The organism is Pseudofrankia sp. EUN1h, from assembly GCF_001854645.1.
Classification (GTDB): Bacteria; Actinomycetota; Actinomycetes; order Frankiales; family Frankiaceae; genus Pseudofrankia; species Pseudofrankia saprophytica.
On sequence record NZ_MBLN01000063.1, the window covers coordinates 1 to 57,671 of the forward strand.

General features: G+C 73.1%; 45 protein-coding genes (1 of these 45 running past the window's edge). 23 read left to right on the forward strand and 22 right to left on the reverse strand.

Annotated elements, in window-relative coordinates:
• Window positions 1-31: 31 nt before the first annotated feature.
• Genes BCD49_RS44240 through BCD49_RS22865 form a run of 4 tightly spaced genes read right to left on the reverse strand, consistent with a single transcriptional unit; the run spans window position 32 to window position 4,416 of the window.
• Window positions 32-484, reverse strand: a complete 453-nt coding sequence (locus tag BCD49_RS44240; RefSeq protein WP_007515154.1) for a hypothetical protein — start codon at window positions 482-484, stop codon at window positions 32-34.
• On the reverse strand, window positions 481-1,383 hold the full coding sequence (locus BCD49_RS22855; protein WP_007515153.1) for an ABC transporter ATP-binding protein: 903 nt from the start codon (window positions 1,381-1,383) through the stop codon (window positions 481-483). The genes BCD49_RS44240 and BCD49_RS22855 overlap by 4 nt, the downstream gene beginning before the upstream one ends.
• On the reverse strand, window positions 1,380-2,201 hold the full coding sequence (locus BCD49_RS22860; RefSeq protein ID WP_007515152.1) for an ABC transporter ATP-binding protein: 822 nt from the start codon (window positions 2,199-2,201) through the stop codon (window positions 1,380-1,382). The genes BCD49_RS22855 and BCD49_RS22860 overlap by 4 nt, the downstream gene beginning before the upstream one ends.
• Entirely contained in the window at window positions 2,188-4,416 is a 2,229-nt protein-coding gene (locus BCD49_RS22865) for an ABC transporter permease subunit (RefSeq protein WP_071041889.1), read from the reverse strand. Before BCD49_RS22865 ends, BCD49_RS22860 begins: the two co-directional genes overlap by 14 nt.
• Before the next feature lie 493 nt (window positions 4,417-4,909).
• Here BCD49_RS22865 and BCD49_RS22870 point away from each other — a divergent pair, with 493 nt between their 5' ends.
• The 6 genes from BCD49_RS22870 to BCD49_RS22895 all read left to right on the forward strand — a co-directional run bounded on the left by BCD49_RS22870 (window position 4,910) and on the right by BCD49_RS22895 (window position 13,533).
• Entirely contained in the window at window positions 4,910-5,962 is a 1,053-nt protein-coding gene (locus tag BCD49_RS22870) for a Zn-ribbon domain-containing OB-fold protein (protein WP_007515150.1), read from the forward strand.
• Window positions 5,962-7,176, forward strand: a complete 1,215-nt coding sequence (locus BCD49_RS22875; protein ID WP_071041890.1) for a lipid-transfer protein — start codon at window positions 5,962-5,964, stop codon at window positions 7,174-7,176. The genes BCD49_RS22870 and BCD49_RS22875 overlap by 1 nt, the downstream gene beginning before the upstream one ends.
• Window positions 7,173-8,327 carry a thiolase domain-containing protein gene (locus BCD49_RS22880; RefSeq protein ID WP_007515148.1) on the forward strand — a complete coding sequence of 385 codons (1,155 nt, stop codon included), beginning with the start codon at window positions 7,173-7,175 and terminating at the stop codon, window positions 8,325-8,327. Before BCD49_RS22875 ends, BCD49_RS22880 begins: the two co-directional genes overlap by 4 nt.
• A 54-nt stretch (window positions 8,328-8,381) precedes the next feature.
• Window positions 8,382-9,308, forward strand: a complete 927-nt coding sequence (locus BCD49_RS22885) for a cyclase family protein (RefSeq protein ID WP_007515146.1) — start codon at window positions 8,382-8,384, stop codon at window positions 9,306-9,308.
• 131 nt (window positions 9,309-9,439) lie between these two features.
• A complete protein-coding gene (locus tag BCD49_RS22890) occupies window positions 9,440-12,508 on the forward strand; it encodes a helix-turn-helix transcriptional regulator (RefSeq protein ID WP_007515145.1) in 3,069 nt (1,022 codons plus the stop codon).
• Between the two features lie 185 nt (window positions 12,509-12,693).
• Window positions 12,694-13,533: an alpha/beta fold hydrolase gene (locus BCD49_RS22895; RefSeq protein ID WP_007515144.1), complete on the forward strand. Its 840-nt coding sequence runs from the start codon at window positions 12,694-12,696 to the stop codon at window positions 13,531-13,533.
• Between the two features lie 78 nt (window positions 13,534-13,611).
• Here BCD49_RS22895 and BCD49_RS22900 read toward each other — a convergent pair whose 3' ends face one another.
• The 4 genes from BCD49_RS22900 to BCD49_RS40940 all read right to left on the reverse strand — a co-directional run bounded on the left by BCD49_RS22900 (window position 13,612) and on the right by BCD49_RS40940 (window position 18,072).
• Window positions 13,612-15,345, reverse strand: coding sequence for a PhnE/PtxC family ABC transporter permease (locus BCD49_RS22900; RefSeq protein ID WP_007515143.1), 1,734 nt, complete (start codon window positions 15,343-15,345; stop codon window positions 13,612-13,614).
• Window positions 15,342-16,220, reverse strand: coding sequence for a phosphonate ABC transporter ATP-binding protein (gene phnC, locus BCD49_RS22905; RefSeq protein ID WP_007515142.1), 879 nt, complete (start codon window positions 16,218-16,220; stop codon window positions 15,342-15,344). Before phnC ends, BCD49_RS22900 begins: the two co-directional genes overlap by 4 nt.
• Window positions 16,221-16,261: 41 nt before the next feature.
• Entirely contained in the window at window positions 16,262-17,257 is a 996-nt protein-coding gene (locus tag BCD49_RS22910) for a phosphate/phosphite/phosphonate ABC transporter substrate-binding protein (protein WP_007515141.1), read from the reverse strand.
• A 686-nt stretch (window positions 17,258-17,943) separates the two neighbouring features.
• Complete coding sequence (locus BCD49_RS40940) at window positions 17,944-18,072, reverse strand: hypothetical protein (protein WP_007515140.1); 129 nt, start codon at window positions 18,070-18,072, stop codon at window positions 17,944-17,946.
• Between the two features lie 141 nt (window positions 18,073-18,213).
• Here BCD49_RS40940 and BCD49_RS22915 point away from each other — a divergent pair, with 141 nt between their 5' ends.
• Together BCD49_RS22915 and BCD49_RS22920 are read left to right on the forward strand one after the other, a co-directional pair.
• Window positions 18,214-19,644, forward strand: a complete 1,431-nt coding sequence (locus BCD49_RS22915; protein ID WP_071041891.1) for an aminotransferase-like domain-containing protein — start codon at window positions 18,214-18,216, stop codon at window positions 19,642-19,644.
• 310 nt (window positions 19,645-19,954) lie between these two features.
• On the forward strand, window positions 19,955-21,724 hold the full coding sequence (locus BCD49_RS22920) for a S8 family peptidase (RefSeq protein WP_051466403.1): 1,770 nt from the start codon (window positions 19,955-19,957) through the stop codon (window positions 21,722-21,724).
• A 111-nt stretch (window positions 21,725-21,835) separates the two neighbouring features.
• On the opposite strand, the gene BCD49_RS22925 is transcribed toward BCD49_RS22920, so the two are convergent.
• The 3 genes from BCD49_RS22925 to BCD49_RS22935 all read right to left on the reverse strand — a co-directional run bounded on the left by BCD49_RS22925 (window position 21,836) and on the right by BCD49_RS22935 (window position 27,009).
• Window positions 21,836-23,431 (reverse strand): AMP-binding protein, encoded by a 1,596-nt coding sequence (locus BCD49_RS22925; protein ID WP_071041911.1) that lies wholly within the window; start codon window positions 23,429-23,431, stop codon window positions 21,836-21,838.
• Window positions 23,432-23,740: 309 nt separating this feature from the next.
• Window positions 23,741-25,519, reverse strand: a complete 1,779-nt coding sequence (locus BCD49_RS44245) for a TIR domain-containing protein (protein WP_071041892.1) — start codon at window positions 25,517-25,519, stop codon at window positions 23,741-23,743.
• A 263-nt stretch (window positions 25,520-25,782) separates the two neighbouring features.
• On the reverse strand, window positions 25,783-27,009 hold the full coding sequence (locus BCD49_RS22935) for an amidohydrolase family protein (RefSeq protein WP_007515134.1): 1,227 nt from the start codon (window positions 27,007-27,009) through the stop codon (window positions 25,783-25,785).
• Between the two features lie 177 nt (window positions 27,010-27,186).
• Here BCD49_RS22935 and BCD49_RS22940 point away from each other — a divergent pair, with 177 nt between their 5' ends.
• From BCD49_RS22940 to BCD49_RS22955, 4 genes are all read left to right on the forward strand, one after another.
• The gene (locus BCD49_RS22940; RefSeq protein ID WP_007515132.1) at window positions 27,187-28,266 is read left to right on the forward strand and encodes an alcohol dehydrogenase catalytic domain-containing protein; all 1,080 of its coding nucleotides are present in this window, start codon (window positions 27,187-27,189) and stop codon (window positions 28,264-28,266) included.
• A gap of 203 nt (window positions 28,267-28,469) precedes the next feature.
• On the forward strand, window positions 28,470-28,724 hold the full coding sequence (locus tag BCD49_RS22945) for a type II toxin-antitoxin system Phd/YefM family antitoxin (protein WP_027141052.1): 255 nt from the start codon (window positions 28,470-28,472) through the stop codon (window positions 28,722-28,724).
• Window positions 28,721-29,158 (forward strand): type II toxin-antitoxin system VapC family toxin, encoded by a 438-nt coding sequence (locus BCD49_RS22950; protein ID WP_007515128.1) that lies wholly within the window; start codon window positions 28,721-28,723, stop codon window positions 29,156-29,158. Before BCD49_RS22945 ends, BCD49_RS22950 begins: the two co-directional genes overlap by 4 nt.
• A gap of 76 nt (window positions 29,159-29,234) precedes the next feature.
• The gene (locus BCD49_RS22955; protein ID WP_232794187.1) at window positions 29,235-30,590 is read left to right on the forward strand and encodes an MFS transporter; all 1,356 of its coding nucleotides are present in this window, start codon (window positions 29,235-29,237) and stop codon (window positions 30,588-30,590) included.
• Here BCD49_RS22955 and BCD49_RS22960 read toward each other — a convergent pair.
• From BCD49_RS22960 to BCD49_RS22970, 3 genes are all read right to left on the reverse strand, one after another.
• Entirely contained in the window at window positions 30,587-31,678 is a 1,092-nt protein-coding gene (locus tag BCD49_RS22960) for a Gfo/Idh/MocA family protein (protein ID WP_007515124.1), read from the reverse strand. The two genes, BCD49_RS22955 and BCD49_RS22960, sit on opposite strands and share 4 nt — an antisense overlap.
• Window positions 31,679-31,714: 36 nt before the next feature.
• Window positions 31,715-32,959 (reverse strand): flavin reductase, encoded by a 1,245-nt coding sequence (locus BCD49_RS22965; protein WP_007515123.1) that lies wholly within the window; start codon window positions 32,957-32,959, stop codon window positions 31,715-31,717.
• A 175-nt stretch (window positions 32,960-33,134) separates the two neighbouring features.
• Window positions 33,135-34,250, reverse strand: coding sequence for a nitronate monooxygenase (locus BCD49_RS22970; protein WP_007515122.1), 1,116 nt, complete (start codon window positions 34,248-34,250; stop codon window positions 33,135-33,137).
• Window positions 34,251-34,619: 369 nt separating this feature from the next.
• On the opposite strand from BCD49_RS22970, the gene BCD49_RS22975 reads away from it, so the two are divergent.
• Complete coding sequence (locus BCD49_RS22975; RefSeq protein ID WP_007515121.1) at window positions 34,620-35,375, forward strand: sulfite exporter TauE/SafE family protein; 756 nt, start codon at window positions 34,620-34,622, stop codon at window positions 35,373-35,375.
• Window positions 35,376-35,429: 54 nt separating this feature from the next.
• Here the strand turns inward: BCD49_RS22975 and BCD49_RS22980 are convergent, their stop codons facing one another.
• The 3 genes from BCD49_RS22980 to BCD49_RS22990 form a co-directional block, all read right to left on the reverse strand.
• Window positions 35,430-36,302: a hypothetical protein gene (locus BCD49_RS22980; protein ID WP_157845274.1), complete on the reverse strand. Its 873-nt coding sequence runs from the start codon at window positions 36,300-36,302 to the stop codon at window positions 35,430-35,432.
• A 104-nt stretch (window positions 36,303-36,406) separates the two neighbouring features.
• A complete protein-coding gene (locus tag BCD49_RS22985; RefSeq protein ID WP_007515119.1) occupies window positions 36,407-37,639 on the reverse strand; it encodes a cytochrome P450 in 1,233 nt (410 codons plus the stop codon).
• A gap of 417 nt (window positions 37,640-38,056) precedes the next feature.
• Window positions 38,057-39,049, reverse strand: a complete 993-nt coding sequence (locus BCD49_RS22990) for a hypothetical protein (RefSeq protein WP_198939457.1) — start codon at window positions 39,047-39,049, stop codon at window positions 38,057-38,059.
• Between the two features lie 92 nt (window positions 39,050-39,141).
• On the opposite strand from BCD49_RS22990, the gene BCD49_RS22995 reads away from it, so the two are divergent.
• Complete coding sequence (locus tag BCD49_RS22995; protein ID WP_007515117.1) at window positions 39,142-40,110, forward strand: TIGR03619 family F420-dependent LLM class oxidoreductase; 969 nt, start codon at window positions 39,142-39,144, stop codon at window positions 40,108-40,110.
• A gap of 116 nt (window positions 40,111-40,226) precedes the next feature.
• On the opposite strand, the gene BCD49_RS23000 is transcribed toward BCD49_RS22995, so the two are convergent.
• From BCD49_RS23000 to BCD49_RS23010, 3 genes are all read right to left on the reverse strand, one after another.
• Window positions 40,227-41,195 carry a peptidase gene (locus tag BCD49_RS23000; protein WP_232794189.1) on the reverse strand — a complete coding sequence of 323 codons (969 nt, stop codon included), beginning with the start codon at window positions 41,193-41,195 and terminating at the stop codon, window positions 40,227-40,229.
• Between the two features lie 59 nt (window positions 41,196-41,254).
• Window positions 41,255-41,749: a hypothetical protein gene (locus BCD49_RS23005; protein ID WP_007515115.1), complete on the reverse strand. Its 495-nt coding sequence runs from the start codon at window positions 41,747-41,749 to the stop codon at window positions 41,255-41,257.
• Window positions 41,750-41,936: 187 nt separating this feature from the next.
• On the reverse strand, window positions 41,937-42,953 hold the full coding sequence (locus BCD49_RS23010; RefSeq protein WP_007515114.1) for an LLM class F420-dependent oxidoreductase: 1,017 nt from the start codon (window positions 42,951-42,953) through the stop codon (window positions 41,937-41,939).
• A 287-nt stretch (window positions 42,954-43,240) separates the two neighbouring features.
• Between BCD49_RS23010 and BCD49_RS23015 the strand changes: the two genes are divergently transcribed.
• The 5 genes from BCD49_RS23015 to BCD49_RS23035 all read left to right on the forward strand — a co-directional run bounded on the left by BCD49_RS23015 (window position 43,241) and on the right by BCD49_RS23035 (window position 48,819).
• On the forward strand, window positions 43,241-44,767 hold the full coding sequence (locus BCD49_RS23015) for an aldehyde dehydrogenase (protein WP_007515113.1): 1,527 nt from the start codon (window positions 43,241-43,243) through the stop codon (window positions 44,765-44,767).
• Entirely contained in the window at window positions 44,764-45,486 is a 723-nt protein-coding gene (locus BCD49_RS23020) for an EthD domain-containing protein (RefSeq protein WP_007515112.1), read from the forward strand. The genes BCD49_RS23015 and BCD49_RS23020 overlap by 4 nt, the downstream gene beginning before the upstream one ends.
• A gap of 56 nt (window positions 45,487-45,542) precedes the next feature.
• Window positions 45,543-46,661 (forward strand): NDMA-dependent alcohol dehydrogenase, encoded by a 1,119-nt coding sequence (locus BCD49_RS23025; protein ID WP_007515111.1) that lies wholly within the window; start codon window positions 45,543-45,545, stop codon window positions 46,659-46,661.
• A gap of 14 nt (window positions 46,662-46,675) precedes the next feature.
• Window positions 46,676-47,842, forward strand: coding sequence for an NAD-dependent epimerase/dehydratase family protein (locus BCD49_RS23030; protein ID WP_083401643.1), 1,167 nt, complete (start codon window positions 46,676-46,678; stop codon window positions 47,840-47,842).
• Window positions 47,843-48,198: 356 nt separating this feature from the next.
• Window positions 48,199-48,819, forward strand: coding sequence for a TetR family transcriptional regulator (locus BCD49_RS23035; protein WP_027141055.1), 621 nt, complete (start codon window positions 48,199-48,201; stop codon window positions 48,817-48,819).
• Window positions 48,820-49,084: 265 nt separating this feature from the next.
• On the opposite strand, the gene BCD49_RS23040 is transcribed toward BCD49_RS23035, so the two are convergent.
• Entirely contained in the window at window positions 49,085-49,564 is a 480-nt protein-coding gene (locus tag BCD49_RS23040; protein WP_007515108.1) for an Hsp20/alpha crystallin family protein, read from the reverse strand.
• A gap of 451 nt (window positions 49,565-50,015) precedes the next feature.
• Here BCD49_RS23040 and BCD49_RS23045 point away from each other — a divergent pair, with 451 nt between their 5' ends.
• From BCD49_RS23045 to BCD49_RS23055, 3 genes are all read left to right on the forward strand, one after another.
• Window positions 50,016-52,739, forward strand: coding sequence for an ATP-binding cassette domain-containing protein (locus BCD49_RS23045; protein ID WP_007515107.1), 2,724 nt, complete (start codon window positions 50,016-50,018; stop codon window positions 52,737-52,739).
• Window positions 52,740-53,023: 284 nt separating this feature from the next.
• The gene (locus BCD49_RS23050; RefSeq protein ID WP_071041893.1) at window positions 53,024-54,205 is read left to right on the forward strand and encodes a ferritin-like domain-containing protein; all 1,182 of its coding nucleotides are present in this window, start codon (window positions 53,024-53,026) and stop codon (window positions 54,203-54,205) included.
• 75 nt (window positions 54,206-54,280) lie between these two features.
• Window positions 54,281-55,210, forward strand: a complete 930-nt coding sequence (locus tag BCD49_RS23055; protein WP_007515103.1) for an exodeoxyribonuclease III — start codon at window positions 54,281-54,283, stop codon at window positions 55,208-55,210.
• 107 nt (window positions 55,211-55,317) lie between these two features.
• On the opposite strand, the gene BCD49_RS23060 is transcribed toward BCD49_RS23055, so the two are convergent.
• Entirely contained in the window at window positions 55,318-55,929 is a 612-nt protein-coding gene (locus tag BCD49_RS23060) for an Hsp20/alpha crystallin family protein (RefSeq protein ID WP_007515101.1), read from the reverse strand.
• A gap of 586 nt (window positions 55,930-56,515) precedes the next feature.
• On the opposite strand from BCD49_RS23060, the gene BCD49_RS23065 reads away from it, so the two are divergent.
• Window positions 56,516-57,671 carry the beginning of an alpha/beta fold hydrolase gene (locus BCD49_RS23065; RefSeq protein ID WP_007515099.1) on the forward strand. The gene runs 1,757 nt beyond the window's last position, so 1,156 of the gene's 2,913 nt are visible here — the first part of the coding sequence; it begins with the start codon at window positions 56,516-56,518; the stop codon falls past the right edge of the window.

Here is a 57,671-nt window from a genome sequence, read left to right on the forward strand (position 1 = left end):
GAGCAGGAGCGGGAGCGGGAGAGCAGGAGCGTCAGGCGGGTGGGTTCTGGCGGTCGAAGAGGATGCGGGCGAGCCAGAAGCGCAGGAACGCGGCCATCGAGTAGCGCACGAACAGCGCGGCGCCGACGACGCTGAGCGACACTCCGACCGTGCCCAGGACGATCGCGTCGCGTTGCTGCAGCGGGTTCGTCGTCCCGTGCGAGATCACGTACGCGATGATCCCCAGCACGGGCCCGGCCGCCAGCAGCAAGGCGCCCAGCCGCAGCAGCGCCCCCTCGGTCCGAGTCCGCGGGTCGCGGATGCGCAGCGCCGCCATCTGGGCCCGGAAGTCGTCGGCTCGGCCGGCGCCGCCCGCGTCACCCGCCCGTCTGGCCACGGCCGGTGGCGGCTGCCCGGCCTCCCCAGCGGGGCCGGCCGTGCCGGCGGCGCCGGTGGTGTCGGCGGTGCCGGTGGTGTCGGCGGTGCCGGTCGTCTCGATCGTCACGATCTCACCTCGTCGATCGTCGTCATCGCGTCATGCCTGACCGCGGGCGCCCGGGCCACGCGGTGCCGCACCTGGCCGGGGGCGGCATCGGGACTGCTCTCGTCGCGGGCGGACCGGCCGCCCAGGTAGGCGCCGGAGAGACCGCCGGCGATGTCGGCCGGCCGGCCGGCGGCCGCGATCCGGCCCTCGACCAGCACGGCCGCGGTGTCCGCGACCTCCAGGACCGCGGCGGCGAACTGCTCGACCACGATGATCGTCACGTTCTCGGCGGCGATCGCCCGGACGGACGCGTACAGCTCCGCCACCACCAGGGGCGCGAGCCCCATCGACAGCTCGTCGAGCAGGAGCACCGCCGGGTCGGCGACGATCGCCCTGGCGAGCGCGAGCATCTGCTGCTCGCCGCCGCTCATCGTGCCCGCCGGCTGGTGCAGCCGTTGGCCCAGCTTCGGGAACCGGGCGACCGCCCGTTCCTCGACGTCGGCCCGCGACCGGCCGCCGCGGTAGGTCATCATCCGCAGGTTCTCCCGGACGGTCAGGCTCGGGAAGACTCCCCGTCCTTCCGGGATCAGGCACAGCCCGCGCCGGGCCAGGTCGACCGGGTCGGCGCCGGTCACCCGCCGGCCGCCGAGCACGACCTCGCCACCGCTCGGCGCGTGCAGACCGGCGACGACGCGCAGCAGGGTCGACTTGCCGGCGCCGTTCGGGCCGAGGACCGCGAGCACCTGGCCCGCGCCGACGGCGAGGTCGACGCCGTGCAGCACCTCGACCCGGCCGTAGCGGGCGCGCACGCCGCGGGTCTCGACCAGCGGCGCAGGCGCGCCGCCCGCAGCGGCGCCGGGCACGGCACCCGCGCCCGGCCGTGGCCTGGTGGTCGCTCCGGCCGGTGGGACGACGGTCATCGCGGTTCCTTCCCGCCCGGACCGGCCGTGGCGGTGAGACCCGCACCGCCCGGGTCAGCACCGGAGGCGCTGGCGGCAGCGCCGATCCCGGCGGTCGCGGCGTCGGGGACGGTGCCGAGGTAGGCCTCGCGGACGCGGGGGTCGGCGCGCACCGTCGCCGGGTCGCCCTCGGCCATCAGGGTGCCGAAGTCGAGCACGTAGAGGTGCGCGCAGACGCCCATCACCAGCGTCATGTCGTGCTCGACGAGCAGGATGGCCAGGCCCTCGCCGGCGAGCTCGCCGAGCAGGTCCGCGAAGGCCGCCGTCTCCTCCTCGTCCTGGCCGGACGCCGGCTCGTCGAGCAGCAGCACCCGCGGGCGCACGGCCAGCGCGCGGGCGAGCTCCAGGCGCCGGCCGAGGCCGGTGGGCAGCGTGTCCGCGCGGCGGTCGGCGAGCGCGGCGAGGCCCACTCGGGCGAGCAGCTCTCGCGGGTCGGCGCCGCCGCCGGGCGCCGAGCGGCGGCGCAGCCGGGCTGCGAGCTGCACGTTCTCCAGGACGGTGAGCTGCCCGAACAGCTCCAGGATCTGGAAGGTCCTGGCGAGACCGCGCCGGGCGCGCCGGTAGGGGGCAAGCCGGGTGATCTCCTTCCCGTCGAGCAGCACCTGGCCGGAGCTGGGTGGGAGCAGGCCGGTCAGGACGTTGAACAGCGTGGTCTTGCCGGCGCCGTTCGGGCCGATCAGCCCGGTGACCCGGCCGGCCTCCACACCGAGGTTGACGGAGTGCAGCGCGACGTGGCCGCCGTAGCGGACCGTCACGTCGCGGACCTCAAGCAGCGCCAACGCGAACCTCCCCGAGGCTGGGCTCGTCGACGCTGGCCAGGGCCAGCCGGGCGTCGAGGACGTCGAGGTCGGCCTGGCTGACCGGGGCGTCGAAGCCGAGCCATTCCAGCGGACCGGACAGGCCCTCATCCGGCCCGGCGGGGGCGGTGGCCGCCTCGGACAGGGCGGTGGGCACTCCGGACGCGCGGTCGGCGAGGGAGCGGGCGAGCAGGGGCGCCGCGACGGCGACCACCAGGATCCCCAGCAGGAACACCCCGCCGTCGACCGCGTGCACCAGCCGCAGCACCCACAGCCCGGTGACGACGCCCAGGGAGCCCACCAGTACCGCCGGCACCCGGCGCACCGGCTCGTAGGCCGGCCGCAGCACCGACGGGATCAGCCCGTTCGGGTTGGCCGCGAGCGCCAGCGCGGCGAGGCCGGCGAGGGTGGCGGTCACCCGGGCGGCGGAGTCGCCGGCGGCGCTGCTGACCGCGGCGGTGCCGAGCAGCAACCCGGCGGCCAGGCCGCTGCCGATCGAGCTCACGCCGGCGACGACGACGAGCAGCAGCAGGGTGAGCCCGGTGAAGAAGCTGAAGGAGTCCGCGGTGGTGGAGCGCACCGCGGAGGCGTAGACGCCGCCGCCGAGCCCTGCGAGCCCGGCCGACAGGGTGAACACGGCGAGCGTCGTCAGCCGGACGTTCATCCCGAGGGTCGCCGAGGCGGCCGGGCTCTCCTTGACGGCGATGAGCCGCTGGCCGAGCTCGCTGCGCCGCACCGCCACGACGACGAGCGCGGCGAGCACGAACAGCACCGCACCGGTGATGAAGAACGCCTTCGCCGAGTCGGTGTGGAAGCCGCCGACGCGGAACCGGTCGGCGGACAGCGTCCCGCCCTGGAACAGGTCGAACCGGTGGCCGGCCACGGTGAACGACGGCAGCTGGAAGATCCAGTTGTCGAGGGTGACGGCGAACGCGCCGGTCAGCAGCGCCAGGTAGATCCCGGAAAGCCGCAGCGCCGGCAGCGACACCACGGCGCCGACGACGGCGGCGACCGCGACCGCGAGCAGCAGCGCCGCCGGGTTGCCGCCGTTGCCGGCATGGGCGACGACGGCCGCGCCGATGCCGGCGAAGCTCAGCTGGCACAGCGAGATCCGCCCGGCGTAGCCGACGAGTGGGACCATCGACACGCCTACGATCGCGAGCCCCCACATGGACGTGGAGGCGTAGAGGTCGGCCTTCGACAGGGTCGTCGCCGCGATGACCGCCCCGAAGACGACGGCGGCGCCGAACCACAGCCMGCCGCCCCAGGTGGGTGTCGGGGTGATCTCGCGCACGGCGAGCGCCGGCCGGCCGCGCAGCCGGGAGGCGCGCAGCACCAGCAGCGCGACGAGCAGCACCAGCACCGGCACCACCGGCAGCGCGCCGCGCAGGTACTGCTGGCCGTAGTGGACCTTCGGCAGGTAGCCGACGGAGTAGTCGGCGGCGAGGCCGACGGCGAGCGCCCCGACGAACGTCATCGGCAGGCTGCGCAGCCGGCCGATGACGGCGGCGGCGTAGGCGTTCACGATCAGCAGCGTCAGCGGGATCGCCGACATGGTGAGCTTCGGCGCGATCAGGATCCCGGCGAGCGCGGCGAGCGCGGTGCCGGCCATCCAGGCCAGGCGCGCCGACGTGCTGGGGCGCGCGCCGTTGAGGGTGGCCAGCCCCGGGTCGTCGACGCGGGCGCGCATCGCGATGCCGGCGCGGCTGTGGTGCAGCAGCAGCCACAGGGCGAAGGCGACCGCCGCGGCGACGCCGAGCACGAGCACGTCGTTGTAGGGCACCGAGATGGTGCCGAGGTGGAAGCCCTTGCCGGCGAACAGCTCCTGGCTGCGCCGGAACGTGCTCGGGTCCCAGAGCCACTGGACGAGCGAGACGAGCACGACGAGGACGGCGACGGTGACGACCAGCCTGGTCGACTCCGGGGCGCCGGCGAGGCGGCGCATCACCACCCGCTCGAGCAGCAGGCCGAACAGCGGGGCGGCGACGAGGACGCAGAGCGGCAGCGCGAGCGGGGCCGGCAGCCCCCAGCCGACGGCCAGCTGCCAGTAGGTGAAGGCGGCGAGCATCCCGGTCGCGCCGTGGGCGATGTTGAACACGCCGGTGGTGACGTAGGTGAGCGTCAGCCCGGACGCGCTGATCGCGTAGATGCCCGCGGTGGTCAGGCCACTGATGGTGAAGACCAGGAACTCGTGCACGCGCGACCTCCCGTCCCCCTGCCCGCCGGCTGGCGGTCTCCAGCCGGCCTGGGTCGCCGGGCGACCACGGCCGCGCCGCACGGCGCGGCCAGCCCGGCGATCACGGCCGCCCGCACGGACGGCCGGCAATCGCTGTGGCYTACGCCACAGGACGCTCGGGGACATAGAACACGTTCTTAATCGATCATGCAAGGTTTTCACCCGAGTCGCCCGCCAGCAGCCACGAGCCTCGCCGAAAGGCGGCACATAGTAATCATGCAAATACTATGCGCGATATGAGGGCAGTCCGAGATGCCCGTCTCGCGCGGACGACCGGCACCGTCACCGCCAGCGCCCTACCGAGGCATCACTAGAACACGTTCTCGTTGTGCGGTAGAACGCGGTAGAAGTAGGAACACGTTCTCGTCGCGGCGCACTCGTCGCGGGGTTCTCGTCGCTCTCCCGCCCGGCAGGTCCGCGCGGGTGGGCGCGACGCCGGGAGGCAGCCTTGCCTGTGTCAGCTGGTGCCAGGTCTGGACCAAGGATTGTCACCAACACCGTCGAGTTCCCCTACCGCCGCAGCCTCGGGCCGGTGGTCGGCACCTTCGTCGCCGCGCTCGCCCGGGGCCAGATCCTCGGGGTGCGCAGCGGCGAGCGGGTGCTCTGCCCACCGCTCGAGTACGACCCGGACACCGGCGCCGCCACGTCCGGCGAGTTCGTCGCCGTCGGGCCCGCCGGCACTGTCCGCTCGTGGACGTGGGTGGGCGAGCCGAGCACGCGCCACCCGCTGGACCGGCCGTTCGCGTTCGCCCTCATCCAGCTCGACGGGGCCGGCACGAGCCTGGTGCACGCGGTCGACGCCGGCGGTGAGGACGCGATCCGCGCCGGCCTGCGGGTCGTCCCCCGCTTCCGCGCCGAGCCGGCCGGGCGCACCGACGACCTGGCCTACTTCGTCCCCGAGGGTGTCGAGACCGTCCACGCGGGCGTCGTGGACGGCGCCACGCTCGCGGCCGCCGCCGGCGAGCCGCGCGCGCCACTCGAGCCCGTGGAGACGATGGAGTTCTGGTCGTCGCTGACCTACAAGGAGGCGCTGTCGGCCGCCACCGAGCGTTACGCGCGCTCCCTGCTCGCCGGCCAGCTGCTCGGCCAGCGGTGCCCGACGTGCGGGAAGGTCTACGTCCCGCCGCGCGACTTCTGCCCGATCGACGGGATCCCCCTGGACGAGGGCGACGACCTGGCGCTGCCCGACCGCGGCGTCGTCACCAACTTCACGATCGTCACCCCGGTGAAGTACCCGGGCCAGAAGGAGACCGAGCCGTTCGTAAGGGTCTCGGTGCTGCTCGACGAGGTCGATGCCCTCATGGGCCTGCAGCCCGTCGTCGACGTCTCCAACGAGGAGGTACGGGTGGGAATGCGGGTCGAGGCGGTGTGGGTGCCGATGGCGGAACGCAACTCCGACGAGATCGGCAACCGGGGGTGGGGATCCGCGTCCGGCGCGATCACCGGGTGGCGACCGACCGGCGAGCCTGATCTGCCCGCCGAGCGCTACATCGACCGGGTCTTCTGATGGGCACCGATCTGGGCTCGAACGGAACCAGGGAACCGGTCTTCGGCGAGCCGATCGCCATCGTCGGTTACGCCATCTCGCCGATGACCGAGTTCGCCGAGGACACCGAGGTGCGGCTCTGCCTGGACGTCGTCACCCGGGCGCTCGCCGCCTCGGGTCTCGGCCGCAAGGAGATCGAGTTCACCTGCTCGGGCAGCGCCGACTACCTGTCCGGCGGCACGTTCACCTTCGTCGCCAATCTCGACGCCGTCGGCGCCTGGCCGCCGATCCGCGAGTCCCACGTCGAGATGGACGGCGCCTGGGCGCTGCACGAGGCGTGGGTGYGGCTGCTGATCGGCGAGGAGCGCACCGCGCTGGTGTTCGGCTCCGGCAAGTCGTCCACCGGCGACCTGTCCCGGGTGCTCGCCCTGCAGACCGACCCCTACTACCTCGCGCCGCTGGGAGCCGACCCGCTCTCGCTGGCCGCACTGCAGGCGCGGGCTCTGCTCGACACCGGCCGGGCGACCGAACGCGACCTCGCCACCGTCGCCGCGCGGGCGCGCCGGGCGGCCGCGACCAGCCCCCACGCCCTGCCCGCCTTCGCCGCCGCCGGCGCCGCCGGCTCGGACGGCGGGAGCGGCGGCGACAGCGAGAGCCTGGACACCCAGGTCGACGCGCTGCTCGCGGCCGACTACGTGCGCTCGCCGCTGCGCGCGCACGACACCCCGCCGGTGACCGACGGCGCGTGCGCGCTGGTGCTCGCGACCGCCTCCGTGGCCAACCGGCTCGCCGCCGAGAAGGGCATCACCCCGGTGTGGATCACCGGCCTCGAGCACTTCGTCGAGCCGCACCAGCCGGGCATGCGGGACCTCACCGACTCGGTGTCGACGAGGCGCGCGGCCCAGGCGGCCGGGCTCGCCGACGGCGGCCCGGTCGAGGTGGCGGAGCTGTCCGCGCTCTACAGCCACGAGGAGATCATCCTGCGGGACGCCCTGGGCCTCCCGGACGACTGCGAGATCAACCCGTCGGGCGGGCCGCTGGCCGCGAACCCGACGATGGCCACCGGGCTGGTGCGCGTCGCCGAGGCGGCCAGGGCGATCCACGAGCGCGGCGTGAGCCGGGCGCTCGCGCACTCCACCTCCGGCCCGTGCCTGCAGCAGAACCTCGTCTGCCTGCTGAGCGGCCAGCCCTTCGGCCAGGAGGCAACCACCAGCCAGGAAGGAGGGGCGCGGTGAGCGGCGAGCCGTGCGCGGTCATCGGGATCGGCCAGACCCATCACAAGAGCAAGCGCCTGGACGTGTCGCTCGCGGGCCTCGTCCGGGAGGCGGCGGCCCGCGCGCTCGAGGACGCGGGCCTGGACTGGCCCGACATCGACGCCGTCGTCATCGGCAAGGCACCGGACGCGTTCGAGGGCGTCATGATGCCCGAGCTCTACCTCGCCGACGCGCTCGGCGCCGCGGGCAAGCCCATCCTGCGGGTGCACACCGCCGGCAGTGTCGGCGGCTCGACCGCGATCGTCGCCTCGCACCTGATCCACGCGCGGCGCCACCGCCGCGTGCTCGCGGTCGCCTTCGAGAAGCAGTCGGAGGGCAACGCCCAGTGGGGCCTGGCCGGCGGGAAGTCCGGCGGCATGGGAGCGGGCGGCATCTTCGCGCCGTGGATCCGCTCCTACATCCGCCACTCCGGCGCTCCCGAGCACATCGGCTGGCAGGTGGCGGTCAAGGACCGGCTCAACGCGCTGAAGAACCCGTACGCCCACCTGAAGATCGCCGACATCTCGATCGAGAAGGTCCGCGACTCCTTCATGCTCTGGGACCCGCTGCATTTCCTGGAGTCCTGCCCGAGCTCGGACGGCGCCTGCGCGATCGTGYTGACCGACGAGGCCGGCGGCCGGGACGCGGCCGCCGCGGGCCGCTCCCCCGCCTGGGTCGCCGCGACGGCGATGCGCAGCGAGCCGACGTCGTTCCCCGGCCGCGACCCGGTGCGCCCGCGGGCGGGCGTCGACTGTGCCCATGACCTGTACCGGGCGGCCGGCATCACCAACCCGCTCGCCGACATCGACGTCGCCGAGCTGTACGTGCCGTTCAGCTGGTACGAGCCGATGTGGCTGGAGGGCCACGACATCACCGGCCCGGGCGGCGGCTGGAAGCTCGTCGAGAGCGGCGAGACCGAGATCGGCGGCTCGTTCCCGGTGAACCCGTCCGGCGGCGTGCTCTCGTCCAACCCGATCGGTGCCTCCGGCATGCTGCGCTTCGCCGAGGCGGCCCTGCAGGTCCGCGGCCGGGCCGGCGAGCACCAGGTCGAGGGCGCCCGCACCGCCCTCGGCCACGCCTATGGCGGCGGTGCCCAGTACTTCGCCATGTGGATCGTGAAATCCTCGCTGTGAGCCGGGCGGCCACGGGCCCCGCCTAGCAGCGGTTGCGATCGAAGGAGATCACCGGTGCCGTTACCCGACGAGTTTCACGCGCTGGCTCGGAAGGTCAACAACTGGGGCCGGTGGGGGCCGGAGGACGAGCGGGGAACGCTGAACCTGCTCACCGACGAGGCGATGCGCCGCGGCGTCGCGTCGGTGCGGTCGGGCAGGCGCTTCCCGCTCGCGATCCCGCTGTCCCAGAACGGCCCGCAGGTGGGGTTCATCCCGGGGCGGATCAACCCGATCCGCACCATGATCTCCCTGAACGAGCCGCTGACCGGCGACCCCGCCCAGGTGTGCTTCTCCGACGACATCTTCGTGATGGGGGCGCAGGCCGCGACCCACTGGGACGCGCTCGCGCACGCCTCGTACGACGGCCGGATCTACAACGGCTTCGGGTCGGCCAGCGTCACCGCGGCGGGCGCCGCCCGCTGCGGCATCGACAAGGCCGGCCCGGTCGCCGGGCGCGGGGTGCTGCTCGACGTCGCCCGGGCCAAAGGCGTCGAACGGCTCGACGGCGGCTACGCCATCACCGGCGACGACCTGGACGCCGCCGCCGACCTCGCCGGCGTCACCGTCGAGCCGGGCGACATCGTGCTGGTCCGCACCGGCCAGATGCGGCTCCTGCACGCCGGCGACAGGATGGGCTACCTCTACCCGGTCGCCGGGCTGTCGCTGCGCTCGGTGGAGTGGATGCGCGGGCACGACGTCGCTGCCGCGGCCACCGACACGATCGTCTTCGAGGTCTACCCCTGCGAGCTTCCGGACGTCGAGCTACCCGTCCACCTGCTGCACCTGGTGGAGATGGGCCTGACCCAGGGCCAGAACTTCGACCTGGAGGCCCTCGCCGCCGACTGCGCCGACGACGGCGCCTACACCTTCCTGCTGGCGGCGACCCCGGAGCCACTCACCGGCGGCCTGGGCGGCCCGGTGGCTCCCATTGCCATCAGGTAACCCCTGAGGCGCGCCACGCGCCGCGGCAACAGGCACGGCCCGGGAGAGCGAGTCCCCTGCCGCGCTCGGCGTCTCCGGTGTGGCGTCGCGGTTGCGGGTTTCGCGGCCCTGGCCGTCCCTATTCTGGCGTCGTGGGACGCCCGCGGTTCTGCCTATCGCTGGTCGGCCGGGACGCCGAGGTGCGTCAGCTGCGCGCGGCGCTGGCGGCGGCTCGCGGCGGGGCAGGGCGGGCGGTCGCGGTGGTCGGGCCGGCCGGGAGCGGCAAGTCCCGGCTGGTACGCGACGTGCTGGCCGAGGACGCCCGCGGCGCACGGGTCCTCACCGGCCGCTGCGTCGACCGGGAGGAACGGGCGAGCCTGCGCCCGCTGGTCGAGGTCCTGCTCGCGGTCACCCGCGCCGGGCCGTGGCCGGCGGACGCCGGGCTCGCGCCGTTCGTGCCGGTGCTCGAGCACCTGCTCGCCCAGCCGACGGTCTCCGCGCTCGGTTCACCCGGCGAGAACGCGGCCGTGCTGGTGGGCGAGGGCCTGCTGCGGCTGCTGCGCGGACTCGCCGAACACCCGGCGGGCCCGGCGGGCAGGCCCGCCCCCGACGACCCGCCGGCGCCGGCGGGCTACACGGTGCTGGTCGTCGAGGACGTGCAGTGGGCGGACACGGAGACGCTGACCGTCCTCGACTACCTCAGCGACCATCTCGCCGACCAGCCCGTCCTGGTCGTGCTGACACAGCGGTCGGAGGTCACGGGCCCGGGCGCCGGGCTGCTGGACGCGATGCGCCAGCGGCGCGCCCTCGACGTGCTGGAGCTCGGCGAGCTCGGCCCGGCCGAGGTCCACGCGATCGCGGCCGACTGCCTKGGCGGCCAGCCGCCTCCGCCGGGATGCGACCGGCTCCTCGCCAGAGCCCAGGGCCTGCCGTTCCTCATCGAGGAGATCCTGGTCGCCGCCTACGAAGACGGGCTGCTGCGTGAGACGGCGGACGGCTGGGCGCTCACGGACGCGGACGCGAGCGTGCTGCCCGCCGGCTACACCCGGGCGGTCGAACGACGGCTCGCCGCCCTGGGCCCGTCCGTCTCGACACTGGTGCGCGCCGCGGCCCTCTTCGGGCAGCTCAGCGACTGGCCGCTGGTGGTCGCCGCCGCCGGGGCCGACCAGGACGCCGGGCTGCGCGCGCTGCGGGCGGCGGCGAACGCCGGGCTGATCGTCTTCCGGCACGATCCACCGGGCGTCGCCTTCCGGCACGACCTGGTCCGGGAGTCGGTGCTGGCCACGTGCCCACCCGGCGAGGCCACGCGGCTCGCGCGGGCGGCGCTCGCGGCGCTCCAGGCGGCGCGCCCGCGGCCGGCGGGCCGCTGGCTGGAGACCGCTGTGGCGCTCAGCCTGCGCGCCGGCGAACAGGCGGGCGCGGCGCGGATGACGGTCCAGCTGGGCCGTGACGCTCTCGCGGACGGCGGAACGGCGAGCGCCCGGGAGGCGGGGCTGCGCGCGATCGCGTGGACCGACGACTCCGACGTCCGGGTCGAGGCCGCCGGCCTGCTGTTCGACGTTGCCCAGCGGGTCGGTGACGTCGGTCTGGCCGAGACGGCCGCGGCTGGCCTGGCCGGCGCCGAGGTCGAGGCAGGGATCCGCGGCGGAGGCCGAACGGCGGTGCTGGCCCACCTCGGGGTCGCCGCCGCGGCCGTCGCCGCCACCGACTGGCGAGCGGCGACGTCCCGGCTCGCCGCGGCGGCTCTCCTGCTGGCCCCCGCCGCCCTCGACATGCCGGACGACGCCGCTACGGACGACGCCGCCCTCGACCAGCCGGCGGTCGTGAGGTCGGCGCACGAGGCCAGCCGTTACCACGCCCTGCGCGCGGAACTCGCCGCTGCGCGCGGCGACGAGGATGGTGCCCGCCGGCACGCCGCGGAGGCGGTGCGGCTGGCGGACGCCGGCGGCAGCCCCGTCGCGGTATGCCAGGCGCTGCGGATGCTTGGCCGGCTGACGCGCAGGTCCGATCTGGACGGGTCGGTGGCCGCCTTCACCGAGGCGTTGCGGATCGCCCGGGCGCACGGTCTCGTCGACGACGAACTGCGCTGCCTGTCCGAGCTCGGCATCGTCGACATGCTGCGGCGCGGGGACGTCGACGGCCTGCTCGCCGCCCGTGAGCGGGCGGCCGCGTTGGGCGCGCTCGCCACCGCGGCGCTCGTCGACCTGCAGATCGCCGGAGCGGCGGCGCTGTGCTTCGACCCGGCGACGGCTCTGGAAGCCGGGCGGCGTTGCCTGGACGTCGCGCGGCACTATCCTCTGCCGTCGGTCGTGCCGATGGCGCTCGTGCAGGTCGCCACCGCGCACGTCGTCGCGGGGCGGGCGCGGGACGGCGAGGCGGCGCTGCGCGAGGCGTTCGGGCTGGCGCCCGACGAGCCCGACGTCGCCGCGTCCGGCTGGGGCCATGCCCGCCTGCTGGGCGCGCTGCTGCGGGACGACCGGGCCGCGGCGCTGGACGCGGCCGACAGGGCCGTCGCCGCGAGCCGGCTCGCGGGCCGCACCATCCCCGGCCTGTTCTGGGCGCCGTGGGCCCTGCTGCACCTGGCGCCGGGCAGGGCGCGGGAAGGCGGCCGGGTGGCGAGCCGCCGCCGGGCGGACGAGGCGCGGGTCGCGGCAGTCGTCGGCGCGGCGGACGCGAGCGGGATACCGGCGAACCTGGCCCTGCGGCGTCTCCCCCAGGCCGTGCTCGCCGCGGCGCGGGGCGATGTGGGCACCGCGGACGAGCTGGTGGCCGAGGCGGACGACGCGATGCGCGCGCTCGGGAGGTTCGAGGGCTGGTACCAGCTCTGCCGCTGGCTCACCGCCGAGGCGGCGCTCGCCGGCGGCTGGGGCGATCCGGCGAGCTGGCTGCGCGGCGCGCTGGGGTTTTTCGAGGACGGCGGGCACACCCCGGTCGCCGCCGCCTGCCGCGGCCTGCTGAGCCAGGCCGGAGCCGCGGTGCCTCGCGGCGGACGGCGTCTGGCCGCGCTGCCTTCCGCGCTGCGGGCGGCCGGCGTCACGAGCCGGGAGGCGGAGGTCCTTCGCCTCGTCGCGGGCGGCCTGTCCAACCGCCAGGTCGCCGCCGTCCTCGTCCTGTCACCACGCACCGTCGAGAAGCACGTCGAGCGGCTGCTCGCCAAGACCGGCGCGGCCAGCCGCACCGGGCTGGTCGCCTGGGCCAACACCCACCACGTCGTGGGGTAGGGCGGCACGCGGGCGAGGCGGCGCGACCAGGCGGCGCGTCGGCACCGGTGAAGCAGGCCCGGGTCGCGGGCGCTACGTACCGGACCGTCCAGGGCGGTGGCGCTGCGGGCGCTGAGTACGTGGTCGGCCGCCGGAAAGATACGTGATCTCACCGCTGTGGTGGACCAGCGCCGGCGGCGACAGTCATGGCCATGACGAACATGCCTCCCGCTGCTGATCGGACCGTCGACCATGACGACCTCGGCGTCGACGCCGGACCGGGCGAGCCGGCCCTGCTCTACCTGAGTGGTCTGGGCTCCCCCCGCTCGATGTGGCGCCCCCTGGCCGGGACGACCGCCTTCTGGCGGCGCAGCGTCGCCGTCGACTGGCGCCGCCATGGGACGAACCCGCCCGGGCCCCACGACTACGAGTGGGACGACCTGTTGGCCGACGCCGTCGGTGTCGTCGACGCGCTGGGCGTCGGGACGTTCGTCCCGGTGGCGAACGCGCATGCCGGCTGGGTCGCGCTCGAGCTCGCCCGCCGGTTCCCCGACAGGGTGCCAGGCGTCGTGCTCGTCGACTGGATGGTGCTCGGCCCGCCGGCGCCGTTCCTCGGTGGTCTCGCGGCGATGCGCGACCCGGCCCGGTGGGAGGCCGCCGTCGCGGCGCTCACCGCGTCGTGGGTTCACGGCCACGAGGACGTCCCTGGGCTGGTGGACCTCGTCGAGGGAATGCGGGCGAACGGTTTCTCGACGTGGTCGCGCGCCGGGGAGCTGATCAGCGGCGCGTTCGCGCGCCACGGGAGCCCGCTCGCCGCCTTCGGCCGGCTGCACCCACCGGTGCCGACGCTGCACCTGTACGGCGACCCCGCCGACGAAGGCTATCTCGTCGCCCAGCAGGTCTATGCCCAGAGCAACCCGTGGTTCCACGTTCGCCGGCTCGAGGGGGCACGCAGCCACTTCCCGATGCTCGAAGCCCCGGGCGAGATCGCCGCCAGCGTCGAGGACTTCATCAGGACGTGCGTCCTGGCGCCCGCCGCGGGCTGACCGGCCGGGTCGCACCCTGGGCGACGAGCGCGGCCTCCCGTCAGCAGGTGGAGAGAATCCGCGCCTGGGCCGCGCTCGTCAGCGGAACACCCGACGCAGCCATTGTGAGATGCCCTCGAGGAGGAGCGTGGTGACGACGATCATGATGACGAGCGTCGTGACCTGGCCGTGCAGCTTCAGGACGGGCGAGGCGACCGTCAGGAAGTAGCCGATGCCGCTGCCGCCGACGATGCCGAGGATCGTCGCCGCCCGCAGGTTCGTGTCGACGAGGTACAGCGAGTTGCTCAGCAGCGACGGCAGTCCCTGTGGCCAGGTCGCGGCGAGGTAGCGCTGGCCCCTCGTCGCGCCCGCGGCGGTGAGGGCGCGCTCCGGTCCGGCCGGCACCTCCTCGAAGGAGTCTGCGATGAGCTTGCCGAGCAAGCCGACGCCGCCGAACGCGAGCGCGACGACGCCCGCCTGGTTGCCGAGACCCGTGACCATGATGAGGAAGATCGCGAGCACCAGCTCCGGCACGCCACGGAAGATCACCAGGATGACGCGGAACACGCTGCGCACGCGGCTGTTCGGGGCGACGTTGCGGGCGGCCAGCGACCCGAACAGCAGCGAGAAGAACAGCGAGAGCACCGCGGCGGCGAAGGCGACCTCGATGGTCACGAGCAGGGCGTGCATGTACTCGCTGAAGGTGTGGCTGCCGAGGTTCGGCGGCCAGAAGCTGTCGAGGGTCGGCCGGACGTACTCCCACGTGATGTCGCTGAACTTGACGTCCGCCATCCAGTAGCTGCCGATGATGAGCGCCACGGCGGCGAGCGACCAGGTCAGGTTGCGCACCCGGGGGCGGGTCCACGGGCGCTTCATCATCGACTCGGCAGCCGTGGTACCCGTAGCCGTGCCGAGCTTCGGTTCTGGCGCCGGCGCGTTCTTGGTCGCCCGGCGCACGATGCGGTCGCCGAGGCCCTTGCCGGTGGGCTGGATGCCGAGCAGGTTGCGCCGGATGGTCGACGAGACGATCTCGAGCACGACGCAGAGCACGAAGATGACGATGGCGATGCCGAGGCCGCGGCCGTATCCCTCCGGAAACCTCTCGAAGGAGATCTTCATCGCGTAGCCGAGGCCGCCCACGCCGGCGTAGCCGAGGATGGCCGAGCCGCGAAGGTTGATGTCGAAACGGTGCAGGACGGTCGCGATCCACGACGGCAGCACCTGGGGGAAGACCCCGGACCAGAACTCCTGCGCCCGCGACCCGCCCGCCGCCCGGATCGCGAGGCGCGGGCCGTCGTCGATCTGTTCGATCGCGTCGGCGAACAGCTTCGAGATCATGCCGATCGAGTGGATACCGATCGCCAGGATGCCGGGCAGCGGGCTGCCTAGGACGAACATCAGGGCGAACGCGAGGGCGAGGACGACGTCCGGCAGCGCGCGGGTGAGGACGCCGATCGCCCGGCCGACCGGGCGCAGCCAGCGCGCCGGAGTCGTGTTGTGGGCCGCGATCCACGCCACCGGGACCGAGATGAGCGCGGCGATCACGGTCCCGAGGATCACGATGCCGAGCGTGAGCCCGATGAGGTAGAACAGGTCGCTCGGCCCCGGAACGCTGATCGGGTCCATCTGCCCGAACACCTTCGCGGCGTTGTCGAAGCTCGAGACGGTGTTGCTCCACGAGAAGTCGAGCGTCGTCAGCGAGTAGATCGAGAAGCCGAGCATCGCCAGGATGAAGGCGCCGCCGATGATCTTGCTCACCGGGACGGGCCGGCGCGGCGCCCGCTGCGCGACGTCCGGCGCGGCGGTTGCCCGGGCCGCCTCGACAGTGGTCATACCGTGCCGTCCTGCACCGGCACCGAGGGGTGCGCCGCGCCGTCCCGGACCGGCAGGTCGATCGGCACGTCGGACAGCTCCGTCGCGATCGCCTTGAGCTCGGCGGTCGAGGTCGCCACCCGCCCGTAGATCTCCATCACCTGGGCCTTGCTGAGGCCGTCGGTGGTGGTGTCGAGGACGACCCCGCCCTGGCGCAGGCCGACGATCCGGTCGCCCCAGTCGAGCGCGAGGTCGACCTGGTGCAGGCTGCAGACGACGGTCAGGCCGTCGTCGGCGGCGATCTCCCGGATGAGCCGCATGACCTGTTCACTCGACTCGGGGTCGAGGCTCGCGACGGGCTCGTCGGCGAGCAGGATCTCGGGGCTCTGCATCAGCGCGCGGGCAATCGCGACGCGCTGCTGCTGGCCGCCGGAGAGCTGGTCCGCACGCTGGTAGGCCTTTTCGAGCAGGCCCACGCGGTCCAGGTGGGCAAGCGCCGTGAGTCTCAGGCTCTTCGGGTACGACCACAGGCCGATGCGCGGGCCCGAAAGACGCGAGAGCGCGCCGGTCAGCACGTTCTCGAGCACCGTGAGGGAGGGAACGAGCTCGAACTGCTGGAAGATCATGCCCACGCGTCCACGCAGCGCGCGCAAAGCCTTCGTCTTCAGGGCGGGAACGTTCTGCCCGAGGACCTCGACCGTCCCCCTGGTCGGGAACTCGAGGCCGTTGAGATGCCGGAGCAGCGTCGATTTTCCCGAACCAGAAAGTCCGAGTAGCACGACGACCTCCCCGGGCTCCACCGTCAGATCGACATCGCGGAGTGCTCGCGTGGAGGAGCCGAAGTCCTTGATGACTCCGCTCACGGAGATGATCGGGGAGGTCGCCGTGCCGCTCATGAGCTACCTGTCTCTTCTATCCGACTAGGTGACGCAGTCCGTTACTTGGCRCAGTCCGCAGCGGTGACCTTCGAGCAGATGTCGCGGATCGTGTCGTAGTAGGAGTCGTCCTCGGGCTTCGCTCCCTGGAAGGCATCCTTGAAGCCGTCGGTGACGGTGATGCCGGCCTTGGTGATGTCGTCGAGCGTGACGCTGCCCAGAACCGACTTGAGCTTGGTCTGGACGCTCTGGGGCAGGGCGGTCGAGTAAGTCAGCGGTCCGCCAGGCACGTACTGCTTGTCCACCGACACCAGCGCGCCGTCCTTCACGCCAGGCTCGACTTCCGAGTCCTCGGCGAAACCCGCGTCGCACTGCTTTGAGGCCACGGCCTGGACCGACTTGTCGTGGGCGCCGGCGAAGGACGCCTTGAAGTCGGCGAAGGTCGGGTTACCGCTGGCGTCCGTGCCCGACGGGGTGATGTTGAGGCCCGCCTTGCTGAGCGCGAGCATCGGGAAGAGGAACCCGGAGGTCGAGCTCTTGGAGACGAAGCAGACGGTCTTGCCCTTGAAGCCGGCCACCGAGGTGATGTCCGAACCCTTCGGGACGATCGCCTCCGAGTAGTAGCCCGGGTCGGTCAGGCCCGCCGAGGCGATGACGGCCGACGCGACCGTCTGCTTGGCGCCCTTGTTGGTGGCGTTGACGTAGGTGAGGCCCGAGAACGCCGCGACGTCGACCTTGCCGGCGACGGCGGCGGCGATGAGCGCCGTGTAGTCGGCGGTCGGGAAGTACTCGACCTTGAGGCCGGTCTGCTTGGCGATGTACTCCTCGAGCGGCTTCCAGTTCGAGTCCGAACCGGCCTGGTCCGGCACCGTGCCGAAGATGAGGGTTCCCTCGCTCTTGGCGAACTTGCCCGCCTCGGCCGGGCCGCTGGCCCCGGCGGTCGCGCCGGCCGCGTCCGTGGAGTCGTCGTCAGAACCACAGCCCGCGAGTGCCACGACGGCGAGCAGCGCGCCGACGACGGCGCCAGCCATGGCCCGCTTGGTGCCGATGAAACGCATGTGGACCCTTTCGATGTTTTTTGTTGGTTTGGCCCGTACGAGTGCCCCAGCGGGTTCGCCGCGCTGGATGCGTGACGGTTCGGGGGCGGATGGTGGTCGTGGATGCGTGGGTCTTCTCGGGACCGGGTCGCCGGTCCGGGTGGGGTGGCTGGCTGATCAGGGAGGAGCCGCGGCCCGGTGGGCCGCGGAACGGTCAGCGGGTGGTCAGGGGACGACCGCCAGGACAGGCGCGCCGGCCGGGACTCGTATCGCCACGGCAGGATTCGCAGGATTCGCTCCCGCGCTCACGCCGCCGCCCCGGGAACGCGAGGCCGTCGATATCGGCGCGCAACTCGTCATCGGCGCGCCGCTCGCCGGCGCGGGATTCCGGTGCGCTCGATCCGCGGAGAGCGGCCCCGGCGTGTGCCGATGCGGCGCCCCGCCTTCATCCGGGCAGCCTCGCGGGACCCCTCGTCCGTCCACGTCGAGAACCTTGATGGCCCTCTCTGAACGGGCTGTGAACCGTAAGCGTTGCGCCAGCAACGTTCATGTGTCGCCGGCAAGGCGATTTGCGCATGCTAGGCGTGACCGTCTGCGCACGTTACGAACAGATTTCCACCGCGAGGCGCAGCCGCCAACCGTGACGCAACGATGACGCTACGACGCCAAGATCCGGCCGTTCACTCGACCGGATTCACGTAAAGGGTTCAGCGCCCAGTGGGCGGGCGTCGAGCGCGCGCCCGCATGGAGTAGTCCGGGTCCCGCGTGTCCGGACCGGCGAACCAGCCGAGCACCCCGGCCAGGGTCAGCACACCCAGGACCACAAGGGCGATCATCGCCGTCCACCCAGCGACCGTCCGCCGCGGAGCGGGGCCTCCACGAGAACAGGCGGGGTCGCGGGGACGGGCCACCCCACCGGGGCCGATGTCCCGAAAGCGCCTGACGGGTCCGGAACGGTAGCGCTATCCTCTGTCCTCATGAAAAATGGTAGCAGTAGGGATGCCGGCGGCGTCGAGAAAGTCGCCGACGAGCTGCGCTCCCTGGCTGATGCCCGGGCCGTCGGCGCCCGCCTGCCCAGCACCCGMGACCTGCAGCACAGGCTGGGTGTCGGCCCGGTGACCGTGCAGCGAGCGCTCGCCCGCCTCGTCACCGAGGGTCTGCTGGTCACCCGGCCGGGTGCCGGCACGTTCGTGGCGGCGCGCCGGGCCACCCGCGCCGGCGACACCGACTGGCAGCAGGTAGCGCTCGGCGCGAGCCCGGTGTCGGCGTCTGGTGTAGACGTGCTGCTGGCGAGCGCCCACTCGACCGGTTTCCAGCTGGGTGCCGGCTACTTCGACGCGACGCTGCGCGCCGACAGCCGGCTCGCCGCCGCGGCCAGCCGCGCGGTGCGCCGGCCGGACGCCTGGAGCGCGCCGCCAGCGGCGGGCGTTCCGGAGCTGCGCAGCTGGTTCGGCCGCCAGGTCGGCGCCGATCCCGACCAGGTGCTGATCACCCCGGCCGCTCAGGGCGCCCTCTCCGCCGCCTTCCGCGCGCTCCTGCCGGCCGGAAGCCCGGTGCTGTTCGCGGTGCCGACCTACCCCGGCGCGCTGGCGGTCGCGCGCAGCGCCGGCCACGTGCCGGTGCCGGTGCCGACCGACGCCGACGGCATCCGCCCGGAGCTGCTCGAGCGGGCGCTGGCGGCGACGTYGGCGCGGCTGCTGTTCCTGCAGCCGACGTTCGCCAACCCGGACGGCGGGGTGCTCGCGCACACGCGCCGCCGCGAGGTGCTCGACATCTGCGAGCGGGCCGGCGCGTTCATCCTCGAGGACGACTTCGCGCGCTGGCTCGGCCACGGGCAGGTCCCGCCGCCGCCGCTGTGGCGCGACGACGACCAGGGCCGGGTCATCACGGTCTGCTCGTTGACAAAGATTCTGGCCCCGAGCCTGCGCATCGGCGCGATCGTGGCGCGCGGGCCGGTGATGACCCGGCTCGCCGCGATGCGCCAGGTCGATGACTCCTTCGTGCCCATGCCGTTGCAGCACACCGCCGTGGAGATGGTGGCCGGGCCGGGCTGGTCGGCTCAGCTGCGCACCGTTTCGGCGGCGCTGCGCGCCCGGATGGCCACGCTCACGACCGCCCTCGCCCTCGAGCTGCCGGAGTGCTCGTTCGAGAACCCCCGGGGTGGGGTCAGCATCTGGCTGCGGCTGCCCCGGGGCACCGACGACCTCGCGGTCGCCACCCGCGCGGGGCGGCTCGGGGTGGCGGTGGTGCCCGGTCGGTACTTCGTGATCGGCGAACAGGACGTCAGCCACCTGCGGCTGTGCGTCGCCGGGGTCCGGGAGCCCGATATCCCCACCGCGGTCGCGCTGCTCGCCGAGGCGGTGCGCGCCAGCGCCGGCACGGCCGCCGACCACCCGTTCGTCGGATGACCGGACAGGCCGGTGCCAGGTGGCCGGCGCCAAGTGGCCGGTGACCGATTGCCGGTCACCGGCACCGGATCGGCCCCGAGGTGGTCAGAGCCGGGAACGTCGCGAAATTCCTGAAACAGTGGAAACCGCGCCGTTACCGGCCGACGAGGCGCGGGCGGGCGGGCGGAGTGCGGCCGGTGGTAATAGCCCGGCAAACCCTCAAAACGACGCCAAAGCGTCTGTTGTCATTTGATAGATCCACTAGGGTGCCCTGAGCAGGATCCRCCGGGTCCAGCGCATTTCCCCCGCACCCCGCAAGGTGAGTGAGTACATGCGCCGAGCGCTCAGATCCCCCACCCCACCCGCAGAAGGAAAGCGCCGCTCTCGCCGGTCGCGCAGGCTGGCACTGCTGGCCGCGCCGGTCGCCGCCATGGTCGCCGTACCGCTCGCGCTCACGCTGCCGGGTGGCCCGGCGAGCGCCGCGAGTACCAGGACCTTCCTCGTCGTCTACTCGGGTTCCGCGGAGGCGGGCCGGGCGGCGGTCGCGAAGCTCGGCGGCACGATCGAGTCGGAGAACGCCGAGACCGGGCTCGCGGTCGTCACGTCGACGGACGCGTCCTTCGAGACGAAGGCTGGCGCCAACGCGGCGCTGGTCGGCGCGGCGCCGAACGCGCCGATCGGCTACGCCGTCCCCGACATCGCCGGCGGCTCGGGTGCCGGCAAGGACCAGTCGTTCACCCAGCGCGAGCGCGACCTGAGCCGGGCCGGCGGCGGCACCAAGCCCGGCAAACCCGGCAAGCCCGCGGCCGGCGCCGAGCCGCTGTCGAGCCTGCAGTGGGACATGCAGCTGATGGGCGCGACGCCGACCGGTTCGTACAAGTACGAGCCAGGCGACAAGGGTGTGCTGGTCGGCGTCATCGACACCGGCATCGACGGCACCCACCCGGACATCGCCCCCAACTTCAACAAGGGGCTGTCGCGCAACTTCGTCACCGACATCCCGACCGACCCGGCCTCCGGCGAGGAGGTCGACGGCCCATGTGAGCACCCGAGCTGCAAGGACCCGGTCGACGAGGACGACGACGGCCACGGCACCCACGTCGCGTCCACGATCGCCTCGCCGATCAACGGCCTGGGCATCGCGGGCGTCGCCCCGAACGTGCAGCTGGTGAACGTCCGGGCCGGCCAGGACTCGGGCTACTTCTTCCTGAAGCCGACGATCGACGCCATCACCTACGCCGGTGACGCGGGCATCGACGTGGTCAACATGTCCTTCTACACCGACCCCTACCTGTTCAACTGCAAGGCGAACCCGGCGGACTCCCCCGAGCGGCAGGCCGAGCAGCGCACGATCATCGCCGCGACCCAGCGCGCGGTCGCCTACGCGTCCAGGCGCGGCGTCACCCTGATCGCCGCGTCCGGCAACGAGGGGTTCGACCTCGGCCACCCCACCGGCGACGACACCAGCCCGGACTACCCGCCGTCGGGCAGCGCCGCCTACCCGCGCGTCATCGACAACTCGTGCCTGTCGATGCCGTCGGAGGCGCCGAACGTGCTGGACGTCAACGCGATCGGCCCGTCCAAGCGGCTGAGCTACTACAGCAACTACGGCCTGGAGCAGACGGTCGTGGCCGCGCCGGGCGGTGACGCCTACGACGGCTCCGCCACCCGCAAGGTGACGAACGAGATCCTCGCCGCCTACCCGAAGAACGTCGCCGTGGCCAACGGTGACATCGACGAGAACGGCGACCCGACCAGCGAGTTCGTCATTCGCGACGACAGCTTGGGCAAGGCGTCGTACTACCAGTACCTGCAGGGCACGTCGATGGCCTCGCCACACGCCGTCGGCGTGGCCGCGATCATCGTCAGCGCGCTGGGCCGCAAGGACCTGAGGCACGGCGGGCTGACGCTGGACCCGGCGATCGTCCAGCAGCAGCTGCAGAGGACGGCGGTCGCGACGCCCTGCCCGACGCCGAACCCGTACGTCTACCCCGCGCCGGTGCCAGCGAGCTACACCAAGACCTGCGAGGGCAGCACCAAATTCAACGGGTTCTACGGAAACGGAATCGTCAGCGCGCTGAACGCGTCCAAGCTCCACTGATGTTCCGGACCACCGGAAAAACAACTGAATGAGGAGCGGCCCGGGCGGCGTCTGCCACCCGGGCCGCTCCGTCGTCGGCGACAGGTCCGAATGTCCACGTGAGCGTGGGTGTCAACGACCGCCGAAACGGGCGCGCAGCTCGTGTTTCAGGATCTTCAGGGTGGCGTTGCGAGGAAGCGCGTCGAGTATCTCCAGGCGCTCCGGGATCTTCTGCGTCATCAGCCCGGCGCCGCGCAGGAAGGCGGCGAGCTCGGCGAGCGTCGGCGGGGCCGCGCCGGGCGCCGGCTCGACGACCGCGCAGACCAGCTCGCCGCGCTCGGCGTCCGGCAGCCCGACGACGGCGACGGCGACGACCTTCGGATGCTGGTAGAGCAGGTCCTCGACCTCCTTGGCGGAGACGTTCTCGCCCTTGCGGATGATCACGTCCTTGAGCCGACCGGTGAGCGTCACGTGACCGTCGGGGCGCAGGAAGCCGAGGTCGCCGGTGCGGAACCAGCCGTCCTCGTCGAAGGCGGCGGCGGTCGCCTCGTCGTCGGTGTAGCCGGCGCAGACCGTGGCGCCGTGGACCCGGACCTCGCCCTCGACGCCGGCCGGGGCCACCGCGCCGTCCGCCGTGACGACGCGCACCTCGACCCCGGGCAGCGGGGCGCCCTCGGAGTACATCAGCGCGTCGTCGCTGTCCGCCGGCGAGCCCTGGGTGATCATCGGGACCTCGGTCATGCCGTAGCCGTGCGCGATCGGGATGCCCATCTCACGCCGCACGTCGGTGAACAGCTCCGGCGGCTTCGGCGCGCCGCCGCCGGCGAGCATCCGCAGGGTCGGCACGAGCGGCCCGGCGGGCGCCGGCAGGGCGCGCTGGGCCGCGAGCAGCGCGGAGTAGAAGGCGGTGGAACCGCCGGCGATCGTCACCCCGTGGCGACGGAAGGCGTCGATCGCGTCCRCCGGCACGAAGGCCTCCAGCAGCAGCGCCGGGAAACCGACCGCGAGCATCATCGCCAGGTAGTCCGGGCCGCCGATGTGCGCGACCGGGAACGCGATCGAGCCGACGTCGTCCGGCCTGGCCGCGAGCGCCAGCGCCAGTCCCACGCCGGCGGCGATGAGCGACGAGTCGCGGTGGCGCACGCCCTTGGGCTGCGACGTCGTGCCGGAGGTGTAGTAGATCCAACGGATCTCCTCGCCGTCCGTCGGCGGGGGCGGCAGCGTCGACGGGTCGCCCTCGGGCAGCCCGTCACCGGCGCCAGCGCCGGCGCCGACGACCAGTAACCGCGGCGGATCGGCGAGGTCCCTGGTCGCCGCGGCGGCGAGCGCGCGATAGTCGGTGCCACGCCAGACGCCCGGGACGCAGAACAGCCGGGCGCCGGTCTGGTGCAGCGCGACGGAGACCTCGCGCTCGCGGTAGATGTGGATGATCGGGACCTGGACCGCGCCAAGCCGGGCGAGCGCCATCGACAACACGACCGTCTCGACCCTCGTCGGCAGCTGCCAGCACACCCGCGTCCCCGGCCCGACGCCCTGCGCGAACAGGCCCGCCGCGACCCGCTCGGCGCGAGTCGCGAGATCCGCGCAGGTGAGGCGGACGGAGCCGGCCGCGGAGCCAGAGGCCGCGCCGCTCGGAGGGTCCGCAAGTAAGAGCGGGGCGTCCGGGGTGAGTGCGGCCCGGCGCGCGACGAGGTCCCACAGGGTGGCGACGCTCGATGCCGTGATCATCGACGACCCCGCGGCCGGCGCGGCTTCGGAGCTGGGCATGGGGCTGCCTCCCTCACTCGGATGCGGCCCGACCTGACCGCGGTGCAACCTGACAGGCGCGTCGCGGGGTCGGCGGAGGACCGGCACGGCGCCGCCACCGGACGGTGCCGACGGCCTCGCGTCGGCGCCCGATCGCCCGCGCCAATATAGAACGCGTTCTATATTGGCCGCCATACCGCGCGCTGGCGGGTCGAGGCCGGCCAGCCGTCGGCCCCGGTTACCGGTCGGCGCCGCGGGCGAAATCCCGGCCCGGCCGCGTGCGGATGGACGTCAGCCAGGCTCGGTGTAGTTCTCGCGCCACTCGCTCATGGGCCCGTTCGTCCCGTCCGAACGCGCGGCAGAGACGCGCCACCGGACGGCGCCGTAGCCCTGCCAGGTCATCGAGTAGGACGGGGCGGTTCCCTGGTATGGCGCCAGCATCTGCCAGCCGCTGCCCGACGACTGCTCGAACAACAGCACATAGCTGTCCGCGCCCGCGACGGCGTTCCACGAGTAGGTGACCTTGTCACCCGGGAAGAAGGTGGCTCGATCCRCCGGGCCGATGAGGACGGGCGCGGTGAGCGGCTGACGCACCGTGACGGTGACCGGCTGGCTCGTCGCGCGTGTCCCGGTCGCGTCGATCACCGTCAGCGTGACGGTATAGGTGCCTGGGCTCTCGAAGGTGTAGCTGGCGCTGCCGTCACCCGACTCGCGGACGACTCCGCCGAAGGAGAAGTCGTACGTCGACAGCGGATGTGAGCCGGCGCGGGAGCCGGAACCGTCGGCCGCCACCGTGAGCGGCGCGTCGCCACTGGTCTTGTCGAGGCGCAGCGCCGCCGTCGGCGGGTCGTTCTTCAGCGAGGTGGTGATGGACGCGGTGGTGTGCGTGCCTGTTGTTCCGGTCGGGCCGGACCCGCTGGGCGACGCCCTCGCGGTCTCGGAACCAGTCGGGGCCGGCGGCGTCGAGACGACGCCCTCGCTGGGCGACGCCCCGCCATCACCAGGCGTGGCCGTCGAACCCCGGCCCGGCAGCACGAACGCGGCCAGCATTACCACAGCGGCCGCCAGGGCCGCCGCCATGATCACCGTCACGACCGGCCACCGGCTCCGGCGCGCGGCATCCGGCCGACGGATCGCGCCGCCGTCGTCATCGCCGTCCTCGGCGGCGGCGCCGCGGCCGGACCTGGCCGGCGGCAGCGCAAGGACGACTGTCCCGCCAGGAGGTTCGGGCGATTCAGGGGAGCCGGGAGACCGAGGGGATTCGGGAGCTTCAGGGGATTCAGACACGCCGGGGGTCCGCGCGGCGGGAATCGCCGCCGCCGGCCCGGGCGAGTCCAGGCCGCCCGCTCCGGCGGGGCCACGCTCGGCCGGACCGTCCGCAGGCCCACCACCGGGCGCCGCCTCCGCTCCCCGCGCCGAAGGCGTGTCGGCTTCCGGAGCCGGTTCGGGTGGTTCGGGATAGGCGGGTGGCTCGTCTGGAACGGGATTCTCGGGCGCTACCAGGTCGCGCAGCGCGACGGCCCTGGGCCGGCCCCCCGCGGTCCGGTCCGGGAACGTCGGCTCGGCGGCGGGCTTGGCGCGCCCGCTGACGGCCTCGCCGATGCGGGCCAGCAGGAATTCCCTGGCCTCGCCTTCGGAAAGCGGGAAGAGGTCCAGGGAGACGATGTGGCGCAGCAGCGCGGGGCGGTCGCAGTCCTCCACCCGGACCGGGATCAGCCGGCGTGCGAAGCCGTCGGGGTCCTGCCCGTAGGCCGCCTGCCACTCCGTATTGCCGTACACCGACTGCAGATATGCCCCGGACAGGACGGCGAGGATCCTTCTCGCCCCCTGCATGCCCTCCTGCATCCGGGCCATCCAGTGGGTGCCCGGTACGAAGTCCCAGGCCTGCACGAGGACCCGGTAGCCGGCGGACTCCAGCTGCCAGGCGATCCACTCGGCCCAGTCGCGATCGGCCTGCGTATAGGACACGAAGAAGTCCCAGAGGCCTTCCGGCGGCCGCGCCGCGGTACCACCATCCGTTTCCGCGCGCCGCCGGGTGAGGACGTCCGAGGCGTCGTCCTTCTGCTCCACGCCGCCGGCTCCTGAACCGGTCGTCTGGGTATGCATTCCCGGCGGGCCGCTCGGCGCCGCGTCAGGATTCCGTTTGTCCAAGGCCCCCGCCACCTGCCGTGCCCCCGCCGGACCGAGACGGATTCTATCGGCGCGCGAGCCGGATTCCCGATGTGTCGGCGACGGCACGCCGACGGGCGCGGCGGGACAGCAGGCGGCCGCGGTACCAGGCCGGGAGACGGCACCGGCCACCGCCCCGGCTGGCCGAGCCTGGTCCGTGCTTCCTACCGGAGGTCCAGCCCCAACATCCGGATGGCGTTACCGCGAACGATCTTGTGTACGGTGTCGGCGTCGAGGCCGGCCATCATCTCCTCGGCGACCTTCTTCGTGTGCGGCCAGGTCGAGTCGGTATGCGGGTAGTCGGTCTCGAAGGTGACGTTGTCGACGCCGATCTCGGCCAGCGACGCGAGGCCGTGCCGGTCACGGAAGAAGCAGCCGAACACCTGCCGGTGGAAGTAGGTCGACGGCGGCTCGGGGACGATGTCGCGTACGCCGGCCCAGGCACGGTGCTCACGCCACACGTCGTCCGCCCGCTCCAGCGCGTACGGCAGCCAGCCGATCTGGCCCTCCGAGTAGGCGAGTTTCAGCGTCGGGAAGCGCACGAGCACGCCGGAGAACAGCCAGTCGGCGAGCGAGGCCATCGCGTTGTTGAACGACAGCGTCGCGGCGACGGCGACCGGCGCGTCTCCTGACGTGGCGGGCATCTGGGACGAGGAGCCGATGTGCATGCACACGACCGTCCCCGTCTCGGCGCAGGCGGCGAAGAACGGGTCCCAGTAGCCGCTGTGAATGCTCGGCAGCCCCAGCTTCGGCGGGATCTCGCTGAAGCAGACCGCCCGCACGCCGCGGGCCGCGTTGCGGCGCACCTCGGCGGCCGCCGCCTCGGCGTCCCACAACGGGATGATGCACAGCGGGATCAGCCGGCCGCCGGAGTCGCCGCACCACTCCTCGACCATCCACTCGTTGTAGGCCGTGACGCAGGCGGCGGCGAGATCGCGGTCCGAGGCCTCGGCGAACGTCTGGCCGCAGAAGCGCGGGAAGGTGGGGAACGACAGCGACGCCTCGACGTGGTTGAGGTCCATGTCGGCAAGCCGGGCGACCGGGTCGTAGCAGCCGGCGCGCATCTCGTCGTAGGTGATCGGCGACATCGTCATGTCGTCGCGGTCGAAGCCGACGGCCGCGACGTGCCGCTTGTTGATGTAGACGAGGTCCTCGTAGATCCAGCAGTCGGCCTTTGGCCCGTCCGGGTCGAAGGTCTGCCGGTAGGCGCCGCCGCCGACGTGCTCCATCGTCCCGATGCCGCGCCGCTCGACCCGGGGCCCGGCGTCGCGGAAGCGGGCCGGCAGCCACGTCCTCCACAGGTGCGCGGGCTCCACCACGTGGTCGTCCACGCTGATGATCTTCGGTAGCTCGCCGAAGGAGTGTCCCTCGCCGCCGTCGCCGGTCGCCATGCCTCGTCCTCCCTCGCCCCCGCAGCCACTGCCCGGCCACCACGGCCACCGCGGCCACCGCGCGACCGCCAGGCGGCCGCGGCGCGGCGGCCTGACCCGCTCCCCATCCCGCGTCCGTCATCCGACGCTWGCATCCGACCTGACGGACCGTCAGGTTATCTGCCTCCGGGAGACCCCATGACCAGCACCGGCGCGACGACCATGCCGGCCTACCGGATCGACGACTGGCTCAGGAAGCCTCGTCTGATGGATGTTCCCGTGCCGCGGCCTGGTCGCGGCGAGGTGCTGGTCGCGGTGGCGGCGAACGGGCTGTGCCATTCGGACCTGACGATGAGCCAGATTCCGGGCGAGATAGGCGAGCTGATCGGCTGGCGGATGCCGTTCACCCTCGGCCACGAGATCGCCGGCACCGTCGCCGCGCTCGGCGAGGAGGCGACCGACGCCCCGCTGGTCGGCACCCCCGTCGCGCTGGTCTCGCCGACGTCCTGCGGTCGCTGCGCCTACTGCCTGGCCGGCAGGGACAGCGCCTGCCCGAACGGCCTGGCCGGCCGCGGCTACGGCCGCGACGGCGGGCTCGCGCCGTACGTCGTCGCGCCGGTGCGGGCGCTGATCCCGCTGAACGGGCTGGACCCGGTGGCCGCCGCGCCGCTCACCGACGCCGGCGCCACCTCCTACCACGCCGTCCGCCGGGTGCTGCCCGTCCTGGACCCGGGCGGTACCGCCGTCGTCATCGGCGCCGGCGGCCTCGGCGGGTTCGCCATCCAGCACCTGAAGGCCTGCTCGCCCGCCCGGGTCGTCGCGGTCGACACCTCGCCCGCCCGCCTGGCCACCGCCCGGGAGCTGGGCGCCGACGAGACCGTCAGCGGCGTGGGTGGCGAGCGGGGCGACCCGGCCCGGGCGGCGGGAGCGCTGAAGGAGGCCTGCGGCGGCGACGGCGCCGCCGCGGTGCTCGACTTCGTCGGCACCGACGCGACGATCACCGCGGGGATCGGCGCCGTCCGCCCGTGCGGCGCCTTCGGCCTGGTCGGCTCCGGCGGCGGCCGGCTGCGCGCCGCCTGGTACGGCGGCCTGCCCCGCGAGGCAGACGTGTTCACCTTCCAGGGCTCGACGATCGCCGACGCCCATGCCGTCGTCGCCCTGGCCGCCGCCGGCAGGATCCGCAGCCTCGTCGAGGTCTTTCCGCTCGACGCCGTCGCGGACGCCTACCGCGCCCTCGACGAGACGACCCTGCGCGGCCGCGCCGTCATCACGCCATAGACCGGGGCGGGGCCCCGCCTCCGACGCTGCCAGGCCAGTTGTCCACAGGTCCGGCATGTCCGATTGRCGCTGATCCGTCGACCATGGGGAGTCGCCTCAGACAGTGTCGGAGACAGCAGTGGTCGTTCCGACAGAAGGACTCGACCGGGGAGGACTTAGTGGCCACAATGATCTATGAAAATGTAGCCACCAAGGAGGCCACGATGGACGTCGGCATCCGCGAGTTGCGGGACAACCTGAGCCGCCACCTTGCCGAGGTACGCGCAGGTCATACGCTGACCATCACCGATCATGGCCGCGCCATCGCCCGGCTGGTACCCGTCACGGAACCCACGCCGCTCGAGCGGTTGATCGCCGAGGGCCTAGTGGAACCAGCCCGGTCGCGTACCCGCGCTACACCCAGGCCGGTCGACGCGAACGGCCCGGTCAGCGACCTCGTGAGCGAGCAGCGCGGATGATCTGCTATTTCGACACCTCCGCCTTCATCTCGCTTCTGGTCAGCGAATCTGGCTCGGCGGCGGCGACGCAGGTCTGGAAAGCAGCGGACCGTGTGGTGTCGTCGAGGTTGCTCTACGTCGAGGCCGCTGCCGGGCTAGCGCAGGCGCATCGGCTCGGACGGCTCAGCAGGATCACCCACGAGGCGGCGCTGTCTCAGCTTGACGAGCTGTACGCCAACGTCGACGTCGTGGCCGTGAACGACCGTCTCGTGGCCAGGGCGGCGACGCTTGCCAGGAGGATGGCCCTGCGAGCCTATGACGCGGTGCATTGCGCAGCCGCGCAGATGCTGGCATCGGATGACCTTGTGATCGCCAGCGGCGACAAGACACTCCTGTCGGCCTGCCGAACCCTGGGCCTGGCCACAGCCGATACCAGCGTCATCAGTCAGGCCTAGGCCCTCGGCTGGTGCGCGGCTCGGGGCAGGGGATTTCCGGATGTTCCGGTGTCGCGTCCGCGCCTAAGATCATGGCGTGTCCGCTCCGCCCGCCGATGCTTTCGGCCATCCTGGTGAGGTAGTTCCGACCGGCGGGGTGCTGCCCGACCCGAAGGCGCCGGCTCCGGCGCTGTCGGGGGCGACTCCCGGGGCCGCCGGTGAGGCAGCCGTGCGCGGCCCGTCGCGGCTGCCCTATCTGCTCTCGACGGTCGGGCTGGAGAGCATGACCGCCGTCACCGCCCCGTTCCTCGGCCGCACGCTCGGGGCGGCGCCGTTCGCGCTCGCGGGGGTGGAGGCCGCCGGCCGCGCCGGATCGGCCGCCGCCAGGTACGGCCGCAACCAGCTCTCCGACCGGCAGCCGGGGCTGCGCGGGTTCCTGGACCTCGCCGGCTCGACCGGGCTCGCGCTCGCGGCCGGGTTCCTCGCCGCCAGCAGCGTGCTCTGGCAGGCCGGCGCCTGCCGGGCCGGTTCCTGGGCGGCGCGCGGGCTGGGGACGCCCGCGCTCGAGGAGCACGCGAGCGCGGCGGCCCCGGCGCACCAGCTCGGCCGGCGGATCGGGTTCGAGCGGTCCATCGGCGCGCTCGGCGCGGCGGTCGGCGCGCTGCTGGTGGCGGTGCTGCTGGAGGTCACCGACACCCGCGGCGTCATCGGCTACGCCCTGGTTCCCGTCGCCCTGGCGGTGGTGGTGAGCATCCTCGGCCTGCGGCGTACCCGGGCCGACGCGCCGCCGCCCGCCCCCACCCAGATCAAGATCACGAAGCTGCGCGGCGGGCCGCTCGGCATCCTGCTGCTCGGGATCGTCTGCTACGAGGCGTCCAACATCGCGGTCGTGCTGCTCCTGCTGCGAGCTTCGAAGATCGTCAGCGTGAGCGAGGCGCTGCCCGTCGTCCAGCGAGTAGCCCTCTGCTACGGGCTCTACCAGCTCAGCGCCGCCGCCTGCGCGGTGGTCGCGGGCCGGCTGACGGACCGCGCCGCCGCGAGCCTGGTGCTCGCCGCCGGCGGGCTGAGCCTCCTGGGCGCCTACATCGGCCTGGCGTGGGCCAGCGCGGGCGACGACGCGATCGTGGTGCTCTGCCTCCTGCTCGCCGGGGCCGCGGCCGGGGCGGTCGACACCGCGGAGTTCACCGGCGTGGCCCGGCTAACCAGCCCGGACTCGCGGCGCGCCGCGTTCGGCGTGCTCGCCGGGCTGCAGAGCGGCGGCCGGGTGTTCGCGACGCTGACCGCGGGCGGGCTGTGGACCCTGATCGGCCCCAAGGCCGGCCTGCTGGTCTGCGGGCCGCTGCTCGTCGCCGCCATCGTCATCTTCGCCGTACGGGTGGACCGCCCCAGCCGGTCCGAGCGCGCGGCGAGCGCGGCGGCCGCGGCGCCCGGCACCCCGCGATCCCGGCCCTAAGGCGCGAGGATCGGGGCTTCGCCCGGGTAGCGGACGCCGAGGACGGCGCGGACGCGGTCGAGGGTGGTCGCGACTCGGATGCTCTCGGCCGGCGGCATCACGTCGCTGTCGAGGTGGCCGGCGCGCAGCCGGTCGTGGACGTGGCGCACCTGGTAATGCAGGCCGATCCCGGTCAGCGGCGTCTCGATCCTGCGTTCGCCGGCTGAGCCGTCCGCCTCGCCGCCGATGCGGACCGGCGCCGCCCGGGTACGCACCAGCAGCACCTCCGGTGCCCACATCGACGCCGGGAACTCCAGCGACCCGCGGGTGCCGGTGACCCGGGCCGTCCCCGGCAGGTCGGCCCGCAGCGACGACGTCGCGACGGCGAGGGCGCCCGCGTCGTAACGCAGCACCGCGACGACATGCTCGTCGACCCCGGTGGAGCCGACGATGCCGCCGGCGGTGACGTCGTCCGGGGCGCCGAGCAGCAGGTGGGCGAACTGCACGGGGTAGATGCCGATGTCCAGCACGCTGCCGCCGCCGAGCGCCGGGTCGAACAGCCGGTGGGCCGGATCGAACGGCGCGCGGAAGCCGAACTCGGCCTCGACCAGCAGCACGTCGCCGATCTCACCGTTCCCGATCAGGTCGCGCATCACCCGGTAGCCCGGCGTGAACCGGCTCCACACCGCCTCCATCAGGAATCGGCCGGCGGCGGCCGCCGCGGCCGCCATCTCGCCGGCCTGCGCGGCGTTCAGCGCGAGCGGCTTCTCGCAGAGGACGTGCTTGCCCGCGCCGAGGAACAGCAGCGTGTGCGCGAGATGGGCCGGGTGGGGCGAGGCGACGTAGACGATGTCGACGTCCGGGTCCGCGGCGAGCGCCTCGTAGCTGCCATGACGGCGCGGCACGGCGAACTCGGCGCCGAAGGCCTCGGCACTCGCGGCGCCGCGTGAGCCGACCGCGACCAGCTCGGCGTCCTCGACCAGCGTGAGGTCGCGGGCGAACTCCCTGGCGATCATGCCGGTGCCCGCGATACCCCACCGGAACCGCGGGCCGGCGGCCGGGAGGTTCGCCGGCGCGGACGGTGACGACGACGCTGAGGGCTCTTCCACGTCGGCCATCCTGCTCCAGCGCGTGCCCGGGTGTCCTCAGCCGGGGTGGGGGCCGCCGAGTGCGGTGGTCACGGTGGTCGCGGCGGCGCGCAGGGCCGCGACCGGGTCCTCGCCAGTGGCGGCGGCGCCGAGCGGGCCGTGGACACCGATGAGCGTCAGGACCAGAACCACTGTCCCGTCACGGCCGAACACGGGCACGGACACGGTGCGCAGCTCGTCCTCCTGGCCGCCGGGAGCCGCCCGCCCGTTCTCGAGGCCCGGCTGGCCACCGCCGGGCCAGGGCGGCGCCGACGGCGACTCGTAGCCGGGCGGAAGGGCGCGGATCAGCCGGCGCACCGCGTCGTGGCCGGGGTCCGCGGGGTCCGTCGGGTCGGCCTTGGCCAGCACGGTGTTCAGCTCGCCGTGCCAGCCGGCTCCCCGCCCGACGGCGTAGCCGGCGGCCCGGACCTCGGCGAGGGTCGCCTCCAGCGCCTGGGCGGTGCCGGGCGGGCAGTCCCGGCCCGCCCGGTCCAGCCAGGCGCGCCGGGCGAGCTCGCCCGCCCAGGCGACGAACGCCGTGCCCAGCGGCGGCAGGAACGGGATGCGCTGCCCGACCCGGGTCGGCAGCTCGCCGGACGGCGACGAGCCGGGGGCCGCGTTCGCGACCAGCACCATCTCGTCACCGACTGCGGCGCTGGCCACGCACTCGGCGCCGAGCCGGGCGGCCAGCTCCTCCATCTGCGGGCGGGCGAGGTCGGCGGTACGCAGCTGGACGGCGAGGTCGCCCTCCCAGGCGGCGAGCGACAGCGGCGAGAACCGGCCGTAGCCGCCCTGGAAGAAGACCAGCGGCAACGCCGATCGGCCGACGTCGAGGACCCGCACCCGGCCGAGCACCAGGTCATGGTCGCCCGCCGGATGGATGGCCGCGAGGTCGCAGTCGATCCAGGCGACGGCGCCGTCGAGGATCGGCGCCCCCGACGGCGCCGGCCGCCAGGACAGCTCGGCGAACTTGTCACCGCCGCTGACGGCGAACGTCCGGCAGACCGACTCCTGGTCGTAGCCGAGGATGTTCACGCAGAAGCGGCCGGTGGCCGCGATGCGCGGCCAGCTGCTCGACCGGCGATCCGGGAAGAACGCGACGAGCGGCGGGTCCAGCGACGCCGACGAGAACGAGCCGACCGCGAGCCCCACGGGCGCGCCGTCCCGGTCGAGGCCGGTGATCACGGCCACGCCGGTGGGAAAGTTCCCCAGCACCTGCCGGAACCAGCCGGCGTCGATCGCGTTCGGCGGTTGCGGTGCCATCAGGCTCAGCTCCCTGCGACGTTCGTCGTTTCCCAGAAGACCGAAGAGACGCCATCATGCGGCGGGCGCCGCTTCCCGAGCGGCGATGTCCCGAGCGGCGATGTCCCGGCCGGAGGTCGGTGTGACCGGCCACGGGTCCCGGCCTGGCCTCGCGCCAGGCCGGGACCCGGCCGTCCTACTCCTCGATCAGGCCCGACAGCCGCTGGGTCGTCGCGATCCATTCCTCCACCAGGCCGTGCACGACCTCGGCGGCGGGGCGGCGGGCGTTCATCCGCCCGACGATCTGGCCGACCGGGAACCCGTTGAGCTCAGGCGTGCCGGCCCGGGTGAACCGGCGGGCGGCCTCGGCCCAGACCACGCCCTGCAGCGGCATCGGCAGCGTCTTCGGCGCGTCCGGCCGTTCCCAGGCGTCCGTCCAGGCGTTGCGCAGCAGGCGAGCGGGCTTGCCCGTCATCGAGCGCGACCGGACGGTGTCCCGCGAGGTCGCCTTCAGCAGGTTGTCGACGGCGGCCAGGTTGGTGTCCGCCTCGGCGACCGTGAGCCAGATGGAGCCGGTCCAGGCACCCTGCGCGCCGAGCGCGAGCGCCGCCGCCATCTGGCGCCCCGAACCGATCCCGCCGGCCGCGAGCACCGGGATGTTCGGCCCGACGGCGTCGACGACATCGGGGACCAGCACCATCGTCCCGATCTCGCCCGTGTGCCCGCCGGCCTCGGTGCCCTGCGCCACGATGATGTCGACGCCCTGCTCGACCTGCTTGACGGCGTGCCGCGGGCTGCCGACCAGCGCGCCGACCAGGATGCCGTGCTCGTGCGCCCGGTCGACGACCTCCTTCGGCGGCGGGCCAAGCGCGTTGACGAGCAGGCGGGTCGGGTGCTTGAGCGCCACCTCGACCTGGCCTGGGCCTTCGAGGTCGACGGCGAGGCCCGCGGCCTTGATGTCACGGCCGTCCTCGGCGTCCTCGGGCAGCGGTGGGACACCGTACTCGGCGAGCACCGAGTCGACGAACGCCCGGTGTTCCGCCGGCACGAGACCGGAGATCTTCTCCCGGGTGAGACCCTCGCCCTTGCCCATGTACGCGTTCGGCATGACGATGTCGACGCCGTAGGGCTTGCCATCGACGTGGTCGTCGATCCAGGACAGCTCGACCTCGAGCTCCTCGGCGTTGAACGCCAGCGCGCCGAGCACCCCGAACCCGCCTGCCCGGCTCACCGCGGCGACGACGTCGCGGCAGTGCGAGAACGCGAAGATCGGGAACTCGATGCCGAGCCGGTCACAGATGGGTGTTCGCACCACGACCCCTTCGTTCGGTTACCTGGGGGCTGGGCCCACCGGGCCGTCGCCCATGGCCTGCGGTTCCAGTCGCGGGCGGCGGGCTCCTCCGCACCTGCCGCCCGTCGGTGTAGGCATACAAGCATCTTTCAGCCCGAATTGAAACCAGTTCTATTTTTTAGGCGGCGGGCTTCAGACGCAAGCCGAACCGACGGCGACAGCCGTGACCGCGCCCGGACCCGCGCCCGGATCCGTTGCTCACATCCACGTCGCGGCCTGGGGAAGAGGTCCGGTGGGCGGATAGCGTCGCCGCGTGCCACGCCGGTCCTTGTCGATGCCAGACCGGCTGGCTCGTCCCGGCCTCCGGCGCGCCTCGGCCGGGCCGGTGCGGTGAGCACCGCCGACCTCGCGCTGCTGGTCGTCGCCGGTGTGCTGGCCGGGATCACCGGAACGGTGGGACTCGCGTCGCTGGTCTCCTACCCGGCGCTGCTCGCCGCCGGGCTGCGCCCCCTGGACGCCAACGTCACCAACACGGTCGCCCTGGTCTGCGTCGCCGTCGGCGCGGTCGCCGGCTCCCGGCCGGAGCTGGCCGGCCAGACGCGGCGGGTGCTGCGGTACGGCACGCTGACGCTGCTTGGCGGCTCGGCGGGCGCGGCACTGCTGCTGACGACGCCGCCGGGGGTGTTCAGGCTGGCCGTGCCATGGCTGATCGCGGGCGCCGCGGTGCTGCTCGCGCTGCAGCCGCGGCTGGTGAGCAGGCCGACCGGCGTGATCGACGAACGCGGGCTCCCGGTGACCGCCGCGGTGCTCGGCGTGGGTGTCTACCTCGGCTACTTCGGCGCCGGCGGCGGGGTGGCGCTGCTGGCCGTGCTCGCGGTGGCGCTGCCGGAGCCGCTGGCCCGGGTGAACGCCGTCAAGACCGTGTCCGGCGGGTTCGCGAACCTGCTCGCGGCCGTCGCGTTCGCGCTCGCCGCCCCGGTGCACTGGGCGGCGGCCGGGGCCCTCGCGGCCGGGCTGCTCGTGGGCGGAACCGTCGGACCGGCGATCGTCCGCGTCCTGCCCGCGACGGCCGTCCGGCTCGCCGTGTCCGCCGCCGCCCTGTGCCTGGCCGTCAGCCTCGGCGTCGACGCCTACCGCGCCGGCTGAGGCCTGCCCGCCGAGACGGGCCCCCGGCCGAGGCAGGCCGGCCGGCGCGGGCGGTCAGCCGAGGGCGGTCAGGTCGAACAGGCGGGGGTCGGGGGTGTCGCCGATGGTGAGGCGGCGCAGCGCGCAGCGCTCCGCGAGCCGGCCGAGGTAGTAGGCCGCGAGCTCGACGATGACGCCGGTCTCGTCGTCCACGACGACGTCGAAGCGCTGCGCGCCGTCGGCGAGCCCTTCGAGCGCCGGCGGGCGCGGGCCGGGGCGGGGCACCATGGCGAGGCGGGTGGAGGGCCGGCCACCGACGTGCACCGACGCGACCAGCCTCGGCCGCAGCCAGGACAGCAGCAGCCAGGGCCGGACGAGCAGCTGCTCGCGCACGATCAGGCCGGGCCGCCGCGGCGGGCCCGCCTCCCCGACGGTCCCGGTGCCGCTGACGGCCTCGCCGCGGCGGCGGCGCCAGTGTTCGCCGACGACGACCGTCACCTCGTCCTCGTCGGGCCACTCGACCCGCAGCCTGCCGTCGGCGGCGAGCAGCCGGCCGCGACGGACCACCGGGTCGGTGGCGTCCTCGCCGCGGGCGGGCGGGGCGGGCACCGGCACGAACGCCGCCGGCGCTGCCCCGCCCGGGACGCGCGAGGCCGCTCCCCCGCCGCTGAGGCTGGGCGTTCCCGCGTCGCCGAGATCCGCGGCCCAGGCGTCGAGAATCGACTCCCAGTCGGAGCCCGACGCGTCCCAGTCGCCGAGGCCGTCGTCGGCCGCGCCCTGGCCGCCGCTCGTGGCTGGTTCGCCGCTGGTCCTGGCCCTGGGGTCACGCACGAACGCCGCGCGGCGCGCGTCCGCGATCGTGCCCGGGTCGTAGCGGCGTACCAGCTCGGCATGGACGGACGGCCACCCCTCGCCGCAGGCGACCATTACCGCAAGTGCGTCACCCAACGACCTCATGTCGTGATGTTGACACAGGTCGCCACGAACTGTTGGGCCTTTGTTCACGGTCGGTCTCCGCGTTCAGGCGCCCAGCGACCGAGGGCGGGGCGCGCTCAGTGCTCCGCCGCCACGAGGCGGACCTGCATCTCCTTGACGCCGTTGATGAAGTTCGAGCGGAGGCGGCGCGGCGCGGCGGTCGGCACGACCTGGGCGACGCGACGGGCCAGCGTCCGGTACATGATCTCGATCTCCAACTGCGCGAGGTGGCGGCCCAGGCAGAAGTGCGGGCCACCGCCGCCGAAGCCGACGTGCGGGTTCGGGTCGCGGCCGATGTCGAACACCGAGGGGTTCTCGAAGACCGTCTCGTCGAAGTTGGCCGCCGTGTAGTACATGATGACCTTGTCGTTCTCCCTGATGAGCTGGCCGGAGAGCTCGACGTCGCGGGTGGCGGTGCGCCGGAAGCCCATCACCGGGCTCACCCAGCGGACCATCTCGTCGGCGGCGAGGCGAGCCATCCGGTCCGGGTCGGCGCGCAGCCGCTCCCACTGCTCCGGGAAGTCGATCAGAGCCTGCATGCCACCGGAGATCGCGTTCCGGGTGGTCTCGTTGCCGGCGACCATCAGCAGGATGAAGAACAGGTCGAACTCCAGCTCGGAGAGCGAGAGGCCGTTCTCGTCCGGGACGACCAGCTTGCTGACGATGTCGTCGACCGGGCAGCCTCGCTTGGCCTTGCCCAGCTCGTTGGCGTAGGCGTACGCCTCCATCGCGGCCACCAGGCCCTCGTCGGGGGCCGGGCTGAGCTCCGGGTCGTCGGCCGCGAGCATTCGGTTCGACCATTCGAAGAGCTTGTAGCGGTCGGCGTTCGGGACGCCCATCAGCTCCGCGATGACCACGAGGGGCAGCTCGGCCGCGCACAGTGCCACGAAGTCTCCGGTGCCTGCCGCCAGCGCCTTGTCCACGATCGTGTCGCAGGCACTCTGGATCTTGTCGGTGAGCCGGCCGATGGTGCGCGGCGTGAAGCCGCGGTTGACCAGGGCGCGCAGCCGGGTGTGGTCCGGCGGGTCCATGTTGACCATCATCAGCTGCTGCTCGGCCAACCGCTCCGGATCCTGCTCGTTGAGGAAGCAGGTCTGCCGGTGCGAGGAGAAGATCTCCGGGTTGCGGGAGACGTACGTGACGTCGGCGTGCCTGGTCAGAGCCCAGAACCCCTCCGGCAGCTCGTGGTCGGCATGGTGGAAGACCGGGGCCTCGGCTCGCAGCACGGCGAACTGGTCGTGCGGGACACCGGTGACGTACAGCTCGGGGTCGTAGACGTCGATGGTGTCGAGGCTGATCTGCGATGCCATGGGGACCTCCGGGTACGGCGCGACCGGCCGGGCGGGGCAGGCAGGGCTGGCAGGTGCTGGCGGCAGGGCAGTGGGGGCGACCTGACCTGAGCACCCGTCAGGTTGCGTGCCCTACGGGACTTTCAGTCTGGGACAAGTTTGTAAAGTTGCCAACCCCCAACGCGCCTTTCAGTGAAGGGAAATTCTGTAAAGAGGCGATGGACGCGGGAGTGGGCGTCCGCCCAGGCCGTGGGTCGCGACCCGGACGGCGAGCACCCTGGCCCCAAAGCGGCGTCGCCGAGGCTCCGGCCCGGCGGTGCCCGGGTGGGATCCTCGGCGACGGCGAATCAGCCGATCAGACCATGAGAAATGACAGGTCGTCAGGAACGGCCGCGACCTGGGCCGAGCGGCCGCGAGCCGGGCCGGGCGGCGGTGAGCTCAGCGGAGCTGGTCGACGTAGGTATCGGTGCCGGGCAGCGTGGGGACGAAGGGCGCGACGAGCTCGAGGCGGCCGGCGCCACCGGCCTCGGCCTCCTCGGCCGCGCGCCCGAACGCCTCGCCCCACACCGAGCGCGGGTCGGACTCCAGGAACCACAGCACGGTCACCCGCCGGCCGAGCCCCTCGACCTGCTTGACGTAGGACATCCGGTTCTCCGGCAGCGGCAGCGGCGTGAAGTACAGGCCCATCGCGACGCCGGGCACGCCCAGCACCCGCGGGGCCCGCTCGGCCCGCAGCCACTCGAGGACACCCGCGACCCCGGTGCCGCCCGGCTCGGCGGCCTCGGCCGGCGCGTCGACGACCTCCACCACCAGGCCCTGGTACGGGTAGTCGAGCGCGTGGACGTCGCGCGGCCTCGACGGCCCGCCCGGCCCCGACGCGTCCCGATACGACGCCCCCAGATAGCGCTGGAACGCGGTGAAGATGTGGTCGCGGTCCAGGTAGACCCGCCCGTCCGGCAGAAGGCGCTGGTTGGTGGCCACCGTCCAGCGCATGTGCTCCTCCTGGCGGCCCTTCGTGATCCAGTAGACCGCGAGGTAGCAGCCGTTCGTGACCGGCTGGGCGATCACGGAGTCCGCCGGGCGGCGCAGCAGCTGCAGGTCGCGGGGGGCGACCCAGCGGCGGCCGGCGAACATCCACGGCATCGCCATCGCGCCGGCGTAGAAGTGGTCGTCCTCGTACCAGCGGTTGTAGGCGTGCTCGTGGCCCGGCCGCGGCTCGACCATCGTGATCAGCGCCGAGCCGATGTCGACCGCGTACGGCCCGACCGCCGCGAGCCCGGTGTAGGCCGGGTCCGGGTCGGCCCACGCGACGGGCTCGGCCGGGTCCCTCGTCACGGTCACCGGTTGACCGGCTCCGGCTCCGGTTCCGGCCGCGCCGGGCTCGGCGTCGGYGGGTGTGGCCATCCTGCCGGGTTCGCTGGTGGTCGTCATGGCGGATCCCTCCTGTCGGCTGGCAGCGGGCAAGCCTAGGCCACCACCGCGGCCGGAATCTGTCGACCCGTCAGAAAATCTTCTAGACTCCAGTGCCCGTGACCTCGACCGCGCCGCAGCCGGCGCCCGCCGCCACCCCAGCTCCCGGCTCGCTCGCCTACGGCATGCAGCTGCCCGTCCAGGCGCAGAGCGCGCTGTTCGCCGAGCCGTGGGAGCGCGCGGCGGGTCCGGCCGAGCTGGCCGCCGTCGCCGCCGCAGCCGACGCGGCCGGCTTCGACTACGTTGGCGTGTGCGACCACGTCGCGATCCCCCGCCGGCTCGCCGCCGCGATGGGAACCGTCTGGTACGACACCGTCGCCACGCTCGGCTGGCTCGCGGCCCAGACGACGCGTACCCGCCTGCTGTCCCACGTCTTCAACGTCACCTACCGCCATCCGCTGGTGACGGCGAAGTCGTTCGCCACCCTGGACGCGCTCTCGGGCGGCCGGTTGATCGTCGGGGTCGGTGCCGGCCATGTCCCCGAGGAGTTCGCCGCGCTGGGCGTGGACTTCCACCGCCGCGGCCAGCTCCTCGACGCCAGCCTCACGGACGTCGACGCCGCGCTGCGCGACGAGTTCGCGCTCACCGACCCGGCCGGCGGCGGCCTGGGACAGGCTCCCAGGCCCGTCCAGTCCCCGCGGCCACCGATCTGGGTCGGTGGGTCGGCTCCCGCCGCCGTCCGCCGCGCCGCTCGCTACGACGGCTGGCTCCCCCAGGGCACCTCCCGCGCCGAGATGCGCCCGCTGGTGGAGCTGTTCGCCAAGGAGCGGGCCGGCGCCGGGATCGAGGCGCCGGCGGCCGTCGGCGCCGTCACGGAGTGGCTGTACGTCGGCACGCCCGGCTGGGAGGTCGACCGTCCCTGCGTCAGCGGCACGCCGGCCGAGCTCGCCGAGAACCTGCGCGAGTACGCGGCGATCGGCGTCACCCACCTGCAGGTCCGCTTCCCCAGCCGCACCCTGGCGGAGCTCACCGACCAGATCGCCGCGTTCGGCGCCGAGGTCGGGCCGCTCCTCACCAGCTGAGGGCCGCCCAGCCCTCGGCCCCGCGCCGGTTCGCCGAAGCCGGCCACCGTGACGCCGTTGGGGACGCGTTACTGTCCCATGCTCCCCGGTTCCCGGCCTCGGTCAGGGGCGCGGCTTCAGTCTGAACGGCGCTTCCGGCGCAGCAGGGTGAATGTCAGACCAACAAGCACGACCAGGACGACCGCCAGGGAGGCAAGGAGGACGGGCCCAGGCCGGGAGGTCCTGGTGGCCGGGTCGGTGCCGGTCCTGCCGGGCAGCGTGACGGTGGCCTGAGTGGTCCGTTCGAGAAGGCCACTCCTGAGTCGGATCTTGACCGTCCACCTGCCCTCGGGTAGCCGGCTGTCGAGGACCACCTCGACCGGTCCGGCCTGACCGGTGCCCACGGTGGTGCCGAGCCGGGCAGGGAACGGTCCGGCGCTGAGTCCGCCGGGGCCGTCGGTCAGGGTCAGATCGCCGCTGAGATCCAGTGCGCGGCCGCCGGTGTTGTGGACCCGCGTGGTGACGGCCGGTCGGCCGTTCGCCAGGCGCTTCGCGGTGATCCTGTCGATGACGAAGTCGGATGGAGGGGGTCCGCCGGGGCCGACGGCCAGGTAGACACGCACACCTACGCGGCTGACTTCGAGGATGCCTTTGCTCTGCTCCGGTGTGGAGGAGGCGGCGACCTCGGCCCAGATGCCGGCGTAGCGCTCGCCTGGGGAGGCGTCCCGAGGTACCGCGATGGTCACGGTGACAGGTGCCGACGCACCGGGCGGCAGGGTCAGGACGTGCCGGTCGAGGCTCATCCAGCTCGTCAGCTCGTTGGGGGTATGTCCTGGAGCGACGTCGAACGATCCGTTCTTGACGGACGCCGCTCCGGGGTAGATCGACACGTGCGCCTCGGCGTCGGACTTGTTGGTGACCTCGACTCGCCTGTGGATCACGGCACCGAGTTTGAGGTAGTCGACGATGTAGAGCCGCGCGCGGGGGTCGTCGACATCGTCAGCCGGCACGTCGACCAGGCGGATCCCGACGCTTCCCGACGTGGAACCACTGGCCCGCGCGGGCTGGGTGAGCGCGGTCGTGGCCGGGATCAGAGTCCCGGCCACGACCACTGCGAGTGCGGTGAGAACACGTCGCACGCTGTACACAGCCGGATGTCGTCTCGTCAGATGACCGAGTGGGTGACGACCGAGCTATACGTCCCCGCGGTGGCGTTGGGCGGAATCGTCGCGGTAATCGTGGGATCCCACGTCGCGGTGTTGTTACCGCCACCAGGCCAGGTCGGATTGAGCGTCACGATCTGCTGCGGGTTGGGTGTGAGCGTCACCGGCGTGTTGATGGTCCACTGGCTGATCGGGATTCCCGTGGAACTGACCACTCCGGTGTCGTACGACGCGCTGAGGACATGCGTCCCGTTTTGCAACGGTGTCGCCGAGACCGACGCCGCCCAGGCGGCGGGGTCCGCGCTGCGGTTGTCGGTCACGGTCACCGGGCCTAGCGGGCCGCTGGCGGACGAATCCGTCACGGGCTTGATGCCAAGGCTCACCGGCAAGGTTGGCACGGTGATGTCCAGCGTTCCACCCGTGAGTTCAAGGGTGACCGCGGTGTCTCCAGAACCAGCCGCACTGGCCGGCAGCGCCATTGCGGCGGCGAGAATCACGGAACCTGCAAAGATGGGGACAGTTCTACGCAAAGCACACCTCTTTGGACATCGCAAAGTCGGCGAAACGAGCCGGATTTGGATCACGCTCCTCGAGGATTATCACTCTGAGTAACTATTCAAGGGCAGCAAGTGACCGTGTGTTCCGGCCCTGTGGCCCGGAGCATCCGGGACCTTGGAACGGCCGTCAGAGCAGGTCGGCGAGGGCGCGCAGGTGGGACGGGTCCTTGACGCCGCCGACGAGCAGGGTGGTCACCGGGGAGTCACGCCAGAGCTGGAGGCGCTCGCGGATGCGAGCGGGCGGGCCGACGAGGGCGATGCCGTCGGCGAGGTCGTCGGGCACGGCGGCCGCGGCGGCGGCCCGGTCGCCGGCGAGGAAGAGGCGCTGGACCTCGGCCGCCTCGTCGGCGTAGCCGAGCCGGCCGATCAGGTTGAGGTGGAAGTTCACCGTCCTCGCACCCATCCCGCCGATGTAGAACGCGAGCGTCCACCTGACCACCTCGAGCCCCGCCGCGACGTCGTCGGTGACGGTCACCGTCACCGGGCAGGCGATCTCGAACCCGGGCGGAGCACCCTCGAGCACGTCGGCGTAGGCCTTCGGGCCGCGCTCGGCGTGGTAGAAGATCGGGACCCAGCCGTCGGCGATCTCGGCGGCGAGCGCGACGTTGCGCGGGCCCTCGGCACCGAGGTAGATCGGGACACGGCCGCGCAACGGATGGACGATCATCCTCAGCGGTTTGCCGAGGCCCGTGCCGCCCGGGTAGGGCAGCGGGTAGTGCGGGCCGTCGTTCGTCACCGGCTCCTCGCGGGCCAACGCCTTGCGGATGACCCCGACATACTCGCGGGTGCGGGCGAGCGGTTGGGGGAACGGCTGGCCGTACCAGCCCTCCACCACCTGCGGCCCGGAGACACCGAGGCCCAGGATCACCCGCCCGCCGGAGAGGTGGTCGAGCGTGGCCACGGTCATCGCCGTACAGGCCGGGGTGCGCGCCGAGAGCTGGATCAGGCCGGTGGCCAGCTTGATCCGGCTGGTGTGCGCGCCGTACCAGGCCAGCGGGGTGACGGCATCGGAGCCCCAGGCCTCGGCGGTCCACAGGGAGTCGTAGCCGCAGGCGTCCGCCTCCTTGACCAGCTCCAGCTGGCCGGGCGGCGGGCTCGCTGGCCAGTAGCCGAGGTTGAGGCCCAGCTTCAGGTCCGCGGTCATCGCGTCCTCCTGTCGTCGCGTCCAGCCGGCCGGCCGTGTCCCCTGGCTGACGGGCCATCAGTGCCTCTGGTAACCGGGCCGCCGGAGGCGCGAAGGAAGAGCATTTTCGCGCCTCCTTTGGCCGACTGGAAGCATTGCGGATTTCTAGAACTCGTACTAGTTTTCGGGCGTCCGATCCAGTGAGCCAGGCCACTCGTCCAGCCGGGGCACGCGCGTGACCGCGACGACGCCAGATCCCGGACGACACCGACCCAGCGGCGCCGGGCGACCGGCGGACGGAGGCGACGATGCAGGTCCACGACCGGCTGTTCATCGGGGGCGCGTGGGTGGCGCCCGCCGGGACCGGCACCATCGACGTGGTCTCGCCACACACCGAACAGACCATCGGGCGGGTGCCGGAGGGCACCACCGCCGACCTGGACGCCGCGGTCGCCGCGGCCAGGGACGCCTTCGACAACGGCCCCTGGCCGCGGATGTCGCCCGCCGAGCGGGCGGACGCCATCGGGCGGATCGCGGCGGCGCTGACCGCGAAGGCCGACGAGGTCGCCCGCACGATCAGCACCGAGATGGGCAGCCCGGTGAGCTGGGCGCTGTTCGGGCAGGTGTACTCGACGACGTTCGCGCTGGACTACTTCGCGAACCTGGCGCGGACGTTCGCGTTCACCGACGTGCGCGCGGGGATGCTCGGCCCCGCCCTGGTCCGCCGGCTGCCGATCGGCGTCGTCGGGGCGATCGTGCCGTGGAACGTGCCGCTCTACGTCACCGCGCTCAAGCTGGGCCCGGCGCTCGCGTCCGGCTCGACGATCGTGATCAAGCCGGCGCCGGAGACGCCGCTGTCGGCCTGGCTGCTCGCCGAGGCCGTCGAGGAGGCCGGCCTGCCGCCGGGCGTCGTCAGCATCGTGCCGGCGCACCGCGAGGTCGCCGAGCACCTCGTCCGCCATCCGGGCGTCGACAAGGTCAGCTTCACCGGCTCGACGGCCGCCGGGCGGCGGATCGCGTCGATCTGCGGGGAGCGGCTGGCCCGCTGCACGCTCGAGCTCGGCGGCAAGTCCGCCGCGCTGCTGCTGCCGGACGTCGACATCGAGGCGGCCCTGCCGGCGCTGCTGCCGGCGGCGCTGATGAACAACGGGCAGGCCTGCGTCGCGCAGACCCGGCTGCTCGCGCCCCGGGAGCGGTACGACGAGATCGTCGAGGCGCTCGTGGCCAAGGTCGGGGCGATGAAGGTCGGCGACCCGCTCGACCCCGCGACCGAGGTGGGCCCGCTGATCGCCGCCCGCCAGCGTGAGCGGGTCGAGGGCTACATCGCGGCCGGCCGGGAGGCCGGCGCCAAGGTCGCGCTCGGTGGCGGTCGGCCGGCCGAGCTGGATCGGGGCTTCTACGTCGAGCCGACCGTGTTCACCGAGGTCGACAACGGCATGAGGATCGCCCAGGAGGAGATCTTCGGCCCGGTGCTGTCGGTCATCCCGTACTCGGGGGTCGAGGAGGCGGTGGCGATCGCCAACGACTCCCGCTACGGCCTGTCCGGCTCGGTCTGGACGGCGGACACCGACCGGGGCCTGGAGATCTCGGCCCGGATCCGCACCGGAACGTTCAACGTCAACACGTTCATGCTGGAGAACTCAGCGCCGTTCGGCGGCTTCAAGGAGTCCGGGCTCGGCCGCGAGCTGGGGCCCGAGGGCCTGTCGGCCTACCTGGAGTACCAGTCGGTGAACCTCCCGGCCGGCTGGACCCCGCCGGCACCAGCCGCCGAGGCGGGCGCGGCCGCGGACGCAGCGGGTACGGACGCAGCGAGCAGGGACGGGGCGGGCGCGTGAGCGGCGAGGGGGCCGGCGCGTTAGCCGGCGCCGGCGGGGCCGGCTCCAAGGAGCCGTCCGCCGGCGAGGTTCTGCTGTTCCTGTTCACCCGCAAGGCTGGCGTGTCCGAGGACCAGTTCCGCGACCACTACCTCGGCGTGCACGCCCCGATGAGCGTGGCGCACTCGACGGCCACCGGCCGCTACGTCGTGCGCCTCGTCGAGGGTGGCCACGGGCCGCTGCCGCTGGACGCGGTCACCGAGATCCACACCGAGTCGGTCGACGCGTTCGTCGACCCGGCGAAGGGCTGGGACTCGGCGGAGAACTGGAAGGCCGTGATCGACGACGCGGCGAGCTTCCTCGACGGCTTCCACATGTACCGCGTCAGCCGCGAGATCCTCGTCCCCGCGGAGACGGCCACGCAGCCCCCGGGCGCGGTGGCCGGGGCGGCCGAGGCCGCCGCCGGCGCGGTGGGGGCGCGCGGACGCTCGCCCGGCGTCGTGCTCGCCCGGCTCTTCCTCACCGACGACACGGGCGAGGAGGCGGCCGACGAGCCGGACGGCCCGGACGCCATCCCCGGCGCCGTCCGCTACCGGGTGCTCGACACGCTGAGCCCGGGCGCCCCGCCGCTGCACGCCGTCGATCTCGTGACGCTGCCGGACGCCACAGCGGCCCGTTACCGTCCGAACACTTATCTACTCGGCGAGTACGTGCAGAAATGGCCAAAGGAGGTGCGATGATGATCTTCCATCGCACCTCCGGAGGCCTCCCAGGCGATGAGGAGGTCTGACGGACCATGCGCACCAAGGCAGCGGTGATGTGGGAGCTGAACCAGCCCTGGACCGTCGAGGAGATCGAGCTCGACCCGCCGAAGGCCGGCGAGGTGCTGGTCCGCTGGCACGTCTCCGGCATGTGCCACTCCGACGACCACCTGCGCACCGGCGACATGGGCGCCGGCACGCCGATCGTCGGCGGTCACGAGGGCGCCGGCGTCGTCGAGTCCGTCGGGCCCGGGGTCACGAGCATCGCCCCGGGCGACCACGTGATCTGCACGTTCATGCCGTCGTGCGGCCAGTGCCGCTGGTGCGCGAGCGGCCGCTCGAACCTGTGCGACCTCGGCGCGAACCTGATGATGGGCTACGGCGTGGACGGCACCGCCCGGTTCCACGCCCGCGACCAGGACTGCGCGGCGATCTGCTTCCTCGGGACCTTCAGCGAGTACGCCGTGCTGCACGAGCGCAGCGTCGTCAAGATCGACGATGACATCCCGATGGACGTCGCCGCGCTCGTCTCCTGCGGCGTGCCGACCGGCTACGGCTCCGCGGTCCACACCGCGCGGGTCGTCCCCGGCGAGACGGTCGTCGTGGTGGGCGCCGGCGGGGTCGGGATGAACGCGGTCCAGGGCGCGCGGATCGCCGGCGCCGAGCGGATCATCGCCGTCGACCCGGTCGAGTCCAAGCGGGATGCCGCCAAGATATTCGGCGCCACCCACGCGGCGGCCGACCTGGAGGCGGCGACCGCGCTCGTGCGCGACCTGACTCACGGGGTGATGGCCGACGCCGCGATCATCACCGTCGGCGTCGTCAAGGGCGACCAGCACATCGCGCCGACGATGGCGCTGGTCTCCAAGGGCGGCCGGGTCGTCGTCACCGGCGTGTCGCCGGTCCAGGACAGCGACGTCAAGCTGTCCCTGTTCGACCTGGCGATCTTCCAGAAGGAGCTGCGCGGCACCTTGTTCGGCGCGTGCAACGCCCGCTCGGACCTGCCGACGCTGTTCCGGCTCTACCGCTCCGGCCAGCTCAAGCTCGACGAGCTGATCACCAACCGCTACCCGCTGGAGGAGATCAACACCGGCTACGCGGACATGCTGTCGGGCCGCAACATCCGCGGCGTCATCGTCCACGACGTGAGCTGACGGAGGCGCACGCGATGTCCGACACCGCGCAGGCCCCCGCCGGGGGCACGGGCTACGACCAGCTCGCGGGCGCCACGGGCGTGGGCGCCGGCGACGCGGACGCGTATCCCGAGGCGACGAAGGGCGCGGCGGGCCCGTCTCGCCGGGTCGAACTGGTGGACCTGACCGACCGGACGATCATCGTCACCGGCGTGACCGGTCAGGTCGCCCGCCCGCTCGCGACCGCGCTCGCGCGGAACAACACCGTCTACGGCGCGGCCCGGTTCAAGGACGCGGCGCTGCGCGAGCAGCTGACCGCGGCCGGGGTGCGCTGCGTCCCCRCCGACCTCGTCACCGGTGACCTGTCCGGGCTGCCGGAGCGGGTCGAGTACGTGCTGCACTTCGGCGTCGTCAAGAGCAACCGCTGGAACGTCGACCTGGACGGCAACGTCGGCGGGACGCTGGCGCTGGCCGAACGCTACGCCGGGATCGCGCGGGCGTTCCTGCACTGCAGCTCCGGTGCCGTCTACGCACCCGACCACGAGGGGGTGCTGGCGGAGGACCACCCGTTCGGCGACAGCCACGCCGTGTGGCCRTTCCTGCACACCTACAGCGTCTGCAAAATCGCCGCCGAGAGCGCGGCGAGGTACGCGGCCCGCCGTTTCAGCCTGCCAACGACGATCGCGCGGCTGAACGTCCCCTACGGCTCCGCGGCCGGTGGTTTGCCCGACTACCACCTGCAGATGATGATCGCCGGGATGGCGGTGCCCGTCTATGGCGAGAGCGAGGCGGCCGCGACCCCCACCCGGTACCAGCTGCTGCACGACGACGACACCGCCGCCATGATTCCCGGGCTGCTGGCCGTGGCGGACGTGCCGGCGACGGTGCTCAACTGGGCCGGGCCCGAGACGGTCGCCGTCCAGGAGTGGTGCGCCGAGCTCACGGCGCTCACCGGCGTCCCGGCGACGTTCGAGTACACGAAGGCCACTCTGGGCAGCGTGGTCATGGACCTGGCGACGCTGCACGAGCGGGTCGGCCGGGCGAAGGTCCCATGGCGCGACGGCGTGCGCGCCATGGTCGCCGCCCGCCACCCGCACCTGCTCCGCGCCGACGCCGACGCCACCGCCCAGGCCCAGGCCCAGCCGCGCMCGGCTTCGAGGGAGGAGGACCGCGGGAGACGGCGGCGAGGTCAGCTGACCTGACCAAGCGTCAGGCGCGCGACGTGACGATGTTCGGTGAACATGGTCACATGGCCCGCTTCTGACGCCCCGTCGGGTCGTCGCCTTACGCTTACCAGGTGTCCCCAGCCGACGCCCCTGCCCTCGACAAGACCGCCAAGGCCGCCAGCCGCCAGAGCCGCGGCCGTGGCCGCGCCGCGAGCGCCCGGCTCACGGTCGACGCCGGCGACGGCCCGGTGGCCGACGGCGAGGCGGGCGCGACGCCCATCGCGGACGCCGAGACCGGCGCCAGCTCGGCCGGCGACGCCAGCTCGGGCGACGACGCCAGCTCGGCCGACGCCAGGTCAGCGGCCGCTGCGCCACGGGCGGCGGACGGCCGGGTGCCGGGCCGCCGGGGCCTCGCGACCAGGGCCCGTCTGCTGGACTGCGCCGCCGCGATGCTGGAGACCACCCCGTACCGGGAGCTGACGGTCACCGACGTCGCGCGCGAGGCGGGCACCTCACCCGCGACCTTCTACCAGTACTTCGTCGACATGGAGACGGCGATGCTCGCGCTCGCCGAGCAGGTCGCCGACCAGGGCTCCGAGCTGTCGGACCTCGTCGGCGCCCGGCCGTGGCGGGGCGCGGCCGGCTGGCACGGCGCCGAGTCGCTGGTCGACGGGTTCCTGTCGTTCTGGCAGGCGCACCAGCCGGTGCTGCGGGTCGTCGACCTGCTCACCGAGGAGGGCGACCAGCGGTTCCGCCGCGCCCGGGTGCGCATGCTCAACGCGATCACGAGGTCGCTCGCCGGCGTGGTCGAGGAGGCGCAGACCCGCGCCGGGCGCACCGCCGAGGTCGAGCCGATGGCGATGGCCGGCGCGCTCGTCTCGATGCTCGCGCACGTCGCCGCGCACCAGCCCGGCTTCGAGGCCTGGGACATCCACGTCGCCGACCTGCGCCAGGCGATGATCCGCCTCGTCTTCTGGGGCGTCACCGGCCCGAAGGTCCCCCGGGTGATCTAGCGCCGCCCGTCGGCGTTCGCCGACCAGCCCGCCGCCGCCAGGGCGACCAACCTCCAACGATCCGTATTGCCCGCAGCTTTTCACCCGATTATCCGATTCGCCCGTTTCACGGCCTCTTGGCTCAGTCGGCCGGCCGGCCCACCCGCCGTTCGTCCGGCCGCCCGGGCGTTTCCGGCTCATCGACGATTTCCCGCCTCGGTGCCGGGAGAGCGGGGCGCCCCATGCCCCATACGGTTCGGACTTTCCCGCTTTCCGCCGATCGGGTTCAGGCGGCTTCGATTTCGATACGACGAGGGTGGGTGGCGCGCTGCTTCGCGCAGCGGATGGTCAGGACACCGTCACACAGTGAGGCGCGGACCGAGTCGGGATCGACGTCGCCCGGCAGCGCGATGCGGTGCTCGAACAGACCGGTGCGGCGGGTCTGGCGGCGCAGCTTGCCGGTGCGCTCTCGTTCCTTGATCTCGCCAGTGACGATCAGCTCGTTGTCCTGCAGATCGATGGTGACGTCCCTCCGGGGAACGCCGGGCACATCGATCTCGACGATGAGCTCGTCATCGGTCTCCTCGATGTCGACCGGTGTGATCATGTTGGCCAGGGTGCCGAAGGTGCGGCCCTCCGGAGCCCCGCCCGTGACCACGTCGCCGAGCAGGCTGCCCATCTTCGCCCAGGCGTCCTCGATCTCCCGGAACGGATCCCACCTCGCCAGCATCGGGCGGACGTCGCCGCCACGCGTAGGAAGTGCCATTGCTCCTCCTTGGATTTCGTCATCGAGCAGGTGGATCGCCGGCCCGATGGTGTGACCGGTGTAGGACGAGGRAACGCGCCGCGGACCCACCGACCGGGCTACGCGGCCCGCCGCGCCGTCGGCCGCGGGCCGCGGTCAGGCCTCCGGCCCGCCCGAGGTACCCGCCCGTAATGCCTTGCCTACCCACTGCGTTTCGAGACATGTGCGGTCGGAAATTCGACACGGCTGTAAGGACCCGCCCGTTCCGCGCGGTACCTGGGCGCACTAGCGTGTTTGCCAAACGGCGGGTCGAAACGCGTGGGCCAGATTCGCGCGCCTCGACCCGTGGGCGATGGCCGGGCCGGCGATGGCGCGGTGCTTCGGCGGCGCGATCGTCGCGCGGCCAGGCATCGGCACCGCCGTACCCAGGTGCGGACGAGCAGTGACGAGCAGTAAAGCGGAGGGGGACGGGGTGGTCAGCACCGCGCTTCGGGTGACGACATCGGCTGGGGAGGCGCTGCTTACCGGTCCGGAACCCGCGGTGATCGGCAGGGCTCGGTCCTCGACCGTCGTGATCAGCAACAGTCAGGTGTCGCGCCAGCACGTGCTGCTCACACCGTCGGCGTCCGGCTGGCGGGTCGCCGACAACAGCGCCAACGGGATCTGGCAGGATGGCCGACGCGTCACCGAGCTGGAGCTCCGGCTCGGCGAGGTGGCGAGCATCCGCCTTGGCGGGGTGGACGGCCCGGAGGTCGTGATCACCGCCGTCCCGGCCGCCGGCGCGCCCGCGGCGTCGGCCGCCCCGAGACCGGCGACCCCGCCGGCGCGGGCCCCACGCCCGCCCGCGGCCCAGCCCGGTCCGCCGGCCCAGCCCGGTCCGCCGGCTCAACCCAGTCCCGAGATACCGCCCACCCCACATCTCTTGCCCGCCCTGGCCGGCCAGTCGGTGCCCGGGGGGCGGACCGGCACGATCGACCCCGCGACCACCGCGAACCCGTCGGTGCCGGCCGCGCGCAAGGTGCACCCGATCTCCGGCGGCCGGATCCGGCTCGGCCGGTCCCGCGACAACGACGTGTCGGTTCCGGACCTGCTCGCCTCCCGTCACCACGCCGACCTGTTCCTGCACCCCGGCGGCGGCGCCGAGGTCGTCGACCTCGAGTCGGCGAACGGCACGTTCGTCAACGGCCAGCGCGTGCAGCGCGCCCCCGTCGGGCAGCGCGACGTGATCGCGATCGGCCACCACCTGTACCAGCTCGACGGGGCGACCCTCGTCGAGTACCGCGACTCGGGCGACGTCGCGTTCGAGGCGCAGAGCCTCAACGTCTGGGCTGGCACGAAGCAGCTGATGCACGACATGACGTTCCGGCTGCCGGCCCGCTCGCTGCTCGGCGTCGTCGGCCCGTCGGGCGCCGGCAAGTCGACGCTGCTCAATGCGCTCACCGGTTTCCGCCCGGCCGACGCCGGCACCGTCCGCTACGCGGGCCGCGACCTGTACGACGAGTACGACGAGCTGCGCCGCCGGATCGGCTACGTGCCGCAGGCCGACCCGCTGCACGCCCAGCTGACCGTCCGCCAGGCGCTGGAGTACGGCGCCGAGCTGCGCTTCCCCGCGGACACCACCAAGGACGAGCGGCGCTCGCGCGTCCAGGAGGTGATCGGCGAGCTGGGTCTCACCCAGCACTCCGACACGCCGGTCTCGCGCCTGTCCGGTGGCCAGAAGAAGCGCACCAGCGTCGCGCTGGAGCTGCTGACCCGGCCGTCGCTGCTGTTCCTCGACGAGCCGACCTCGGGCCTCGACCCCGCCAACGACCAGGCGGTGATGGACACGCTGCGGGCGCTGGCCAAGGGCGGCGGCGCGGGTTCCGCCGACGAGCAGGGCCGCACCGTCATCGTCGTCACCCACAGCGTGCTGTTCCTCGACCGCTGCGACTACGTCCTGGTGCTGGCCCCAGGCGGCTACATCTCCTACTTCGGCCCGCCGGAAGGGGCGTTGGGCTACTTCGGCAAGCGGGACTTCAAGGACTTCGTCGACGTCTTCCGCGAGCTGGAGAACACGCCGGGCGAGGAGATGGGCGCCCGGTTCCGCGCCTCCGAGCACTACGTGCCATCGGCCATGGTCGCGCCGTCCGTGCGGACCGCGCCGCCGGCGCTGCCGAGCATCCGCCAGCAGCCGGTGGCCAAGCAGCTGTCGACGCTGACCCGCCGCTACCTGAAGGTCATCCTCGCGGACAGGTCGTACCTGCGCCTGATCGCCGCCTTCCCCGTCTTCCTGGGAATCATCCCGCGGGTGATTCCGGCGCCGGACGGGCTGGGGGTGCTGGCGAACGGCCGGCCGAACGGGGACGCGACGAAGGTACTCGTCGTGCTCATCCTGTGTGCCTGTTTCATGGGCATGGCCAACTCGGTACGCGAGATCGTCAAGGAACGAGACATCTATCGCCGAGAACGCACCATAGGCCTGTCCAGATCGGCCTACCTCGGCTCGAAGATCGTCATCCTGACCGGCATCACGACGCTGCAGTGCATCATCTTCACGCTGATCGGCCTGGTCGGGCGCACGCCAGAAGAGGCGGTGGTGGTCGGTTCGCCGCTGCTGGAGTGCCTCATCGCGATCGTCGCCGCCGCGCTCGTGTCGATGATGATCGGCCTGCTCGTCTCGACGCTGGTCGACAACGCCGACAAGACGATGCCGTTCCTGGTGCTGATCACCATGGCGCAGCTGGTGCTCTCCGGCGGCCTGATCACCGTGTCCGACGGGCTCGGGTTGCAGCAGGTCAGCTGGCTCGCCCCGGCGCGCTGGGCCTTCGCCGCCCTCGCCGCCACCGATGATCTCAACAACGCCGGCAAGCTCGGCGACGAGCGGATCGGCACCGCGCCCCGCGACACGCTCTGGGACCACAACGCGCCCACCTGGGTGCTCGACATCGCCGTGACCCTGGCGATCGGCGTCGTCCTGCTCTACCTGACGTCGGTCATGCTGCGCCGCATCGAACCGAAGGTCGGCCGCCCGGCAGCCGCCGGCGTCGCCGCGAACGCCGTCGCCGCCTACGGCCCCGCCGGCGCGGCGGCACCGGGCGGGCCCGCCGGCTACCCTGCCCCCGCGGGCTACCCGCCGGCCGGCGGCGCCCCGTGGTCACCCCAGCCCGGCGCCCAGCCCCCGCCCGCTCCCGGCTCCTGGGGCTCCCCCGGCCGCTGATCCGAGCTGACGGCCGTCCGTGGCCCGCCGCGTCGCGGCGGGCCACACCCATGTCCGGCCAGGGGGTGTGCGCAGGCGCCTGGTTTGGCACGATCGTGGGGCTGACTGCCTGACCGTCCTTGGCCGCCGGAGGCCGACACCAGGGCCGACCACCTGCCAGCGCGACCAGACCGGCCGCGACCACACCCGCGCGGCCGAACCAGACCGATCCGCCCTCCGCCCACCGCCCGCGCGCCGCCCGCGCGGGGGCGGCGCCGGTGGGTTGGGAGAGGGGGCCGAACCTCATGTCCACCTACCMGCGGTACGTCGAACCCGTCGAGCGCACGACCTGGGACGTCCCGTCCGCCGGGGCGGCCCGGTTCAGCTGGGAGTACGACGAGGGGCGCGAGCGGTTACTCGCCCTCTACCAGAAGGGCAAGGACAAGCAGTGGGACGCCGGCACCCGGATCGACTGGTCGCTCCAGGTGCCGTACGGTCGGCCGCTCGGCCTGCCCAATGAGACGATCGCGATCTACGGCACCCCGGCGTGGGACAAGATGTCGGACGCGAACCGGGACGAACTGCGCCACCACCTGGCTTCCTGGCAGTTCAGCCAGTTCCTGCACGGCGAGCAGGGAGCGATGATCTGCAGCGCCCGGATCGTCGAGTCGGTGCCGGACATGGACGCGAAGTTCTACGCGACGACGCAGACCATCGACGAGTCCCGGCACGTCGAGGTCTACTCCCGGTTCCTGCACGAGAAGCTCAGCCTGATCTATCCGATCAACGAGCACCTGAGGCTGCTGCTCGACCAGACCCTGTCCGACAGCCGCTGGGACATCCCCTACCTCGGCATGCAGGTGCTCATCGAGGGGCTGGCACTGGCCGCGTTCGGCCTGCTGCGCGACATGACGCCGCTCCCGCTGCCCAAACAGATCCTGGCGTACGTCATGCAGGACGAGGCCCGCCACGTCGCGTTCGGCCGGCTCGCGCTGCGTGACTACTACAAGGAGCTCACCGACGCCGAGCGCGCCGAGCGGGAGGAGTTCGCCGCCGAGGGCTGCTTCCTGATGTACGAGCGGCTCAACGGCTCCGAGGTCTGGGAGAACATCGGGCTGGACCTCGCCGAGAGCACCGAGCTGGTCAAGAAGTCGGACTACTACCGGACGTTCCAGACGCTGCTGTTCAGCCGGATCGTGCCCTGCATGAAGGACATCGGCCTCTGGGGCCCGACGATTCGCGACGCCTACGCGAAGCTCGGCGTCCTGGAGATGGCGAACGTCGACCTCGGCGCGCTGATGGCCGCGGACGAGCGCGTCGCCGAGGACGTCGACGACGAGCGCCGGCGTGCGGCCRCGCGCGAGCGGTCCGAGCTCGCCGGCCGCCGCGCCGAGGTCGCCGCCACCATCGCCACCGCGGCGGGCACGGCCTCTCCGGCCGAGGTCGCCGACGCGCTGCCGGCCGTACCCGGGGGCACGGCGCCCTAGCCCACCGGCCGGCCGGGGCGGAACAGGGACGGGAGGATCACCGCCCTGTCGGACCGGGGTACTAACGTCTTCGATGTGCGGATCGCGACGTGGAACATCAACTCGGCCAAGGCCCGGCAGGCACGGCTGATCGAGTGGCTCGACCGCGCCCAGCCCGACGTGGTGTGCCTGCAGGAGACCAAGCTCGACGACCAGTCGTTCGCCGAGGCCTTCGACGAGGACCTGTTCCGCCGGGGCTACCGCTACGCRCATCACGGCGACGGCCGGTGGAACGGGGTGGCGCTGCTGTCCCGGCAGGGCCTCGACGACGTCGAGCGCGGCCTTCCCGGCGACCCGGGCTTCCCCGCGGGCGCGCCCGAGCCGCGGGCCATCGCCGCCACCTGCGGCGGCATCCGGATCTGGTCGCTCTACGTGCCCAATGGCCGCACTCCCGAGGATCCGCACTACGCCTACAAGCTCGAGTGGCTCGCCGCGCTGCGCGGCCTGCTCGCCGAGGTGGCGCCGCGGCAGCCGATCCTGGCCTGCGGCGACTTCAACATCGCCCCCACCGACGCGGACGTCTGGGATCCGGCCGACTTCGTCGGCGCCACCCACGTCACCGCCCCGGAGCGAGCCGCGCTGCACGCGGTGACCGAGGTGGGCCTGGTCGACGTGCTGCGCGCCCGCTGGCCAGACGACGTCGTCTACACCTACTGGGACTACCGGGCGCTGTGCTTCCCGAAGAACATGGGCATGCGCATCGACCTGACACTGGCGAGYGCCGACGTCGCGGGGCGGGTCGCCGCCGTCTGGGTCGACCGGGCGGCCCGCAAGGGCACCGGCACCTCCGACCACGCCCCGGTCGTCGTCGACCTGGACACCGCCCCGGACGGTGACGTCGGCCCCATGGTCCCACCGCCGTCCGCCAGGAGCTCGTCCGGCCGCGGAGGCTCAGCGCAGCGCGGCCGCGCCGCCGCCACGATCCGCCGCACGTCCACTCCGAAGCCGCCGGCGTCGGCCGAGTAACGCGGTGAGGCGGCGGCCAGCGCCGGACGTGCCAGGTGTTGGCTATCCGGTAGCTACCGGATAGCCAACACCCCTGGCACAGGCGGGTCCGCTCGCCCACTCCGCCGTCAGGCGGCGTGCTGGGCGCTCGCGGCCCCGTCGGCCCCGGCCTGCGCCGGCCCGCCCTCGGCCGCGCCGGCGACGGGGAGCTCGGCGGACGACGCGGCCGCGGCGGTCACCGGGATACGGGTGCTGACCGGCCTCGCGGCGGCACCTGGCAGCCGGATCGACAGCACGCCCCTGTCGTAGGTGGCCGAGACCCTGCTCGCCGCCGCGCTCTCCGGCAGTGAGAACTCGCGGCGGAACGAACCGCGCCAGCGCTCGCGGCGGATCCGGCCGCCCTCGCTCGTCTCGGACGAGTCGCCGCGCTCGCCGCGCACGACCAGCCGGCCGCGGTCGATCTCGACCGTCACGTCCTTCTCGACGTCCACCCCCGGCAGCTCGACGTTGACCACCACGTCGTCGCCGTCGGTCACCACGTCCGCCGACGGCATCACGTCGCCGAACCTCGCCGAACGGGCGGGCGCCGCCCCGTCACCCGACGCCGGCCGGGCCAGCGCCGCGGTCGCGCGCGGCGCCCGCGCGCGGTCCCACGGGCCGAACGAGGCACGGACGACGCCCTCGAACTCACGGTCGAGCCGCCCCAGCACGGCGAACGGGTCCCACAGGTAGGCACTCATCAAGATCGCCCCTTTCCGGTGCCCGGCGATCCCGGGCTCATGCTTGTTGAGTCTACCCGACTCATCCTTCCGAACGAACCTCGAGTCATGACGATTCCGCGCCCTCGGCAGGTTCGCGGGTCGACGTCGCGACCACTCCCGGCCGCGATCGGCGTCGGCGACCGCAGCCGTCAGCCGCCGTCCGACCACTGGGACCCGGCCCCACTTCGACCCCCCTCCCCGGCCCCAGCCCCAGCCCGGATGAGAGATCGCGGACACCACCGCGGCCGACGACCAGGAAACGGCGCGGGAAACGGCGCGGACACATAACGCGCAACCGGTGGCCGACCGCGAGCCCACCAACGACTCCCATAAGTCGACGTCGAAACAATCAGTGCACAACATGTCAATTGCCAAGTCAATTGCTCTTCAGCAGCCCACCCGGCGGCGGCGCATTATTTGGACGGTAGGAAAATCGCGGACATATAACGTGAGGCAGGAACGGGGGGCACACGTGAACGGGCCGCGCAACAGTGACGTAGGTGTCGGGTTCGCGCGGGTCGGTACAGATCAGACAAACGATCGACCATCACGGGACGGTGCGGCAATGACGACGTCGGCGGCGGGGGCTGCGGCGGACTGGGACGACGCCACACCGCGGAGCACACCACGCACCGGGTCACGCGCACGGCCAGCGGCCAGGACCACGCTGGAGACCACGGCCCGGTCGCTGGCGCCGGTGGTGACCGGGAAAGGCACGGCCGGGGGACGTACGGTCGCCGCACCCGGCGCGGTGCCCTTCCGTCCGTTGGAGCCGGCGGACCTGGAGAGCTCGATCTCCGCGCGGTTCCGCGCGGTCGCCCGCATGCTGCCGGACACACCGGCCCTCGTCTCCCCCGGCCAGTCGCTCACCTTCGCCGAGGCCGACGCCCGCGCCGACCAGCTCGCCGCGCTGCTGCTCGCCGAGCTGGGTACCGGCGACGAGCCGGTCGCCACGCTGCTCCCGCACAGCGCGGCCGGCCTGGTCGGTCTGCTCGCCGCGCTGCGCACCGGCCGCCCGGCGGTTCTGCTCGACACGATGCTCCCGACGGCGCGGATCGGGCAGATCCTGCGCCAGTCCGGCGCCGTCGGCTGCCTGGTCGACGCCTCCACCCGCCCGGTCGTCGACGAGCCCGGCACCACCGTCCGCGTCGTCGACGTCGCGGACGCCGAGCGCCACCCCGACGCGGCCACCACCGCCGGCATGCTCGGCCCCGACGGCGCGCCGTTCCCCGGCGACCTGGGCGGGGCCGACGCCGTCGCCTGCATCGTGTTCACCTCCGGCTCCACCGGCGAGCCGAAGGGCGTCGTCTGGACGAACGGCACCTTCGTCAACGACTGCTACGCGGGCATGCTCGCGCTCGGCTTCGCCCCCGGCGACCGGTCCGCGCTGGTGTTGCCGTACTCGTTCGCCGCGGGCCTGACGGTCGTCGGGTTCGCGCTGCTGAACGGTGTCGGCGTCTACGCCTACGACCCGCGGTCGCTGGGCATCCGCGACCTGCCCGAGTGGGTCACCACGAACCGGCTCACCACCCTGCACACCACCCCGTCGCTGCTGCGCTCGTTCGTCGGCGCGCTCGTGCCCGGAGACGTCCTTCCCGACCTGCGGCTCGCGACGACCTGCGGCGAGGCGGTGTACGGCGGCGACATCGCGGCGCTGCGCCCGCACCTGCCGCCGACCGCCACGTACACCAACTGGTCGGGCTCGTCCGAGGTGGCCTCGC

Coding starts and splice junctions, on each gene's coding strand:
- BCD49_RS22855 (WP_007515153.1), bottom strand. CDS start 1,383: ATGACCGTCGTCCCACCGGCCGGAGCGACCACCAGGCCACGGCCGGGC.
- BCD49_RS22895 (WP_007515144.1), top strand. CDS start 12,694: ATGGCCATGACGAACATGCCTCCCGCTGCTGATCGGACCGTCGACCAT.
- BCD49_RS22900 (WP_007515143.1), bottom strand. CDS start 15,345: ATGACCACTGTCGAGGCGGCCCGGGCAACCGCCGCGCCGGACGTCGCG.
- phnC (WP_007515142.1), bottom strand. CDS start 16,220: ATGAGCGGCACGGCGACCTCCCCGATCATCTCCGTGAGCGGAGTCATC.
- BCD49_RS40940 (WP_007515140.1), bottom strand. CDS start 18,072: ATGATCGCCCTTGTGGTCCTGGGTGTGCTGACCCTGGCCGGGGTGCTC.
- BCD49_RS22920 (WP_051466403.1), top strand. CDS start 19,955: ATGCGCCGAGCGCTCAGATCCCCCACCCCACCCGCAGAAGGAAAGCGC.
- BCD49_RS22935 (WP_007515134.1), bottom strand. CDS start 27,009: ATGGCGACCGGCGACGGCGGCGAGGGACACTCCTTCGGCGAGCTACCG.
- BCD49_RS22940 (WP_007515132.1), top strand. CDS start 27,187: ATGACCAGCACCGGCGCGACGACCATGCCGGCCTACCGGATCGACGAC.
- BCD49_RS22945 (WP_027141052.1), top strand. CDS start 28,470: ATGGACGTCGGCATCCGCGAGTTGCGGGACAACCTGAGCCGCCACCTT.
- BCD49_RS22950 (WP_007515128.1), top strand. CDS start 28,721: ATGATCTGCTATTTCGACACCTCCGCCTTCATCTCGCTTCTGGTCAGC.
- BCD49_RS22965 (WP_007515123.1), bottom strand. CDS start 32,959: ATGGCACCGCAACCGCCGAACGCGATCGACGCCGGCTGGTTCCGGCAG.
- BCD49_RS22985 (WP_007515119.1), bottom strand. CDS start 37,639: ATGGCATCGCAGATCAGCCTCGACACCATCGACGTCTACGACCCCGAG.
- BCD49_RS23010 (WP_007515114.1), bottom strand. CDS start 42,953: ATGACCGCGGACCTGAAGCTGGGCCTCAACCTCGGCTACTGGCCAGCG.
- BCD49_RS23015 (WP_007515113.1), top strand. CDS start 43,241: ATGCAGGTCCACGACCGGCTGTTCATCGGGGGCGCGTGGGTGGCGCCC.
- BCD49_RS23025 (WP_007515111.1), top strand. CDS start 45,543: ATGCGCACCAAGGCAGCGGTGATGTGGGAGCTGAACCAGCCCTGGACC.
- BCD49_RS23040 (WP_007515108.1), bottom strand. CDS start 49,564: ATGGCACTTCCTACGCGTGGCGGCGACGTCCGCCCGATGCTGGCGAGG.
- BCD49_RS23060 (WP_007515101.1), bottom strand. CDS start 55,929: ATGAGTGCCTACCTGTGGGACCCGTTCGCCGTGCTGGGGCGGCTCGAC.